Here is a 57,671-nt window from a genome sequence, read left to right as displayed (position 1 = left end):
TGCCGCCAGAGGCTATCGCAAAGTGCTGTATCGCATTTTGCATACTAATAAAGGTGCTGCGCTCTTCTGCGTGAAGTGAGGTTATGAGTTCTGTCACTAAGATCATAGAGCGGGTAGCGCTTGCAATCACAAACAGGGTAAAAAGTCCGGCTGCAAAAATAACTGAACTTATCGTAAAACCAAACAAGACCGTCAATATCATCAAGCCACTAAGAAAGTAAATTAAGTATGAGGTTGTGTGATTGTTTAGCTTACTTCGAGCGTATAGCTGAACTGCAGTAAACGAACACACACCACTTAACAAATAGCATGCGCTTAGCATCGAGCTTGAGATGCTTAAGTTGGTAATTAGCATCACCGGAAATTGAGTTGAAATTGCAAATGTACTTAGCACCACAAAAAATGCAATGAATAGAGCATATTTAAGGGTTTTGGTCGGGTGAAATGTGTTGACTGGCTTTAGGTTGCTATCGCTGCTTTGCGAAGCTTGCTTTATGTTTGAGAGAAAAATAAATGTAAATAATAGCGCTGTAATGGCTAAGCTGCTTCCGAGTATCATGAACCCCAACTGCCAGCCTTGATTTGCTGTGATAAATAATAGAGCAGGGATCCCAATTGCCAAGGCGAGTGGAAAAGCACTCAGCAGTATCGCGGTGTCCTTTTTCTTATCGTTTTCATGGCTTATCTGGATCACCAAGTTGAGATTGAGTACTACTAGTGCGCCGCCACAAATGCCAGTCAATGCACGTACGAAAAGCAAGATATAAAAATTCTCGAGTACTGAAGTAAGCAAGGTTAACAATGTGGTTGCAGACAGAAAAATAAAGACCTTGTATTTCTCCTTTGAGAGGTTGCCGGTACCACGCACCCATAAACAAGTGAAAGCGGCGGCAATTGCATAAGCTGAAACGAGTAGTCCTGAATTTGATGGACTGATACCTGAACTTATCGCCATTTCTGCACTAAAGGGCACGATGATTAATGCATCTAATGCGATTAAAAAGTGGATGACAAAACATAACCCAAATTTCGCTTTTGGGCTCGCTAAGGTGGTCATTGAAGCTGAAAACATGGACATCCTTAATTGATATAAACAAAGAAGTCTTGATTGTATTAGCCTTAATTAGGTAATAAAGTGTCCATTATTGAATTGATAAACCCATATTTTGGGTTAATAAAATGATTGATCAGATTGACCCTCAGTGGCTTAACAGTTTCCACTGTGTTTATGAATGCTTAAGCTTCAAACAAGCGGCAGAGTTTCTGGATATCCCGACCTCCAACGTAAGTCGTCACATTGCACTACTTGAAGAAAAGCTTGATGCAAGATTGTTGGAACGAACGACTAGGCGGATCTCAGTGACAGAGGCGGGTGAGCAGCTTTATGTGAGTACTAAGCCGTTAATTGATTCGCTGTCGGATGCGTTGCAAGAAGTCAATAAACATGCCTCTACGCCAATGGGGCATTTGCGTATAGTGATGCCCGACATCCCCATTCTTGGTCAAGCAGTGGTAACCTTTTGCGCTGAACATCCATTAATTTCAATAAGTTGTGATACCAGCCTAAGTCCAAGAGAAAACCTCTTAGATGGCTTTGATGTCGTGCTCTACTTTCATCGTGGCAAGCTTGAGGATAGCAATTGGGTGGTTAAAGAGCTGGCTCGACTACCAAGCGTCGTGGTGGCAGCTCCTAGCTTGCTCGAAAAGCATTCTGCGCCGTATAGATTAGAAGATTTACACTCTTTTCCTTGTATATCAACCCTTACCGCCGTAAACGGTACGCCCTGGATATTTACCACCAAGGAAGGAAGATTAACGACGGTGAATGTTAAATCAAACTTCAGAGTCAACAGTGGGTTTATAGCTAAGTCTGCCGCGCTATCTGGGGTTGGGTTTGCAATCTTGCCACTGAACTCCTGTAAGGCAGAAATTGAGTCAGGCGCGCTGATATCAATCGAGTTAGAGCAGCAACCGGAAGATCTTGTGCTTTATGCGTTCTATGCTGGGCGTAAACATCTGGCCAAAAAAATATCAGCGTTTTTGGCACATTTAGAACGCGCGCTACAATGACCATCTATTGATTTCTACTTTAATCCAAATCACCATTGATCGAATCTAGTAATTCAATAAGTGCTTGTGCTTTTTGCTCGTCGATACTTGGAAACTTACAGCGGATCTGCTCGGGAATTGTGGCAGCTTGATGTTGCAGATCATGCCCCTTACTTTGTAGTTTTACCACTCGTTTGCGCTTATCTTTTTCGTCTTTCACGATTGAAAGCAGGGCTTTGTCAGTCATTTTCTTTAAGATTTGCGTCATAGCACCGCCATCGATGGCGGTTTTCTCTAGTAACTCAGCAATGCTGATTTCATCTTTCTCCCAAAGTGCCATCATCACCACATATTGAGGGTAGGTTAAGTCGAGCTTTTGTAAAGATGCTCGGTAAGCACGGGCAATACCATTGGAAGCCATGTAGAGGCGGTGGCAGATTTGAGCGTCTAGTTTTAGTTGTGGGTAGTTCATCACATATTCCTGCAAAGTAGCTAAGCTATATTTTAATTTGCACACAAAGTATTTGCAATTCTAAAAATTTGACCCTATTATTTTGTGTGCAAAATAAATTTTTAATTGATTTTACTTCATCTAGAGTAAAGCCTCGCTGCGTTAGGGTGTAGGTGAGTACTCTACAAGCACAAACTTAGGAGAACGAAATGAAAGAACTACAAAGTATTGCATATACGGCGAAAGCAACTGCCACAGGTGGCCGAGAAGGTATGGCAAAGTCTGATGATGGTCGTCTTGATGTTGCACTTTCGACACCAAAAGGCTTAGGTGGTGATGACGGGCAAGGGACGAATCCAGAGCAATTGTTTGCAGCAGGTTATGCGGCGTGTTTTATTGGCGCATTAAAATTGGTGGCAGGCAAAGCAAAGGTGAAGTTGCCAGAAGATACACATATTAACTCTGAAGTGTCTATTGGGCCAATTGAAGGTGGCTTCGGGATAGCGGTGAAATTGGCGGTATCGGTTGGCGACTTAGACAAAGACACGGCGCAGTCACTCGTTGAAAAAGCTCACGAAGTTTGCCCATATTCAAATGCTACTCGTGGCAATATCGCGGTAGAGCTTTCAGTTATTTAACTAACCTGAGGTTTGGATAAGGAATGAATTGACTGTTTTTTAATCACCTTAAACTATCTTCTTACCTAGCCAGAAAGTTTTGAGGATAACAAGGCGAATTTACGTACCAATAGCTAGCTATTGGAAGTGAATTCAACGCAGTTAGCGTTAAAACTGGCTGCTAGAAAGGCATTAATTATCCGAAGCTCAGGTTAACCCACTCAAGTGAGACAAAGCCAGCGTATTTTGACGCTGGCTTATGTGTTTTCTAACGGGTCGGTAACTTTAAAGCAGTGAATATCACCACCCGTTCTAAAATCAACACGTTTAACTTGCTCAACGATTTCCATCGTATTATAGCCATTGAGTAGACCAAACATTGCCGCTTGTTGGCCTGAGCCGATGGCATAAGATTGCGCTAAGGGTTCAGATTTACAGGTGCCCCTTTTTACACAACCATACCATACGCCTTTTTTGGGGTGGTATTTAATGAATTCCAGACTCTCAATTGTATCAAACTGATTATTTAAAAAATTGTGCTGCAAATTGTATATATCGCATGTTTGCCCGGTGCAAAACACTCTCCAACCATGATAATCAAACCACTTTTGGGCGTTATCGGTAACGATGATCTTGTCGGTAGTGGTTCTACTATCACAGGCTATTTCTGCTGTTTTTGCGTTATAGACAATGGTTGTCATTCCTTTTGACTCCTATGAAATTACACTCGATGAAACTATGCAACGAGCGCAGGTAAAAATGCTGATGGTATAAAGCCTTGAATGCTAATTGAATGTTGCACAAGAAGAAGTTTACCTGAGGTGAATGTCTGCTTTCAGGCTAAGATTATAAGAATTTCACTATGTTATTCAATTGTAACTTAAGTGAACTTTCTTCAATTTAGCTTATTACATCTAGCCACATAAAATGGGACGAAATTGACCGTTAACTCACAATCGTATTTATCACTTCATAAAGTTTTTTCATATCTATCGGTTTTGCGACGCAATTATCAAACCCAAGTTGCTGATAATTTTCTAAATCACCTGACATCACGTTGGCTGTGACGGCAACAAGCGGGGTTGTTTTATCTTGTTCTCTGACTTCTGAACACACTTTTAGGCCATCTTTTTTTGGCATCTGAATATCTACAAAAAAGATATCAGGTTTCAATTCGTGATAAAGCGCAATCGCTTCTTCACCATCCTGAGCTATGACAAGATTCGCTTCAGTTGGTTTAATCATGGCACTAAATATTTTTTGATTAAGTGGGTTATCTTCAGCAAGCAGCAGGTTTTTATCCTTCAAGGCGGGTATAGCCTGCAAGTCTTGCATGATTGATTGTTCTGGTGCGTCGCAAATATCGAGTACGAGTTCAACTGTAAACTCACTGCCGATACCTTCTTGACTCGTTACCGTAACACGGCCGTCCATTAACTCAGCAAGTTGTTTTACAATTGCGAGTCCAAGACCGGTTCCTCCATACTTTCTGGTGGTAGATGAGTCCGCCTGTTGAAAACGATTAAATAGCTTCTTGAGCGCGACTTCGGAAATACCGGCGCCCGTATCTATTACACGGATGGAGAGATGTTTACCGCCATCTTGGAGTATAACGGTTACAGAGCCGTCACTGGTAAATTTAACGGCATTGGATATCAAATTTCTCAGTATCTGCTTTAAACGCAGCGAATCACCAAGTCGATAGGGGTTAGCGAGTTCCTCAGTATGAATAATCAGGTCGATTTGCTTAGCACTGGCAGTATGGACAAACTCTTGTTTTACTTCAGTGACAATACTTTTGATATCCACCGCTGCTGATTCCATCTTTAATTCACCAGCTTCAATTTTAGAGAAATCAAGTAAATCATTGAGTAAGCTAAGTAATGTTTCTGTGGATGTCATGCCTTGTGCAATGAGTTCTTTGGAGTCTGCTGCATTTCTATGGTGCTTCATTAACTGAAATACACCATAAATACCGTTAAGTGGCGTTCTTAATTCATGGCTCATGTTCGCCAAAAAGTGACTTTTTGCTCGCTCTGAACTCTGTGCTTTCACTTTTTCACTTTCAAGAGAGCTAATCTGCTCTTTGATTTGTTTCGCAAGTTGGTTAAGGGTCACTTGAAGTGTTCTTAATTCTCTAAATTCAAATTCGCTTTTCGCAGAAACGTAATGTCCTCGTTTCAGTCGTTCACAATGGCGTTCAAGTGCTTGCATCGGATTGGTCAACCGTTTTGCTAATCGGCGTAAATACCAGGTGAGTAATACCACTAGCATCAACCCAATAAGCACGATGTATAACACTGCGCGTAAAATGTCGTTACTGTATACTTCGGCTTCTCGTTGTAGCTGTAAATCAAGTTCTACAAAATCGTCTTTTAGTGAATAAATAGGGCTGCGGTACACACCTTCAGTAGCATTTGAGTAATGTGTTCCCTCAAGCACAAGGTTTCGACTGGTGAGCCAGATAGAACCTTTTCCCTGATTGGAATCTAAAAATGGTTCAAGATCGACTTCGAGGAAAAGTACACCTGTATATTTATAGGGACGCATTAACGATGATAATTTTTGTCTAAGGGGAATGGCAAGAAACAACTTGGCCTGATCAGACGGTTTTTTTTCAATGCTTTCAACGGGGACAACAAGTTTGTCGATTTTTAAAGTGCGCCGCTGTTGCGAGAGGACCTTGTGAGCATGCTCGCTAAATACCGAATTGTCCCAACGTAGGGTGTCAAACGGATATCCCTCTACGGTAAAGACGGAGCCATCGTTGATAAACGCAGATTTTACCATGTCGGTATTGTCGACTAAGTTAGTTAGCGCCTTAACCGCGTATTGAGTAAACAGTAAATCACTCGGTAAGGTAGATAAAATATGATCTTCACTTAATGGTGCAACTTGATAGATAAGCTCATTGACTTGCGCTTTAAAATCGCTGATAAGGCTTGCGCCAGTGCGTTTAACGTCTTCTTGCTCTAAGGTTGCTTTTTGTTGCATCAGGGAAAAGCCAACCATCGCAACCAGTACAACGAGGAAGAGAGAGAATAATGCTGTAATTTTTCTTTTTATTTCATCAACGATGCTGCGATTTGCTTTCATTCTGTCCCGACTTTGTGACGATAAATTGCATATATTGCGTCGTTTCTTCGACACTATACACACCACCTAGATAGCGTGTTAGTCCCTTTAACATGGCTTCCCAAATATAGGCCATAATAGGTTCATTCGGTTGTGGATAGGTTTCTTGCAAAGAGGCAATCAGTTGAGACAGTGCTTTGTCGCCGCGCTTTGTAAGTTCAGCTAAGCTGTCGCCGTTTGCTGGCAGCGCATTGAGCTCATCCCATAGTTTATCTTGTACCTTCTGGCTTTGCATAAAGTCAACAAGCAGCTTTAGATGCGGACCTTTTTTAGATTCTATGCCATTGGCAGGAAAAGCCAGTACATGAGACGATGCTAGAGACATCAGCTGATGATTACCCCACCTCGGTAAAGGCGCGATGGCTAGGTCGTCTTTAAGCTTGTCTTTAAGTTGACGATATGCCCAAATTCCATTCACAAAATAATCAAGCTTGCCGGTCTTAAAGCGATTCATTAAGCATTGGTATACACAGTCAGCGTCTATGATCCCGCTGTTGAGTAGTGATTGATAATTGGAAATTGCGAGGCGCATCGCTTTGGTGTCAAGCTGTGGCACGCCTGCCTGAATGAGATTAGGCTGAAGGGCGTTTGCAAAGGTCACAAACCAATACATTTCATAAAAATTCCAGCCGAGCGTAGGTTTGTCTGCTACCGCTTGCTGTGCGTAGGTTTGTAAGTCGGTAATAGGGTGTGGCGCAAGTGCACGGTTATAGTAGAGTACAAGATGGTTACCGTACATAATTGGTACGCCCTTAAGCTTACCATTGACCTTACTGTTCTCGATGACTTTTTGAGTGAGCTTTTTGCTTAACCAAGACTCTGGCACCTGAGAAAATTGCAGTTCTGACAATCCCATATAATCGCTTGGAATAATAACGGCATCCGGTAACTGCAGGGCATCAGCATACAACAATAACTCGCTTTTTAACTGATTGTTGTTAAAGGCAAGAATATTAACTTTAATACCCGTCTTTGCACTAAATTCTTCAAATAATGGCTGAAAATCAAAGTTTTCAAGTCCTACCGCGACATCTATCTCTGGCGGTTCACTTGCGCGTGCATTGACTGGGCTATAAATCAGAAGAAGTAACATGAACACCAAGCAAAGCATTTTACCCGGCATATCAGTACGCTTCCTTTATGGGCCTAAAAGGCTTGTTAATGTTGCTCGGCATGGGGCGGTTCTTACATAAAACTAATCGGATGTGCTTGTTATTGTAGACCAAATTTTTCTGTTTTAAATTATTTTCAGAATGACAAATTCAATTTACCAGGCAATTCAATTCTATTTCAGTCGTGAATAATTCACTAAAACACGATAAAATAACAGTCAAATAAGAATGATGAGTACGTCCTTGCTATGAAAAAAGGGTTTATGCTGGTCTGCGATGGCAGCAATGGCGCTGGAAAAACGACGGTTATTGCCGGATTGGAAGCGCATTTAAAACAACGCGGTATTGAAGTTGTGATGACTCGTGAACCTGGTGGAACAGAGATCTCAGAGAAGATCAGAGAAATCATTCTAGATCCCTCAACCCCCGAAATGACAGACATGACGGAGCTTATGTTGTTTGGGGCTGCGCGTGCTCAGCACGTTCGTGAAAAAATTATTCCAGCACTTGAGCAAGGCAAAGTCGTTATTTCTGATCGATTTGACGCTGCAACATTTAGTTTTCAACATTATGCAAGAGGACTAGATCTTGCCACCATCACAACCATTAATCAGCTTGCGCTTGGCGGTTTTCGTCCAGACATGAATTTGATTTTGGACTTGGATCCTGAAGAGGGCTTAAAGCGAGTTAAATCGCGAGGTGAGGGGTTAGATAGACTTGAGGATGAAAAGCAACAATTTTTGCAGCGCGCACGTGAGGGTTATCTCGTTCAAGCGAAAAATGACCCTGAACGATTCACTGTGATTGATGCCAGTCAAACTAAAGCACAAGTACTTGAGCAAAGTATTGAACTGCTTGATAGCTTGATAGCCAAACACCTTACAGTGGATGGCAATGAATAATTTGCTTCCAAGTTGGCACAGCGGCGCTTTTAGTTATCTTGCTCGGGCACAGCAAAATGGTCGTTTGCACCATGCTCAGCTGTTATCTGGTAAAAAAGGCGTAGGGAAATCTCTGCTTGCGGCGCACTTGGCAGATGCACTTTTATGCTCACATCCACAAAATCTCACTGCCTGTGGGCAATGTAAGCCGTGTAACTTGAACTTAGCTGGTAATCACCCAGATAGACTGAGTGTAGTACCTGAGGGAAAATCAATCGGGGTGGACGAAATTCGAGAGATTACGCATTTCTTGAACCATTCAGCGCAGCAAGGTGGCAATAAAGTCGCGTTGATTGAACACGCGCATTTGATGACCCATTCAGCCGCTAATGCGCTGTTAAAAACACTTGAAGAGCCAAATGCTAATCGTTATTTGGTCGTTACCAGCGATGATGACAGTAAATTACCAGCCACTATTTTGAGCCGTTGTAATAAAGTGTCGATTCACTCGCCCAATCAAGCAGAGGCTGCGCAGTGGCTGGCTGCTAAAAATGTCGCTTGTGATTTCCCTTGGTTTGATGAATTTTCTCTACAGCCATTTATTATCGAAGCGTGGCAACATGAAGGTGCACTTGATGATGTGACTGCGCTTTATCACGCGGCGAATCAATTAACAGTAGAGAGTGCGCAAACGGTTGAAAAGATTTTATTAAAGCACAGCGCAATGAGCGACGTATTCGCCCGTTTTTTGCTAAACCGTCTTAAAGGGACGATGACTCAAGGGAATGGTTTGAGCTTTAGCCAATATCAAGACTTAGTGAGCTTAGTACATCGGTTTATGTACGAACAGAAAAATGTGTTAGGGTTAAATCAAAACCTTAGCATTTCTAATTTACTTTTTGCCTTACAAAAACAGCTATAAAGAGGTGGTGCATGCAAGAGTTACTTGCGGATTTTGAAGATTTAGATGAGCTATATCGTTGTTATATGCCATTTCTGAAATCCGGTGGCATATTTATAAAGTCCAATGCCCATTTTGATATGGGGCAAGAATTAAAGCTCAGAGTCACCTTGCCTGACGCCCTAGAAGCGGACGAAGTTGAAGTTGTAGTTGCTTGGTTAACACCGCAGGGCGCGCAAAATTCTAATCCACCAGGGGTTGGCGTTGCGTTTGTTGACGCGCCAGCTCTGAACGATAAAATAAATAAGCTTCTGGGTGCGACTTTGCATTCAGATAAACCAACTTACACCATGTAGAGCCGGTATGATTGTAGACTCTCACTGTCATTTAGATAGACTCGATTTTGAAAAGTTAGGCCTAAGCCTTGAAGAAGTACTCAGCAACGCGAGACAAAAACAAGTAGAACACTTTTTATGCGTTAGCGTGACGCTAGACCAATTTCCATCCATGTTAGAAAAAATAGCCCATTTTGATGATGTTTCTGCATCTTGTGGGGTACATCCACTGGATCAAAAAGATAAATTGGATGTTGAAAGGCTAGTGCAACTGGCGAGTAATGATAAAGTCGTTGCTATTGGTGAAACTGGATTAGATTATTATTATTCAAAAGATACGCATCAGGTACAGCAAGAAAGCTTTGCCGGACACATAGATGTGGCTAATCAGCTACAAAAACCTCTGATTATTCATACTCGTGATGCAAAAGCGGACACAATAGACATTATGCGTGCTCACAATGCGCAAAATTGCGGTGGCGTGTTGCACTGTTTTACCGAAGATTGGCCGATGGCAAAGCAGGCACTAGACCTTGGTTTTTACATTTCAATCTCAGGTATTGTGACGTTTAAAAATGCGACCGCGCTTCAAGAAGTCGTTAAGCAAATCCCTATGGACCGATTGCTGATTGAAACCGACTCACCTTATCTTGCACCCGTACCGCATCGTGGCAAAACTAACCAGCCTGCGTATGTACAAGACGTTGCGTATTATATTGCTGACTTAAAAGGAATGAGCTACAAAGCGCTTGCAGAGCAAACCACGAATAACTTTTACTCTTTATTTAATTTGGTGAAACGCCAAGATGGTAGCACAACTTAATCAGCTACCTCAGGTGTTGATGGGCCCGCTGGTTCGCCGAGCTGAGCAGAATAAAATTTGTATTCAGATTGTTACTTGTGAAGCCGTGGACATCTCGGCTTCGCTATTGGCCCATCAAAGTCGATGTGAGGTTGAGACATTTCAGCTCGGTGCAGCCTGCTTTTTGCATTTTTTGATGATATGCAGCGAGAAGGCTCTGCCAACAGCGCAGCTGCTTGAGTATCAAGTGCTCATTAACGGCGCGGCGTATAAGTCAGATTACCTGCGTTACGGAGAAGAGCTTAGCTTTGCGATACCTGCTAAACTGAATCAAATATTACATGGCTCATGCCGTAATCCTCATCACCACGCAAAAGACAGTCTACATACTGCAGATCAGTGGCAAGAGCTGCAACGCGAGCTTGGTGAGTTAGGCGCTGACTTGTGTATTTTTTCTGGCGATCAGATCTATGCAGATGATGTTGCCGGCGCCATGTTGTTGGCTATTCATCAACTTATAGCAAGGCTAGGTTTGTTTAAAGAAACCAAATTGCCAATGCACCTACCTGCTGATCAACAAGCCCAGCTTTACCATCGTCACTTATATCTACCGAAGACGCCATGGCAGGAGCGCTCAAAGTTTTCACCGGGCTACTGGTTTCGAAAGGATGAACCGCACTTTTCTAGTGTTAAGGCCTTTAATCACCTAATTTTCTTCGAAGAGTTTGTCGCCTGTTACCTGTTAAACTTCTCTCATCTTGCTTGGCAGTTGGTTAACTTTGATGCGCTTCATTATGATGGTGGCAACGACAAAGTTAGGCGAATATTTGAGTCCGAACTTGACGCCCTCAAAGGCTTTGTTGAAACGTTGCCTAGCGCTGAGCGGTTGTGTGCGAACGTGCCCGTATTAATGATGTTTGACGACCATGATGTGACCGATGATTGGAACTTGACGGCTAAATGGGAACAGGCAATTGCAAACCATAAAGTGAGTCGCCGTATAATCAGTAATGGCATCATTAGCTATTGGCTGTTTCAAGGCATTGGCAATGACGCGTTTGAGTATAGCGGGGCGCTGACATCAGGTTTTAATTCAAGCCTGATTGACAACGAATGGCACTTTTCGGCGTTTGACAAACTAGTTCGTCGATTCACACACTGGCACTATTGTTTAGATACGTTTCCAAAAGTGGTGGTGCTAGATACTCGCACACATCGCTGGCGTAATGAACAGGATTTCAATGAACCAAGTGGTTTACTCGACTGGGAAATGTTGATGGAGCTGCAAGACACACTTATCGACCACAGTGCAGTATTGATGGTAAGCCCAGCGCCAGTATTTGGGGTAAAGGCAATCGAAACCATACAAGCTGTATTTAACACCTGTGGTGAGCCACTGATGGTGGATGTGGAAAATTGGATGGCACATGAAGGGGCTGCGAAAAAGCTCATTGAAATTTTTAAGCGTCCAGATACACCAAAAGAAACAATTATACTCTCCGGCGATGTACATTATTCATTTTGCTTTTCGGTTCAGGCACGTTTTGGTCGTCATGATAACCGCATTTGGCAGTTAACTGCATCAGGAATAAAAAATGAATTTCCAAAGCCGCTTATCAATATTTTAGATAAGATGGACACGATTTTGTATGCCAAATATAGTCCTCTGAATCTCTTTACGAAACGTTGGCAGCTATCTGTAAGTAAGCATCCTTCTTCACTAAAAAAACATGGCTATTTGGTGTCAGACTCTGCGATTAGCTTAGTAACGCTTGAAAACGGCTTGCTAGAAAAGTATGAGCTACTACACGGCACGGGGATCCACAGTCATTTTGAGTTATAAATCCTCGAAGGCTGAATACACCGTTTTTAGCTATTTGTAGCTTAGCTCGGTAGCGCATGTATGCTTGCATGATGCGCTAAACCCATCAAAAAACACATGCTCTTTTTCGCTTTTGCTATAGTTAATATAACGCGGGCTAACATCTCGACTATATGACTCTACTCAAGCGCATGTATTTGTTCGTTGTACCATACAGCACACTGAAATGGTTTTGTGTGGTGCCGCTATTGTTATTACCGAGCTTTCCTTGTGCTGCCAGTTTTCCCGAATTTAGCGATACGGCGCAGGTTATGCGACGCTATGACTATAATTCTGGCCTCAGTCAGGTCACGATAACTGCCATTACGCAAGATCAACTCGGGTACATTTGGGTTGGCACACAGTCAGGCCTAAATCGTTTTGATGGTCATGATTTTGTTCAATTTGAAGTAAAGCAGAACTCCAAACATCATCTCTCTGGCGGCTTTATTACCTCACTATGCCACAGTGGTAAATATATCTGGGTTGGAACAAGTACAGGGCTTAGCATTTACGATACTGAAGCGGGGACCTTTCGCTCTATCTTAGCGGCGCAGAATGAGGCGGTTAGCTCAGATAGAGTGAAAAAAGTGGCCTGTTATGGTGAATCAGTCACTGTATCAACAGAAGAAGGCGACGCTTACCGGGTTAACTACCAAACTTTAACGCCTGAAAAGCTCTATTTAACCGGTAAATTTGTTCGTGAAGTCCAAGAAACAAGGAATGCATTTGTTTACCTCAACGCAGATGGCCTAGTTAGTCAGCCTAAAGACAAAGTCGGAGCCAATGTTCTGTTGGAAGGTGAGTTTAAAACACTGTCGCTTTCCCACGGACGCATATTCGTGGTTGACGCGGATGATAAAATCATTAGTTTCGACACTCAGTTCAATAAAGTGCAATGGCAAAAGTCGGTCAGCGCGAAAGTAAACCTCAGCATTCATCAAATTAAAGTCAGAGCGAATGAAATACTCGTCGCGTCCAACACGGGTGTGTTTATTTTAGACCTGCAAGGTAATATCAAACGTCATTGGTATCGTCGCGCAGAGCAATATGACGGACTACAAGACAACAATGTTCTGAGTGTTCAACGAGATAGAAATGGTGATTTATGGATTGGTACGGAATCACAGGGGCTACACTTTTTTAGTCAACTGAGCGAATCGTTTGGTCACGTTGGTGAACAAAACTTTCCGCACGCGCCTTTGGGGCATCCAGATGTTAGGAATTTCGCATTAGACAGTAGTGAGCGTTTTTGGATAGGTACGTCATCCGGTTTATATATTTATCAAAAATCGAGCTTTATCGAAGCGCATCGAATTTTCCCGAGTTTATCTGCAATCAAAGGAAGCTTTATCACCCAAGTAAAGATTTATGATGACACCTTGTGGGTAACAACAAGGGGAGATGGCGTTGTTAGATACGCTTTAACACAAGGAGAATACATCCATTTGATGCCAGACTCTGATAATGGCCCAGAACTCAGTTTTAATGATGTCATTGAGTATCAATCTCAGATCTTAGTGAGTTCAAGGACGCTAGGTCTTATGAGGTACGACGAAGAGTCGAAAACCTTAGTGCAGTTTTTTGAAAATCGTTCAGATGCGCCTTCACACGTGTCGTCGTTTAAAGTGGTCGGACAGGACCTATGGTTTGGTTCTATTGGTGAGGGGTTGTTTAGGTTTAACAAAGGTCAGCTTCATAACCTCACCACACAGGATGGCTTAAAGTCGAATTTGGTCTTTATGATAGATGAAGATCCATGGCAACGTATCTGGGTTGCAAGTGAAGCGGGTATTAGTTTAGTTGATAAACAAATGAAAGTTGTCCGTACTATTGGTGAGCAAGAGGGACTAGGAAACCAAGCCGTGTGGGGTCTGGTTTACGATGACTACGAATACATGTGGCTTGGCACCAGTGGTGGGCTGTCGCGCGTCAATGTAATGGATTTTGCCATTGATAACTTTTTACCCATTGATGGAGTACAGGCACATGAGTTTAACTACAATGCCGCGTGGAAAGCCCCTGATGGCCGAATTTTTATGGGCGGAGCCAAAGGCTTTAATCAATTTTTTCCTCAGAATGTATCAATTTCAAATACCGCGCGACCTATTTTGGTTTCCACAATCGAATTACTAGGCGAGCCATTAAAGCCAAGTCTTGATGGGATCCTCACGGTCGCACCGGAGCTTGCGGGTTCATTGCGGCTACGTTATGACCAAAATATTATATCGCTACAATATTCAAGCTTAGATTTTGGTTCTGAGAAGCTGAACTTTTATTACCGTATTAAAGGATTAAGCGACAAATGGTTAAAACTTGCAAATGGAGCGCGGCAAATAAACTTACTCCAGCTTGAACCCGGCACCTATCGAGTAGAAACCTATACCGTAAATCGCTTTAATATGCAGTCGCCCGTTCATGAATTTAGTATTTATATCGCCGCGCCAATTTGGTGGAATGCCTACTCGAAAACTCTTTACACCTTAGTCATTGTGCTGATCATCGCTGCATTTGTTCGAGCGAGACAACGGCGCTATCAACAAGTAGTGCGGGATAATCAGAAAATGTCTGCGTTACAAGAGCGGTTGGAGTTGTCGTTGTGGGCGAGTGGTGACGAACTTTGGGACTGGCATGTTGAGTCGGGTAAAATTTATCGCTACAGCGTGAATCCAAGGATCGACTTTAGTGAACTCCAAGATAAACTTATTCTCAATGAGCTTGACCAGTTTGTACACCCAAAGGATTGTGTGTTACTTGAGGAGCGTCTGCAATCCTGTGTCGACGGACGAGAAGACGTGTATGAACTGTCTATTCGAGTCAAAGATCAACAAGGAGAGTGGATCTGGGTATTAGATAGAGGAAAGGTGGTGGCCCGAGATGACAATGGTAGAGCAACGCGGATAGCTGGGGCACTGAAAGATATTGCTGATTTGAAAGCACATCAACAAGCCTTGCAGTCGTTAAACGAGCAACTTGAGATAAAAGTCGCGATGCGCACCGATGAGCTATATAAAAAGAATCAGAAACTTGAGCAAGCAATGTTTGAGTTAAAGCAAACGCAAGAAGACTTGATTGAAAGTGAAAAAATGGCTTCTTTGGGTGTTGTGGTTGCGGGTGTTGCGCATGAAATCAACACCCCGTTAGGTATAGCTATCACCGCACTTTCGCATAATGAAGACTGTTTATCTGAGCTGGTAGAAAAGCTTGAGAATAAAACTCTTAAGCAAAAAGATTTGGTCACCTCCATCGATGCACAGCAAGAAGGCTATCTGCTGATCAGTCGCAATCTGCAAAGAGCAGAAAGCCTTATTAGTAACTTTAAGCAAGTCGCAGTCGATCAATCCAGTGAGACGGAGCGTGATATTAACCTGCTTGAATATATCAATGATGTATTCGATTCACTCAAACCATTGGCTAAAAATAAAGAAGTATATTTGTCTATAGATGGGAATGCTGGTGTAAATCTTTCCACCTATCCAGGCGCGGTTTATCAAATAATGGCAAACCTATTTAACAATTCCGTTATCCATGGCTTTGAGGGGAGTGCCTCTGGCACAGTCAGCGTGTTAGTTGAGGCGACAGATAGCCACTGGACTATTGTATACCGCGACAATGGTGTCGGCATGGACGAAGCAATGCAAAAGACCTTGTTTGAGCCATTTGTAACCACAAAACGTAATCAAGGCGGATGCGGATTAGGCATGCATATTGTTTATAATTTGGTAACGCAACTTTTAAAAGGGGAGATCCGCTGTAAAACGGCGAAATTACAAGGTGTCGAAATTACAATAAAAGTACCTTTCAAGAAAATAATGGCTGAAAATTAACTTAGGTGAATTACTGCAAGCTAACGGCCTGTGACAATGCTTCTTTTAGGAGTTTGTCATGTTCTTATTATCTCAAGTTTTGGTTACCGTTGCTGTTTTACTCGATCTCGCCTCATTTCAATTTATGAAACGCCAGCAGGTGTTATTGGCACTAAGCTTGTCGACTGCACTTACTGCAATTCACTTCTATCTACTTGATGCTATGGCTGGTGCTTTGCTTATGGCGGTTGCGAGCCTCAGATATCTGGTGTTTATCAAGTCGCAGTCAAAGCGCTTGCTTATCGGGTTTCTACTACTCAATACAGTGCCACCTTTAGTACATTTAAATGCAAGTTACGAACTTTATGCTGCTTTTGGTAGTGTCTTATTGACATTTGGCGCATTTATTCGCGAGCAGGTGGCATTTCGGTGTGTGGTGATGTTAGGTACAGTGTGCTGGCTGATACATAATTGCTATGTCGGCTCACCCATGGCGATTGTGCTAGAAAGTACTTTTTTGGTGAGTAATTTGATTGGGCTAGGGCGAATTTATATGAAACGTAAAACGAGTAAGTTGAAGGCTGAGTAAAACGCTCTGGCTAGCAGCCGAGTTGAAGTGGATCCAATTTTACTGGTATAGACACTAATAAAATTAGAAATATATAAAATAATTCATTGGGTTAGATGAGGCTCTACCTACTTTTCAAACCATTCGCATTGAGTACAAGTGGTATCGAAAACGCGCTGAAATAAAAAATTAATAAATAATCTTTATATAAATCATAATGTTAATATCTATTTGTGTAATAATTGCATAAATAATATTGTATACAATATATCTATTGTGTATTGTTTGTTCGTTACCAAAAAAACACTCAAATCAATGGGAACAAAAGGACAACAATATGTGTAATAACAAAAAAACAGCGCAAACACTGTGTAAATCACTCACAGCATCAGCACTTGCTTTAGCATTGGGGACTACTACTGCATTTGCTGCAGATGGCAATAGTACTGTGAAAGGGAGCATTGTTAATGGTCAAGGTCTTGAGTTATCGCAGGCTCAATTGACCTTTACACATAAAACTAAGGGGCTGAAGTTTGCTGTACAAACGAATGGCAAGGGCGAATACATTTTACGTAATCTGCCTGTTGGCCGTTACAGCGTGTCAATTAATAAAGCAGGATTTGAAACTGTTATTGAAGAGGATGTTGAGCTTAATATTGGACAGGCACTGATCTTAGACGCTCAACTATTACAACAAGGACAGGATATAGAACGGATAGCGGTGAGTGGTACGGCTATCCGACGTGTTGATATGGCCTCGTCAACGGCTGGCGTAACCTTTACAGACGCAGAGCTCAAAGTCATGCCAGTAAACACCGGCTTTGAAAGTATCGCGTTACTCGCACCGGGTACCGCTGAACCTGGTGGTAGTTCGTTTCGTGGTGCATCAAGCTTTGGCGGTTCTTCGTCAGCAGAAAATGGCTATTACTTTAATGGCCTAAATGTCACGAGTATTCAAACGGGTTTAGGCTCAATTCGCTTGCCTTGGGAAGCTATTTCGCAAACCCAAATTAAAACGGGGGGAATTAGCCCTGAATTTGGTGGTGCACTAGGGGGGGTAGTTAATGCAATCTCTAAATCTGGTGATAACGAATTTAACTTAGGGGCGGAAGTGAGGGTCGATCCTTCATCAAGCCATAGTTATCACGACTCTAATTATTTAGATAACGGCACCATCAATATAAATACTGAGCAAGATTATGACTCGTTCAAAGAACTGCAAATCTGGGCGAGTGGCGCACTCATTGAAGACAGCTTATTTTACTATGGCCTGTATGCGCCTCGACGAGAGGTTAATCGCTGGGCTGGACAAACGACCTTCAATGACAGAAGCCGAGATGAAGACCGCTGGTTTGCAAAACTAGATTGGTTCATCAATGAAGACCACTCAATCGGTTTTTCAGCCATGAATAACAAAAGAGAATGGACGAGACAAACCTATGCCTATGATTGGGAAAGCGATGCGATTGGTGATAAACAAGGTGTAGCGGCTCCAGGTGAAGATGGCGGTAAGGTTTACAGCATCAACTATAATGGCTACTTTTCAGACTTCTTCTCGGTGTCTGCGGTAGTTGGCCGAGTCACAGAAAATGTAGAAAACATTGTCGCATCGACCGTACCGGGAGTTTGGGATGAAAGAGAAGGGACGGTAACGTTATCAAGCCACACGGCAAGCGGTGTTTCTGAGCAAGAATTTATCCGTGACCAAGCGAGAATAGATTTTAATATCGATTTGGACTACCACTCCATTCTGTTCGGTGTCGATTATACCAAAGTGACAGTAGATTATTTTGAAGGTCAAAATGGTCTTGGTGATGCTGAAGGTTGGTGGACAATTAAAACCGCTGGTGAAGGGAGTATTTCCGGTGCTGCACTTGGTCAAGATTATATTGAACGCCGAGTGAGGACTCGGACGGTTGACTCAGAGGTTAACTCGCTTGCTTTCTACGTGAATGATTCTTGGCAAGTCACCGACCAACTCGTGTTAAATCTGGGCCTGCGTTATAGTCAGTTTGAAAACACCGTTACCGACGGCAGAGCATTTGTTGATATGGATAACCAACTTGCGCCTAGATTTCAAGCGATTTATGACCTAAATGGTGATGGCGAATCCAAAGTTTTCTTTACTTACGGACGATACTTTCAACCTGTGTCTGCCAACATGAACATCACTCAAGGCTCGGCTTCAGTAGAGTGGTTTGAGTATTTCGACCTAGATCAAGTAGACAGTGATGGTTATCCTATTTTATTGAGTGATGGTTCGCCAAGTCGAGGGGAAATGCTTCGAGATAGACGCTGGCGCCAACGCGGAATTACAGAGCCCGGTTTGATAGCTTCGTCCACCCTTAAGCCGATGTATTCTGATGAATTGACCTTAGGGTATCAGACCACCGTTTTTGACGATATGGCATTTGGAGTTAGGGCGATTTATCGAGATCTTGGACGCAGTGTTGAAGATACGGATGTCGGGCCTGTGCTTGCGAAGAAATTGGCCGAACTCGGTATCCAAGACAATGTCGGTCAGGGTTCTTACTATGTGCTAAATAACCCGGGTGAAGCGATCACCATGAGTTATGACTTTGATGGCGATGGCCAAGTCGATGAAGTGACACTTAGTGCAGAAGAGCTTGCCCTGCAACAAGCAGTGCGTAAATATCTGGCACTTGAATTTACCTTAGAAGGCAATATTACCGACAAGTTACGGATTAATTCTTCTTATACTTGGTCACATAGCTATGGTAATACAGAAGGTTTAGTGAAAACCGATAACGATCAGGCCGATCCAGGTTGGACAACTTCCTATGATTACGCGGATCTGATGGATCACGGCTATGGTAATTTGCCGAACGACCATCGCCATTCAATAAAAGTATCAGGTTCTTACGATATCACAGATGAGTTAACTCTGGGGCTGGTTGCAAGAACGTCATCAGGTCGCCCGACTAACTATTTCTCAAAACACCCTGTCGGTGTAGATAGCTGTGCGCCTGGTAACCCTTGGGATGCTTGCGTGAGTAAATATTACGGCCATGTTTCGCATTACGACGAAAATGGTAACCCAGCCCCTCGTGGCAGTGTAGGTAATCTTCCTTGGGCAACCACGGTAGACTTATCACTCAGTTACTCTACCGACATCATGGGACATGACTTGTTACTCAAGGGCACCATTTATAATTTACTAAACAGTGATAAAGCGCTTGGGATCAATGAACAGCGCTCTTTAGATGGTGCAAATGGCTTAATCGTTAATCCTGACTACGGCATAACAACGTTACGACAAACTGAGCGTTACGCGTCGTTGGTTGCAAGGTTTACATTCTAGTTTCCCTGGTGATAGCCAAGTCTGGGTGCTATGCACCTAGTTCTTGGTTTAAGCCAAGCCAAGTGTTTGGCTTATTTCATGTCACGGAGAGTATGATGACGTTAACAATAGATTTGGAGCAGATACTGAGTCACGCGAAAGTAATAGAGTCGGTTGACATGCATACCGCCGGAGAGCCTTTGCGGGTGATTGTCGGTGGCTTCCCTGAACCTCAAGGCAACACTATTTTAGATAAACGGCAATACTGCGTAGAAAATCTTGATCACTATCGCACCGCGCTGATGTATGAGCCTAGGGGTCATGCTGATATGTATGGTGCGCTTATCGTTGAAAAGCAGTTACCAGAAAGCGATTTTGGCGTGTTATTTCTTCATAATGAAGGGTACTCAACAATGTGTGGTCATGCGATTATTGCTTTAGCCACACTATTTTTACAGCAGAATCCTGCAAAGAAGCAGTTATTGATAGATACGCCTGCTGGGCTAATTACCGCATGGCTAAGAGACGGCCAAGCTGAATTTGCCAATGTACCAGCAGAGGTAGTGACACGTGATAAGCAAGTCAAGACATCTGAATTTGGTTTAATCTCAGTGGATATCGCATTTGGTGGTGCGTTTTATGCCTATATTGACGCTGATAAAATCGATTTAGCTCTTACGTCAGAAAATGCAGCTTACATTCAGCAGTTAGGTTTAACGCTTAAACAAGAAATTGCAACACAGATTAGCTTAGTGTGTGACGATGCGCGCCTTGCGTTTTTATATGGTGTGATTTTTTATTCCAATTCTCAAAAATCGGACTCCGCTCACAGTAAGCATGTGTGCATTTTTGCCGATGGCGAATTAGATCGCAGTCCAACAGGGACTGGGGTCAGTGGTCGAGCTGCAATTCTTGCCGCCAGAGATGAGCTCGCCGCAAACCAACGTATCTTTATTGAAGGTATATTAGGCTTGGGCTTAGATGTTTGTTATCAACTTAGTGATGATAGTAAGTCGTTGATCCCAATAGTTTCGGGCACGGCCTATATTACAGGCCGACACCAATTTATTTTAGACGACCACGATCCATTAGTAAGAGGATTTTTACTACGATGAATGTAGATTACGCAGCCAGACAGCAACGCTTAGTCAATAAATTACAACAACATCAAAGTGACGCTATCATTATTTATGGCTACGAGAATATTGTATATTTAACTGGCTTCACCGGTCATGCAGCAACATTGTTGATGTCTTCAAATGGGCGACACCGACTCATTACCGATTATCGTTACTTTGAGCGTGCTAGCAATGAAGCGGTGGGAGTCGAAGTCATTTTAAGAAATCGTGATAAAGAAACGTTACCTGATTGTATTTTTAGATTATTGGATGGGCCGCGACAGCTTGCATTTGAAGCGCATCAAATCAGTCACGCAGATTATGTCTCATTAAACATCAGCGCAAAAAATACCACGCTTGTTGCCGCGCCGCTTTGGGTGGAATCACTAAGGCAAGTTAAAGATAGTGATGAAATTAACTGTATTAAACGTGCCGCCGAGATAGCTGACGCTGCGCTTGCCCATACACTGCCTTTGTTAAAAGTAGGGATCACTGAGCGAGAAGCGGCAATTGAGCTTGAGTATCAGATGCAAAAGCTAGGCTCCGAAGGTCTCTCTTTTGACACAATCCTATTATTTGGTGCTCGTTCTTCCTTACCGCACGGAAACCCAGGACAGACAAAACTTAACCTAGGCGATTTGGTACTTATCGACTTTGGTGCGGTGATAAGCGGCTATCGCTCTGATATGACGCGAAGTTACGTGTTAGGGGAGCCGACGAAGCAACAACAATCCATTTATGACACGGTCCAATATGCGCAGCGAGCTGCGTTGGCGCTAATAAAAGCAGGCGTTAACTGCATAGATTTAAATAACGCATCACACGATGTGTTGAGTCATAGTGACTTTTCACAATACGCAGGTGAGGGACTTGGCCACGGGGTGGGGCTATTTCTACACGAGCAGCCGTTTATTAAACCTGGGGTCGATCACCAATTAGAAGCTGGCAATATCATAACCATAGAGCCGGGTATTTACATTCCAAATTATGGTGGTGTGCGCTTGGAAGAAGATGTACTGGTGACTGAAAGTGGTTTTGAATGCTTAACCCACGCGCCGCAAGTATTTCAGCTAACAAACTAAGGGATGATGATGCAAATTATTACTCGCCAAGAAGTCGCGGATAACCTCAACTACCCAAGCTTAATCCAAGCGCTTAAACAGGGTTTTGCGCAACCAGCAGGTACACCAACACGGCAAGTTTTTGAGCTAGATAATAGTCACAACAATCATGACGCTTTTGCTGTTTTACCTGCTTGGAATGCCGATGTGATTGGCGTAAAGGCGTTTACCTATTTCCCTGATAACAACCAGCACGATAAAGCCAGCCTTTACTCAAAAATCATGCTGTTTTCTAGGCAGTTCGGTGAGCCGCTCGCGCTTGTGGACGGCACCGAAGTAACATTGTGGAGAACCTCTGCTGTGTCAGCATTAGCCGCGGAGTATTTAGCACCTAAACATGCCAAACATTTGGTTTTCTTTGGCTCAGGCAATTTAGCTAGTTACATGATTAATGCTCATTTAAGTGTTAGAAATTATAGTAAAATTTCAATAATTGCACGTAATTCTGAAAAAGGACGCCTGTTGCTGGAGCTATTGTCCTCGCAGCATCAGGGAGTGGAATTTTCATTGTATCAGCAGGCAACCGCATCTGTTATTGCTTCGGCAGATGTGATCAGCTGTGCAACAGGCAGTCATACGCCTTTGTTCAATGGAGAGTGGTTGAGCGATGGTACGCATATAGATTGCATTGGCAATCACCATAAAGATTGTCGAGAAATTGATACCAAAACGGTAACTAAGAGCCGCGTTTTTGTAGATAGTCGCGCCAATGTATTGAACGAGGCGGGCGAATTGTTGTTACCGATCAGTGAAGGTCAATTTAGCCCCGAGAAGGTGGTTGCAGAGCTTAGCGAAATGACTAAAAATAACCTAGGTCGAAGTAACGAGAACGAAATTACTTTGTTTAAGTCTGTAGGAACGGCATTAAGTGATTTAATTGGAGCGAAATTAGTGTATGACTTGGTTCAAAAATAAAGAGCACGGTAAAGTGTACGAAGTAACCGCAGTAGTCAAAGCTGCTGATAAGCGCTTGGTGAATCCGCTTATTTGTCACGAATGTCACATGCTGGTCAGTTATCAAGGAGTTGGTGGCGAAACGAAAAGTGAAAAGCTGCTTTATGACGAGGTGTTTTACAAAGCGTTTCAAAACCACGATAGCTGTTACGTCATGGTGGATGAGAATGGTATTCGCCATTATTATCCAAGTGAATAAAGTGACTTATTCAATTAAGTGAACACAATTAAGTGAATAAGCGCTAATTTTTGACCTGACAGAGTACAAATATAGAATGCTATGAAAACTGACATTTCAGCTATTGGTCAGGTGCGGGCTGCGGTACTAACATGTTTTTGCCCCAAAGTGTGTTAGTACAGATGCTCTAAATGACTCAAATGAGCGATCAACAGTCGTTGAATATATATACAAATTCAATGCTAGGTTATATTTAAACTAAACCTATTATTCTCGCTAACTTATAAAAATGCGCCAAAAAAAGTCTTTGGCGCATTTTTCTTAACGTTGTGCATTTCGCAAAATTTGTTTTTTACTCAAAGTAGATTTAACCATTTTTGTGAAATCTTTACCATGCTGACGCTCTGCACTTTTATTTCGAACATTTCTTCTTCTTTCTAAGAAAGCTTGCTCTTGTTTTAAGTGCAGGTAACTATCATATCGTTCGGCTGTTATATTTCCATATTCTAGTTCCTGTTGAACTGCGCAGCCCGGCTCACCTTCATGTGAACAATCTCGAAAATGACACAAATTAGATGCACTTTGAATTTCACCAAAAACGGCTTCAATATCTTCTGATTCAGCCCAAGCTTGCACCTCTTTGATACCTGAAGAATCAACAATATACCCGCCGTTTTCTAATTCAAACAGATAACATGCAGAAGTGGTATGTCGACCTCTTTTATCTTTATCTCTGCCGGAATTAGTTTTCTGTATACTATTTTTGAGAATAGTATTTGTGAGCGTTGATTTACCTACACCTGATGGGCCGATAAACATTCCAACTGCTCCATTTACCAAATATGACACAACTTCTTCGATGCCTGTTTTATCTTCCGCGCTGCAAATAATGATATTGATATCGAGCGCAACAGTTTCTAACTGTCGTTTAATTAAACTTGCCATGTCATTTAAATCGCACTTATTCAAAATGACGATAGGAGTAGCGCCGCTATTCCAAGCAATTGTTAGCAGTCGTTCAAGTAATCGGTCAGAATAGTGCCGCTCACGATCAAGACCCAATACGATAAACACATAATCAACATTGGCTGCGATTGCCTGTTGTTCGGTAGTGTTACCAGTGAATTTTCGGCTAACAAGGCTGTATCTTTTCTCAATGCCGTTAATTAAATAATGAGAGTGTTCATTTGCAACATTCACCCAATCTCCGACACATGGGAGAGACTCTTTACTTTTAATAGTATGTAAAAAACTTCCTTTTAATATTGCAGATTTAATCCCGCTTTCGGTTTGAATTTTATAACTATCGTAATGCTTTTCAATAACTCTGTACTTGCTATGTGTGTTCATTGTTACTACCGCTTTCTATACTAAGTTGCTTTAATCTTGTTAAGACCATTTTTGATGGGAATGGTAATGACATAATTGGTTCCGCAGCTATCGTGAGAAGCAACAATTCGTTATCGTCCGCAGCTACTCTGTTGGTTCTGATAGTCTTACATTTTGAACATTTATGAATTAATGACCATTCTTGATTTTTCTGAACATGAATGCCTATTGGCTGCATAATTCCGCGACAGCTTGATCGGCGATCCCCAGCTTTGATGTCCATATGCACACTACATAAACAATATGGGCAATGGTTTCTATGCTGACCACCATAAATAATTGGCGAAACCCCTTGACCACATGATGCACAAATAAATGATTCTTGTGGATTTTGTCGAATGGTATTATTTCTCGTCATAATGCTTAACCTCTTTTAAAGTGATGGCTCTCCTTTAACCATAATATATATTGACTGACCGTACAGTCAGTTTCTTATGTAAAAATTTTTGATAAGTAATGTTTGTAAAAGGCCTTTTTTATTTGGCCATTTTTACGTACTTCTCAATAAACACTTGTTTTACTGTTGGCAACTCAAAATCTTCGCCAAGAAACAAGTAGTTCAATGCAATACCGTCAATTTCAGCAACAAATAGTTTACTTAAAATACTGCTTGATTCATAACCTAAAAAGTCAAAGATTTCCTTAACTTCGGTTTGTAAAATTGTCGCTCTCTCTTCAATTAAATCTTGAAGTAATCTTCTTGTTGAAGGTTGAAACATTACATTAAAATTTAACTGATATATGTATTTATGCTCATCAACCGACATTGCCGAAAAAATAGACTCAATAAAAGCAATTAACCTTTTCACTGGGTCTGTTTCCTGTTTGTATGCTTTACTAGAATTACCGATGATTTCAGTTATTCTTGCAAATATCTCTCTTAACAGTTCGTCTTTAGTTTTAAAGTGGTGAAACACTAAACCCTTAGAAGTTTCAGCTTTTGCACAGATTGTCGAAATAGACGTTTTCTCAAAACCGTATTCAGCAAAAAGTTCTATTGCAGTTTCTAAAATTTGTTCGCGTTTATCCACATTATAACCCTTAACAATCATACTGACCGACTGGTCAGTATGGGGGATTTTATAAGATAATCACTTATTGTCAACTGGTTCTTTTGTGAACCCATAAATCAATGGGGCAGAGGCGTTGATTTGCCCCTTCACCAGCGACAGCTTCTGGCACGCAAGAGACCTATAGAGTATTTAACCTAACATGCTTTTGTCCAAAAATAAGTTCATTTGACCGCCCGCTATTCGCTCTTTTCGGCCATTAATCAGTTACGAACGGTCAGATTCGGTTGAACAACAAAACAAATGAACAAAACAAATGGAACAAAACAAATGGAACAAAACAAATGGAACAAAACAAATGGAACAAAACAAATGACACCCATCACTATTAATATCCAAGCTGAGGAAAACAACAAAACAAATGACACCCATCACTATTAATATCCAAGCTGAGGAAGGAGAAAAACAAGAAAAACAAGTGACACCCATCACCAAGAAAAACAAGTGACACCCATCACAATTAGCATCCGAGCTGAGAAAGTGAAGTAAAAAAGTATAAAAATACTTCAATCACTTCGGTCAAAAACGTTTATCGATTGGTTGTTTTTTTAGCACTCAAGCGTATCTCTACACTAAAACCGGGTTATCACACACGACAAAGCGCTGTAAATACAGCAGTAAGAAACTCTAGAATTGAGAATGTGGGTTTTGCTATGCTAACAAGCGCTCGCAGTTTGTTAGGTTTGTCCGCCGTCGTTTTTGCAGTGTTTCGCAGTAAGCGGTTATTGTTCGCTCTCGGCCAACCGCACCGTGAAATACCCGAGAAAATTGCGTAGTAAGTTTTATCCAGTTCTCAGGCTCTATATTTAATCGAGTAAGAATGGGTTGAGACTCACAGATATAGCCTCGCTTGTCGGCTCTAATACACTGGCCCGTGAGCTCAACCAATTCAATATAGGATTTGAGCTCGAAAGGCAGTCCTTTAGGCATATGTTGTCGTGGGCTGCCAGCAAAGCGTAGTAGGCTTTTTGGTTGTTTGCCCTGTTTAGCGTAGTCGATGCGTTTTTTGATGCTGGTGTAGTCTGAGGTTTCAGGCGTTGCGGCAATTTTGGCTCTAATTGGGTTTAGGTCTACGTAAGCGAGACAAGCAGCCAATGCTGCCTCGTCTAGTAATGCTTGGGACTTAAACCGTCCTTCCCAAAACCGACCTGTACAATTATCTTCTTTATTTGCTCGGCGGGCGATGTCTTCGTTAAGCACTCGCATAAACCAGCTAATATCTGCGAGCCTTTCTCTGTACTCATCAACCAGCTCATCTAGCATCAATTGCTCCGACTCATTGAGTGGCTCACCTTCAGTAAATTTACGGCTTATCTAATTACCTTTAAACAACTTGTGCCATCGTATCACAACTGCTTTATCCGACAGACGCTTAGCCTTTTTATCATCAACATATAAAACAATGTGAGTGTGATTACTCATCACGGCATAAGCACAGACATCAATACAAAACACAGACCCCAACATCAATAGCTCTTCTTCAACCCAATCCCGGCGGTGTTCGTATGATTTGCCAGTAAATTTATCTTCACCGCACAAAAATGCACGCCTTACGCAACGGGAGATACAGTGGTAGTATTTGGTGTCGGTTAAACTGATTTGTCTTTTACGGGCAGTTGCCATAGTTTGATTTCCTCAATCCTTTGAGTGCATAATTAAAGCGTAGGCGGTATCTTAGGAAGGTGCAAATTAGTGGTGGGTGTCAGCGATTTGTTCCTTGATGGAAAGCGAATAACCATTTTAATTGAACAAGGTAAAGGAGATAAGTCACGCTATGTAGTGGCCTCCGATAGCGTACTCAACCAATTACGCAGTTACTGGAAAATGTATCACCCAACAAAGTGGATGTTTTACTCACGATGGTTAATGGATAAACCCATATCAGCATCAAGCTTTAGGAGACCATTACGTGAGCATGCACAACATTGCGGTTTAACTCACTGTAATCCACATGCATTACGCCATGCTTATGCAACACATCAACTTGAATCAGGCATGCCGTTGCACCAACTTCAACATCAGCTTGGACACAATGATATTAAAACCACGCAAAGCTACTTACATTGGTTACCCGAATTGGGATATGGCGGTGTTGATTTACTCGCAAGTTGGGTTAAACCATGAGCACTTTACATCTCGCGGATATTTTAAATTCGAGCCTTGGGCATTATCGGCAACATCATATAATGAGCTATCAGCAGCTACGCGTCTGTCAGCACCTTGGGTGTAGCTGCCGAGACCGTCACTGTCCACGGTGTCAAGGAATGGCAACGGCAAGGTGGATACAAAAGCAGCAAGAAAACTTATTACCATGCCGCTATTTCCACCTTGTTTTTACGCTTCCTCATGAGCTTAATGTCATTGCTCATTATAATCCAAGTGTGTTGTACCAGTGTTTATTCAAGGCTGCATGGCAAACCTTGAGTAAATTTGCCAATCGAAAAGGGCATGGTCAATTAGGAATGACTAGCGTCTTGCATACTTGGGGGCAAAATTTAAGTCAGCATATTCATTTACACTGTTTAATCCCTGCAGGTACGCTAGATAAGGTTCAATGGAATGAGATAGAAAAAGGCTATTTATATCCCGTTAAAGCGTTATCAACGGTCTTTAAAGGAAAAATGCTAGCGGCGCTTAATGAGTGTAATACTTCATTGGTGAAGATAAACACGCCAGCAAAATGGTGCGTGTATAGCAAAGCCTGTTTAACATACAGTGAAAAGCTAGTCAGCTACCTTGCACGGTATACCCGAAAAGGCGTAATGTCTGAATCACGTTTAGTATCAGCGAATGTACAGTCGGTGAGCTTCAAATACCGAGTTTACGCAGATGATAATCGTGATAAAGTGATGACACTGAGTAATGACGAATTCTTACGGCGCTATTTGTAGCATGTACTACCGAAAGGATTCATGTGTATTCGGCATTACGGTTTTTTAGCCAATGCATGTCGCAGGTGAAAGTTAGCGCTGATAAGGTCGCAGGCGTCATGCACATGCAGAGCAAAAAGAGGCCAAAGACAGGAGAAAACGTGACATTGATAACGAATTGGCCTTGTCAGCATTGTAAGGTAGGTATCTTGCGGCTAATTGGCGTATTCAAGTTAGATGCAACACCGACCAAAGTAGACCGAACGAGTTAGCAGCTTGATAGCTGCTCAAAATCAATTAGTTAACCTGCTTAATTGCTCAGGCTAGCGGCCTCTATACGCTAAAAAAATATAATTGCTTATTAAGGTAAATTTAGGTGTAATGAATACATAATGAGCGCTGAGCAATGCAGGGAAAGCTTACATAACACTAGCTAAACTGAATACACTAGCTAGGAAAGTGAGAGCCTCCAAAAAGCAAATTCCCTTAGCATAAATAACACCAACTCTGAGACATCGAGCGGGTAGCAGCTCAGTCCAACAAGCGATTATGCAACACAAACTGCGTGTCGCATAAATACTAAAGTGTTAGGTTCTAAGAGGTAGCGATGAGGCATCTACTATTAACTCTCACATTGCTCTATGCATCAACAGCCTGCTCAACGGTGCAAATAAGTGAGATTTTCAAGTTTGAAGGTGAAAAATTCAGCCTTGAGGTTATGCCAGAAGGCAAAAGCCCTTTAGAAAGTCTTTATACCTTCGATGAGATACTATCTAAGCTCAATCTTGAAGGCGGGTGTTCAGCTAATTGGCGAGGATACCAAGGGACTTGGGAGGTTATTGACGACGAGCTTTACCTAGTATCTTTAGTAAAAGGGGCTTGCTCAGATAACCCACCTTTAGTTGATCCTTCATCATTCTTTGAAACTGGAACCTATCCAATTAAGGCCAAATGGTTCTCTGAAGAAATAAAAATACGCCTATCTGAAGATGAGTACATTGATTGCGAATCCTCTAAAAGCAATGAGCATATGATTGGTTATAGGTACGATGCAACAATCTACAAATTTGATTCTGGAAACCTTACAAAGAAGTACAACGATACAGTCGAGGTCATATTTGACCACGAAATTGGAAAATGCCTGAATCAACAAGATTGACGAACCTAACAATCGCATTAAAGCCGACCCATTACACGCTTGCTGGGTCGGCGCAAGGCCTCAAAAGACTAGCAAGGAAAAACAAATGAAAGGAAAAACAAATGACACCCATCACAATTAGCATCCAAGCTGAGGAAGTGAAGTAAAAAAGTATAAAAATACTTCAACCACTTTGGTCAAAAACGTTTATAGATAGGCTAATTTTTAGCGCTCAGGCGTATCTATTCAACAAAACAGGTTATCGCGCACGACAACGCGATTCCGCTTCGCTTCATAAGTTTAGCCAACAATTACTCACCGCTTAGAGCGGCGTTAAATTCAAAAGAGGGATCGAGTGAATATCTATTTTTCAGACTATTTTGGGGTGACCAAAGAAGAGCTTGATGCTTATGGTGCATTCAATGTATCGCTCATTAATGACCTCCCAGTCTTTATCGATCCATTTCTGCTATTTGGAAGTGAGAAGGATGAGTATCAAAACCTTCATCAGGAAATAATTAAGTACATTACCTTTCTTAGGGAAATGTCAGATAAAGGTGTTATTTCCAAGGGGCTGATAAAGTACTGGTTCCTCTTCCCAGAAGTAAAGCAAAATTGGCTTGGCTATAGCAAAGTAGGGAATGGTGGATCGGGATTGGGCGCGAAGTTCGCTAGCGCACTAAATGAAAATTTAAGTTCAATTTTCAATGATTTTGGTAATGAACAGATAACGAAAAGTAGCCATCTCGAAAAGCTTTGTTTGATCAAGGACGGAGTCGGAAAAGACTCTATCAGTGACTTCACAACGAATTTGATAAAAGGATACCTTTGCGAATACACCCAGAGCTTTGCAAAGGAGCATTTAGACAGGTCGAGGTGTAAAGAGGTCAGTGTTAAACATGCAAAGTTTGACTATCAAACTCGAAGATGGGTATCAAAAAGATACAGCTTGCCATATATAGACGGTGATTTCGTTTTACTCACTCCAAAAGATATTCTTACGAAGGACGAGGCCTGGATTAATAAGCATGACATCATTGGTGATTTTGATGAAATAGCTGAATCTATCCCAAATATTGAACTGCGGGCTCAAATTAATGAATATCTTTTAAGGCAGATACCAGAGCGCGCAAATCAAAGAGAAATAAATCAGGCAATATCTAGAACACTTCTGAAATTCCCTGTTCTGATTGATCACTACATTAGATACAAAGAAGACCATGGAGATGAAGCCGTTGCTCTAAGCGAACAAAAAGTAAAAGAAACTGAAGCTGTATTTATACGGCAGGTCACCAATTTAGTTGAAGTGCTTCGAGCACAGAAAGTTTTCTACGCCCAAAAGGGTGATACTTTCGACGAGGCCTACAATAGAGTTATGTTTCTAAAGCAGGTTATTGAAAATAACGATGGGTATCGTCTGTTCTATGTAAAAGGAGAGCCGGTAAAGCGAGAATCTGATCTGCAACTAATTTTTCGCCTCACTTGGTACGCTGCAGAAGACGATGTAAATGCTGAGGTCAATAATGGTCGCGGCCCCGTAGATTACAAAATATCCAGAGGCTCAAAAGACAGCACGCTCGTTGAGTTTAAGCTAGCTAGTAATAGTAAGCTCAAACAGAATCTTGCAAAGCAAGTAGAGGTATACGAAGCTGCCAATCAGACCAAAAAGTCAATAAAAGTTATTCTCTTTTTTACTGATTTAGAATTAGAGAAGATTTTGAAGGCGCTTAAAGAGTTGGAGTTAAATCAAGGCAAGGAATTAATTTTAATCGATGCTAGAGCTACAAATAAGCCTTCTGGCTCCAATGCAAAATAGGCGACTTCATTGAATTCTTTATGTGTATCAAGTCCGATAAAAAGTATGTTATGTTTGTTCATGCTAGCCTCAGCTGTTTAGTTATTTGACAAACTAATTATGGCTCTGGCTTTGTATTAAGCTAACCCACGAAAAAAGCGGAGGCTAGCACCGTGTGGGAGTCACTATGTCTAGGTGTGCAATGAAGCGTGTAGTGCTGTTTGTCGTTTCGATACCATTTCTATTCTTCGGTTTGCTACTAGCATCGTTGGATTTCAATAATTTAGTGTTAGAAGCTAAAACAACTGCGAATGATACAAGATTACAAGTTCAGCGAACGAAAATAAGAGCAGCAGAAATCAATGATTACATCAGCGAGTTTTACGAATTACCTACTAACAAACTATTAGCTTGTGATTGGCAACCATGCCCCCAACACTTTTTTTGGTTATGGAATTTGACATCGCTAGAGAAGGGACATTATAAACTTAGCTATTTAAAAATGAGCAACCGATTTGGCCCATTTTATTATAATACAGTTGTATATGATTCAGTGAGTCAAACAACCAATCACGATTGGCTCCAAAACAAAAGAAATGTGTATTTTCTGGCGATTTTTAGATTGGCTATAGACTTGATAATTATGTTTTTCCCTATTGTCTCCTATATTTTGTACAGCAGGGTAAAGCACACCTAACAATCGCATAAACTCGATGGGACAAAAGACGTAGGCTCCCTTCGCTTCGCTTGGATTATAGCCTACGTATTTTTGCCCGCTATAAACAGCCAGATTGTGTATGAGCCTGCATCAGATCACTTCGTCGACGTACTCAAGTATTAAGCCAAGTTAATGTAGTAGAGGCCGTAGCCCACGATAAATGCAGGCACTGCAGAGTAGATGGTGGCATATAGCGCCGCCCTTGGTGCCAGTGCTATCGCTGGAAATAACGCATCGCCATCGTTAGCAACGGCATTGGCTGCAAGGGCACTAAATGGCACGACACCTTGCAGGTAAAGCGTTGTAACAACAATTTGGGGGCCACAGCCTGGTAATAATCCGACAAGAATGGCCACCAGTGGTGCATACAGCGCATAGTCTTTAAACCAAACCGCGAGATCAAGCCCTAAATACGCAGTAGATAGCTCGTAAAGCAAAAAGCTTGCAACGACCCAAGCGGTCACAAAGTGCGTGTCCTGCAGCACTCTGGTGAGCTTTGAAGGTGGGTCGCATTCACCTTCTTCACAGGTGATATCTTTATAGCTGACGCCTTTTGAATTAAGTGCCCACACGCAAACAGCAAAAAGACATAATGCTGCACCAAGGCAAGCAATTTCTGTATCAAAAGGTGCTAAATCGACGTTAAAAGCAATCGCGAGTGCAATTGCAAGGCTAGGTAGTAAGCACAGCTTCCACACCTTACGGCTTAGACTAAACGCACGGCTCGCGTGTAAGGTTTCTTCTTCGACCTCATTGATGGTCTGCGGGACACAAAAATCGGGTTTATGAATTAAGTGCACACATAGCCCACTCACGATACCTACACCAACGCCCATCGCGATGATAGTGAGGCCTGTCAGGGGCTCTTTGGCGAGTAGCAAAAACGCTGCATCTCCCATCGTCGCAGTAAGCACAGCGACAACTGAAGCAAAGCTTGCTTGTTTTTTGGTAAATTGGGTGACCACGATAATCGCACCACCACAGCCGGGCAGTGCGCCCAATATTGACGCCATGGCTATTTCGAGAATAGGGGATTTGGTACTCAGATAACTGAGATTAAGCTGTGGAATTCTGTCAACAAGAAAGTAGTACACGAGCAGGGTAGCAGCAACAAAGACGCTGACTTGAAAGAATGCATCACTCAGCGCGCTGACCACAATTGGCCTCGCCGTTTCAAATGCTAAAAGTACAATAATAACGAGGGGTAAAATCAACCGCTTGTTGAACAATAAACTCACCTTAGCGCCATGTGCTGGTTGAGAGTATCGAAGTAGAGATGAAAACATAAAGTGCAACCCGTGTATTGTCTAAGTTGCACTTTAATTTCATTTTAAATGAAAATCAATATCATTTGCGTTATTTTCTTTGGAACTCTGCGGTTGCTTTCCATTTTGGCCAAGCGTCTTGCTCAGAGACATCATAGCCAACTTTAAAGAACAGCTGTAGATCCTGGATTGCTCCGCTTAAATCCCACTCTTCACGGTAGCGATCGCAAGGCTGATGATAACAACCGCGCAATACTAAGCCCATACGTTTACGGTAGGTTTCAGTCTCTTCGTCACGTGCTTCGGTTCCACCACCGGCGTACATTGCAGGCACACCCATGTTCGCAAATGCGAAGTGATCAGAGCGATAGTAACCACCTGCGGCAGGACGTGGATCCCCTGAAACGACGCGGTCTTGCGCTTTTGCTGCGGTTTCTAGCATTTCATCAAGTTCCGATTTACCAATACCAACTACGCTGATGTCTTTTACTTTACCCAATAAATTTAGGCTATCCATATTGATGTTAGCAACGGTTTTCTCTGCTGGAATAACAGGGTTTGCAGCATAAAATTTTGAGCCTAATAGACCTTGCTCTTCAGCCGTCACAGCCAAAAACGTAATTGAACGGCTAGGGCGAGTAGGCAGTTTAGTAAAGGCTTCAGCTACCTCAATCATACCGCCTGTACCGCTAGCATTATCATGTGCGCCGTTATAGATCTGATCGCCTTTACGGTTTGGATCGGTACCTAAATGATCCCAGTGTGCTGAGTAGATGATGTGCTCGTCAGACTTTTTGCTACCTGGTAGGGTGGCGATAAAGTTATACGAAGTTGATTTTTTGATGGTGTTTTTGACAGTAACTGACGCGCTTAGGTTGCCCATATCAACGTGGTATGCGCCTTCAGCAGCTTTTTTCTTTGCGGTGTCAAAATCAAGTCCAGCCTTTTGAAACAGCTCTTTAGCAACGTCTACTGTTACCCAGCCTTCAACCGCAACGCGGTCCATATTGTTATTTTCTTTTTGGAAGCCAAACTGTGGGCCACTCCAAGAGTTTTCTACTACGCTCCAAGGATAAGAAGCTGGCGCTGTTTCATGAATAATGATCGCACCTGCTGCGCCTTGGCGTGAAGCTTCTTCGTATTTATACGTCCAACGACCATAATAGGTCATAGCTTCACCGGTAAATTTACCCGAGTCAGGATTAGCAAAGCCAGGATCGTTTACTAGCATCACCACTGTCTTGCCTTTCACGTCTAGGCCTTCGTAATCATTCCAGTCGTACTCTGGAGCATTTACGCCATAGCCAACAAAAACCAGCTCTGAATCTTTGATTGATTCGAGTTCACTGATACGGGCTGAGCCCATCACCATGTCTTTTTTATATTCGTAGTTTTTGCCACCGATTGTTAACGTCATATTAGGATCGGCTTCAAGCGAAACAAGCGGCACTTCTTGTAGGAAGCTGTTGCCATTTCCTGGCTGATAGCCAAGCGCTTTAAAATGTTTGGTTAAATAGGCAAGCGTTAGCTCTTCACCTTTTGTTGACGGAGCACGGCCGCCAAATTCGTCAGAGGCAAGGGTTTTAATATGGGCTCTGAGTTGAGCATCGTTAATACTATTATATGCAGTATCGATGTCTTGGGGGCTATTGCTAGTGCTAACACAGCCCGCCAGCATCGCCATAGATAAAGCGCTGAGCGTCAGTTTAAGTTTCATAATTGCCTTTCTTTTACTTGTTAGGAACCCATAAGTAGTAACATAAAATGCGTAAAAGTTCGAGCGGGACAAGACGGCTAGAGGAGATAGAAATTAATGAAACAACCGTTGTGGAACAGATCATTGCATTGTTTTTAATCGCTATCCTCATTTTAGCGTGTGACGTAGCCTGTTACGCTCATTTACAATTGGCTTTTGCCAAGTATCAGGTGCTTCAGTAAAATAGTCGGCTAATTGCATGATAAGTATCTCAATCAAATGAAAAAGTTTACAGCGCCTGAGGCGTGGCAGGTTGCATGTTTACATGCTGAGCCGTTTTCCCATTTAAATCAGCTTTTTGACTTAAAAAGCCAGCAAGATTGGCCAAGCCCCGAGTGGTTGTCTTCGCACGTAAACAGCATTAGCTTGCAACAGTATGATACCCGCTTTGTGGCCGATGAAACGATAGACTTTGGCGATAAATACTATGAAGAGATTATCTTTGAAACCCATCAGGTACCGACGCGTAGTCAAAATTGGCACGACTTATTTGGCGCGTTGATTTGGTGTTTATTCCCAAAAACAAAAGCTTTGTTAAATGCCCTACATATCGAAGAAATAGCACAGTTTGGTTTAAAGCAGCGGAGTAAAAAGCGCAATGCGTTAACACTCTTTGATGAGTGTGGTTTGGTGTTGGCAATCGATGATGATAAGTGGCGTGATGCCCTTAAATCACACCAATGGCAGAATGTATTTTACGATAATCGCTCAGAATGGCAGCAAAACCTAAAGCCTTTTGTATTTGGCCATGCAAACTACGAGATGCTAACCAATCCCTTTATTGGGCTAACGGGAAAACTGGTGTGTATCAATGTTGACGCTGCATTTTGGCAACTTTCATTAAGCGAACAATATCGTTGGTTAGATGATAAATTGGTCGCACTGATCAATGATGGGCTGCTTGAAGACAATACCAAAATGTCACCCATTCCGCTGCTTGGGATCCCAAACTGGCATGAGCCACAAGATTTAGAATTTTATCAAAATACGGACTATTTCAGGCCGAAAAGAAGGAAGTAGCATGATAGCTATCAATGGATTAAAAAAGCGCTTCGCCCTGACTCGCGAACATAAAAAGAAAAAGAGTCAAACGGATCCTCGCGAGCGTGAGGGTTTTTTTCATAGTGTAGAAGAGGTCAATCTACACTGTGGGCAAGGTGAAGTACTCGGATTGCTCGGCCCCAATGGGGCGGGAAAAACCACCACTTTGCGTATGCTATCAACTGCGCTGACGCCGGATGCTGGAACTATCTTAGTGGATGGTCAGGATATTGTGAAAAAGCCTGTTGTTGCACGCAAAGCCATCGGTTTTCTATCAGGATCAACAGGGTTATATGGACGTCTTACTGCCAAAGAAAATGTTGAATACTTTGCACGACTTCATGGTTTAAAAGGCAAAGCATTAAAAGCGAAATGTGATGAGCTGTTTCAGCGCTTAGAGATGGAGACCTTTTTAGATAAAAGGGCTGAACACCTATCGACCGGTATGAAACAAAAGACCAATATTGCACGGGCGGTGGTACATAGCCCTAAAGTCGTGGTACTAGATGAGCCTACGACTGGCCTTGATATTATGACCACACAAACGGTTATCTCTTTTATTCGCGACCTCAAAGCGCGTGGTACACCCGTTATATTTTCTACCCATCACTTAGATGAAGTTGCATTATTGTGCGATAGGGTGTCTGTTATCGATAAAGGGATCACCTGTTTTGATGGCAGCTTGGCTGAGTTTAAAGCAAAGGGGCAAAGTGAAGAGCTAAATCAGGCATTTTTGAATTTGTTAACGGGAGCACGGCATGTTTGAGGTATTTTTAAAAGAAATTAGAGAGCTGCTGCGCGACCGCAAAACACTGTTTTTTGTGATTGCACTGCCAATGTTAGTATTTCCTGTGATTATGGCTTTAGTCGGCTTTATGGCTTCACAGGCCGCCATGGAAGCGAAGCAAGAAGTTCATACGTATTACATCGCAAATGAAGCCTATGCTGAAAAGTTCTCAGAGCAGGTTTTTTATCATAAAAGTTTTAAGAAATATGCAGGTGAGCTCAAGCTTGATAGCGTCGAAGCATTGAGTGATGCGGTACGAAGTGGCGTGATCGATGTTGGGGTTTTTATTCCATCCGATCCGGTTGAAAATCTGGAGTCTGGCGTAAAAAGTGAATGGAAAATCGTGTTTAACGATGCTCAATCTATCAACTTTATATACGACCGATTATCTAAACTTGCTAAGAAGTTTTCTGATGAACTCAGAGCGGCGAAGTTAACCTCACTAGGATTGTCGCAAGCGGAGCAAGCGGCAGTGCTGCAACCTATATCGATTACTAAAGTGGATACCGCTGACAAACGCGAGAATTTAGGCGAGAAGTTAGGTGCATTTATCCCTTATATGTTGATTCCGCTGGTATTGATGGGGGCAAGCTATCCAGCTATTGATTTAGGCGCTGGAGAGAAAGAGCGTGGCACTTTAGAGACGCTGTTGTTAACGCCAATTTCTCGCACAGAGTTAGTGTTGGGTAAATTTTTAACCGTATTGAGTAGTTCAATATTCTGTGCGCTTATCACGGTCTCCAGCATGGCGCTGTGGATAGGAATTGCCAGTAGCTTTGTCGAACTAGACGTTATTAAAAACGCCTTCTCGTCGGTTGCATTAATAGACTTTGTGTTGATTTTTGCGTTGTTGCTTCCTGTTGCTGTGATGCTTTCGTCGCTAACACTTGCCATTTCAATTTACGCCAGAACCTTTAAAGAAGCACAAAACTACATGGGGCCACTCAGCATGGGTATTTTCATTCCCATTGTGATGTCCTTAATGCCAAATATGGAGTTAACCGCTAAAACCGCATTGATCCCAATTACCAATGTGGCATTAGCGATTAAAGAAATCATCAAAGGTACGGTCGATTATGGCTACGTCGCGTTAATTTTTGGCGCTTCTGCCGTTTTAGCAGCAGGGTTACTCGTGTGCTGCGTTAAATGGTTTAATAAAGAAACCGTATTGTTTAGGTAAAGCTTCAGTTAGGTGTGAGTCATTGAGAATTATGGCGTTTTTCTGTACGATAAACGCCTTATTCAGCGTTTAACTTTTTGTAATTTAGTCTTCTACCTGTTTAGGTAGCTTGTGCAAGTAGTAGGTTTCAATATTAGTCACTCAAGGAATGTAGGATGACATCAACCACGGTACTTAAGTCAGTCAGTGAATCAGTTACTAACGGCATTGCCATTTTATTCTTGTTTTCGTCGGTTTTTCACTTAGCCGGGTCAAGTTTTTTGGAAGCTCTGATCTACTTAGTGATTTCTTTGTTACTATTTGCATACCGTAATCGTTTAATGTTTGACCCTGCACAAAAGCAGTTTGTTATCACTAAACAACTATCGTTATTGAATGTACGTCTTCGGAGAATAGGTGAGCGTGTGATACCGCTTGCAACTGTGACTGAAGTATCTACGGGTTGTAACAAGCAACTCAATTATATTGGTATAAGTTATCTCTCAGAAAATGAGGAGCCTGCGGTCTATTCATTTTCGTGTTTACGGCAAGCTGATAAACTCACCGCGCTTGTGTCGGCATCTGGTTTTGACCAAAACATTCAACCAACGGCAGACGCGGATGCAGATAGGAGATCAGCTACGCGTTCAACTCCCACTAGCCTTGCAAGATTATTTCCTTTATTTATGAATAGCAATCGCGATATTGAAGAGCGATTCTCCGTGTTACGATGTGCACTACCAACGCCTAAGCATAAGCTGCATATTGTTTGGATGGTGGTAGGGGCTTTTGCTCTAATGACCTGCTTTATTGTTTACTCGTCACAAAACTACATAGCTGGTTTAGTATTTTTGGTGCTCACGTATTTGAGCTATTGGTTGACGTCTGTACTTATCAGTAATAAACACTATTTTGTTTACCACTCACCCTGTAACCAAATTAAGGTTGAGGAAAATAGTTTGCTGCTACCTGCGTTACTGTTTACAGATAAACAAGCACGAGAGGTAAAAAAGGATGAAGTTAACGATATTAAGGTACATTGGAATACGTTTATAGTCAGCGACTTGGATAGGTTAACCGCGTCGACTCGTCGTAATCATATTGTTGATTTGGTCTTTGATACTGAGTATGGTGCGACGGTTTCACTCTCTGGCATGAGCGTAGAAGCTGAGCCACTCTTACTTGCGTTAACGCATTGGCAATATCCTTTGTCTATTGAACGTACGGATAAAGCGGTGTTCCCAATGGTGAGGCACTTTCAATATGGTATTCTAGTGTTTATTATCGGTATTATTGTCTGGGCAACGACTACATTTGTGATATAACACACCTGACGAAAAGCGGAGATTGTTTTCATAAAACGTCTTCTTAAGTGATAAAGCTTGGGTAATTCCCCATTTTTGGGCAACAAGTATTGTTAACAAACGGCGATTGTTTATTTCGAATATAACTTCGCTAAAAATAAGTGAAAGTACTATATATGAAGAAAAATCAGGATTGTCCTCAGGTGCTGTTTGAGGATATGTCGCGAAAGGAAGCGATACTAAAAGAGTTTAATTCGCTGAGGCCTAATAATAAGCGACGATTCTACCAGATCATCGGTATGCTAACGGCAGTCGTATTTTTAATTTATCGCTACCCAGAAATTATTGAACAACCCGTTTTATACATCTTTTTGATTTTAATGATGAGCTTAAGCGCAGAGGCACACGTGCAAAACAAGCGTATCAATAAACGCATCGATTTACTGCATAAGCTATTAAAAGAAGAGTGACCGAAAGAACTAAAGCCGCTAATTAAGCGGCTTCAACATTATCGGTTTTAACATTGTCAATTTCAACTACGTTGAGTACGGACTGTACATCTGACCAATGCAGCAATTCGATACGACCTTCTGGGTTTTCAACCAATGCCGTGCAGTTTTCTATCCAATCACCATCGTTGCAGTACACAATACCATCTACGACACGGATCTCTGGTTGGTGGATATGCCCGCAGATAATACCGTCGACACCTTGTTTCTTCGCTTCATGAATTGCTGCGTTTTCGAATGCGGCAATGGCCTCTCTGGCTTTATGCACGCGCTTTTTCAGCCAAGATGCAAGCGACCAATAATGACCACCATATAAACGTCGTACGCGATTGGTCCAGCGATTTAAGAATAGTAGAAAATCATAAGCGGCATCCCCAATGATACTGATCAGTTTGTTGTATCTTGTTGCCGAGTCAAAATCATCACCGTGTAGTAATAAAAACCGCTTACCTACGGAAGTGGTATGAATAAAGGTTTTATGCACTTCGACTTTAAAAAGCGTTTGCCCAACGTAGTTTCTGAAGGTTTCGTCGTGATTACCCGGAATGTAGATAACGCGTGTACCAGATCCCGCTTTTTTTTGTATGCATTCTAATACCTGATAGTGGGATGGATCCCAAAAAAAACTGGCGTTTCATTGACCATAGATCAACGATATCACCGACCAGATAGAGTACATCACATTCGGTTTTGTTGAGAAAATCTAGCAAGAACTTCGCTTTACAGTCCTTGTAGCCCAAGTGTACGTCTGAGATCCAAATACTCGGATAGTATGTTGTTTTCATGGCTTGGCTCTTTAGCGTAATAATGACAATGCTAAGAGGCAAAGATGACAGTGGCGGGGCAGTTAGGAGAAGCTAATATGACAAAAGAGCATACACCTGTATGCTCTTTTATTATGTAATTTACGTAGGCTTATTTGCTTTTAATTGCATTAACGATTGTTTCAACCGCAGATTCAATATCCAGCATCAGTTTTTCGCCAGTTTGACGATTTTTCAGCTCAACCTTATTTTCATCAAGGTTACGCTCACCAATCACTAGGGTGTATGGAATACCGATAAGTTCCATATCGTTAAACATAACGCCCGGACGCTCTTTACGGTCGTCGAATAACACATCAATTCCCGCATTTTGTAGATCTGCATAGAACTTTTCTGCGATCTCTGGAATACGGTGAGACTTATGCATATTCATTGGCACGATTGCCAGCTCAAATGGCGCAATAGCAACAGGCCATTTAATACCGTAATCATCGTTATTTTGCTCGATTGCTGCGGCAACGATACGAGAAACGCCAATACCATAACAACCCATGGTTAATGTTTGGTTTTTCCCTTCTTCGCCAAGTACACCAGCTTTCATTGCTTCAGAGTACTTAGTACCAAGTTGGAACACGTGGCCTACTTCGATACCACGTTTGATAAGGATTTTACCTTTACCACAAGGGCTTGGGTCGCCTTCAACCACGTTACGGATATCTTCAACTGTATAAGTGCTTACGTCTCTGTCCCAGTTGATCCCACTGTAATGAACACCATCTTTGTTTGCACCGGCAACAAAATCAGCCATGATAGCTGCGCTGCGATCGACAATAATAGGCATTGAAAGACCAACAGGCCCCAAAGAGCCAGGTTTTGCACCAATAGCGTTAACAATGTCTTCTTCGCTCGCCATCTCTAGCGGTGAATCCACTAGTGCTAATTTTTCAGCTTTCAGCTCATTTAAGTCATGATCGCCACGAACGATAAGTGCGACTAGGCCACGTTTACCATCTTCGTCTGGTGCACCATACACGATGAGTGTTTTCACACCACGGTGTGGTTTAACGCCATGTTTTGCTTTTAGTTCAGCGATGGTGAAAGCTTCTGGTGTGTCAAACGTATTAAGCTCTTTACTTGGCGCTGGGCGAGCTTCAGCTGGTGCAAGCGCTTCTGCCTTTTCAATGTTTGCAGCGTAGTCACTTTCATCACTGAATGCGATTGCATCTTCACCAGGCTCTGCAAGTACATGGAACTCATGCGATAGGTTGCCGCCAATTGAACCACTGTCAGCAATAACAGGACGGTAGTCAACGCCTAAACGATCAAAAATGTTGCAGTAAGCTTGGAACATCTTGTGATACGTTTTTTCAAGACACTCATCAGTCATGTGGAATGAATAGGCATCTTTCATAGTGAATTCACGCGCGCGCATCACACCAAAACGTGGACGAACTTCGTCACGTACTTTCGTACTGACTTGATAAAGTGTGATCGGCAGTTGCTTATAGCTGTTGATTTCGCGACGTACAAGATCAGTGATCACTTCTTCATGCGTTGGACCAAGTGCAAATGGACGGCCATGACGGTCATTAATACGAAGTAGTTCAGGACCAAACTGTTCCCAACGGCCTGACTCTTCCCATAGCTCTGCAGGCTGGATCACTGGCATTAGCAGCTCAATCGCTCCCGCTTTGTCCATTTCTTCACGGACAATTCTCTCTACTTTGCGGAAAACTTTTAGGCCTGATGGTAGCCAAGTATAAAGACCTGAAGCCAATTTACGGATCATACCCGCTCTAAGCATTAGCTGGTGGCTTACCACCTCTGCATCAGACGGCGTCTCTTTTAGAGTCGCTAATATATATTCACTCGTACGCATTCTTATTCCAGTATAAGTTACTTATTGTTCTCTTATTGGCGGCTATTCTAGCAGTGCAGTAGCCGCTTAAAAAGCTTTAATACCTAAACATCTTCATAATTTATAAGTTTATTGGCAAGCCGCTGAATTTGCTATTTTGCTAACGAAATTTCAGTGACATGGTTATGCTCACCATCTACTGTCCAGCGGATATTAAAATCATACAAACTCATACCATAGTCCTGCTGTGATGTGCGTTTCTTTTTATAAGCCGGACGAGGATCTTGCTTCAGTACATTAGCAATGAATTGCTGAAGTTCAGGATAGCTTTTTTGTTTTTCAATAAAAACAATAGCCTCGTCTGAGAAACTAACAGACATTTGCGTTTCTGGCCGAGTATCAGCAAAGCCAGCTGTGGCATCCACCAAGGCATCTGAATAGGGAAGGTACGGCTTAATGTCAATGATTGGTGTACCGTCCAATAAATCCACGCCGGAGAGCAACAGATCCAGCTGACCATTTTTATATTCTACGCCCTCAAGCTTTACTGCACTCATGCCAATCCCGTTGGGTCGAAAAGTCGCTCTAGTCGCAAACACGCCTTTACGTTCATTGCCACCGAGTCTCGGAGGACGTACAAGTGCAGAATAACCCTTATCAGCGGTTTCATGAAAGCGAAACAATAACCAAATATGCGTGAACGCTTCAATACCACGAACAAATTCTTCGCGATTGAATTCACCAACAAATCTAAGCTTGGCTTTTGCCTCTGGGACAAGCCTTGGTTGTCTCGGAATAGCGAACTTCTGTTTATAAGGAGATTGGATAAAGCCGATGGGCTCGATAGTGATTTGTTCCACTATGGTCTCTGTCTGAATTAAGATGAGTGAAGTTTACTATTGATCCCGACTTTCACAAAATCCTGCTCGCAATCAGCCCTGTAATGCCATGTAATTCATTTATTCAAATTTTTCGCATAACCTTGTAAACAATGGAATATTGATGGAAGTCGCAACATGAATCGGTATACTTTTTCGGCCCAAAATAGCTTACGTTCGAGTTTACGCACAGATAACGAACAAATCATTGGCACTAGAGCATACGAGTACAAGCAATTGGTCGAAGACATTAAACCAATTCAAGGCTTACGAGAAAAATTACAAGCATTTAATCGCCTGAAACGAGATGAGTGTAAATAATGGAGTTTCATAGAAAGGTTGACCAAAGCTGTCAAGAAGCGCTCTGTAAATCATCCCCTTTAAAACCTATTTTGATCCGCGCGATATCTGAGCGTAGAGCTGCGTTGCAAGCAATAATTAATGATTTAACAGAAGGGGCGGTAAGTCCAACTAAAATGGATGTACTACTCAGTCAAGAAGCGGAAAAAGTAAGCTTACAATTATTAAAAGAAGGCAACTTAAGTAAACGCGACGCGCTCGCTGCAAGTGAAAAAGCCATATTTACATTAGCAAGGAATTTGCTTTAGCGCGGCTTAACTAGGGCCTGTTGACCTTTGCTGTTTGATTTTTGTTCTTCTGAGTGTGTTTTGGTCGCGACGCTCGACTTGCCGCCTAGTAATCTAGGCAAAAGTTGAGCAACAATGAACAAAGCGCACTCAGGTGAACCCAAAGGGCAGCGCTTGATTGGCATTTCTACTGTGTTGCCCCACAAGGATGTGGGGTAAGGTGACTTTGCAGGAGCACAAAGTCTTTATCGCCAGACTTACGTAGAATGACTACGCTACGCTGGCTCTGCCTTGTATAAACACCAATCAAACTGCTGCAAAAACAAACTTGAAAGATCAACAGGCCCTAGCCAAATCTATCAATATCCCCGAATGATTTTTTATCTTCAGTTTCCATAGGCTCTACGGCCAATACATTATCTAGCTTACATTAAAGTGCAGGCCAGCAAGGCACGCGTTTTTCAAAGGACATACGGCTCTTATCAGCGCTAGATTGTAAATAAAAACAAGGTCCCCATTTAAGGGTCGTTGTTGGGAATATAAAGTCTGTGCTATATTTTAGCTGCTACCAATAACGGACAATTTGATATGGAAAATTTTATTAAATCTACTTTAATGACCTCTGTTTTATTCGTTTCACTCACAACAGGCGCATTTGCGAAAAGCGAGCCAAACATACATTTATCTACAATCGTAAATGCATCGGTTGTTGAAAGAGTTGCTCCTCAGTATCCACGTAACGTTGCGTTAGTCGGCGGGGAAGGCTGGGTTACGCTGAGTTATATCATCAATGAGGATGGTTCGGTGGCGTCTCCGATAGTGGAGAATTCACCTGGACAGAAAGGCTTCGAACGCGCTACACTGCGAGCAATCAAACGTTGGCAATATTCTCCAGCAACAAAAGATGGAAAGCCGATTAAGCAGTGCAAAAATAGTGTGATGTTTTCATTCAATATGTCAGATGCGGAAGAAGGAGCATCGCGAGGTTTTGTGAGAAGCTATCGCAACATCAATAACCTCCTTGATGAAAGTAAGCTAGTAGAAGCTAAAGAACATGTTGATAAACTGGCAAAAAAAGGTCGTTGGAATCGATATGAAGAAGCCTATTTTAACTTAGTAAAAGCGCGATACTTTCAACTAACAGCGGAACCTAGACAAGAACTTGAGGCGCATAAAGGGATCATCTGGCACGGCAAGGATATTGTTAAATCTGAACTCTACGCCAACGCCCTTATCAATGCAATTAAGCTCCAAACCCAGCTGCAGGAATATAAAGGAGCTGCCCCACAAGGATGTGGGGTAAGGTGACTTTGCAGGAGCACAAAGTCTTTATCGCCAGACTTACGTAGAATGACTACGCTACGCTGGCTCTGCCTTGTATAAACACCAATCAAACTGCTGCAAAAACAAACTTGAAAGATCAACAGGCCCTAGCCAAATCTATCAATATCCCCGAATGATTTTTTATCTTCAGTTTCCATAGGCTCTACGGCCAATACATTATCTAGCTTACATTAAAGTGCAGGCCAGCAAGGCACGCGTTTTTCAAAGGACATACGGCTCTTATCAGCGCTAGATTGTAAATAAAAACAAGGTCCCCATTTAAGGGTCGTTGTTGGGAATATAAAGTCTGTGCTATATTTTAGCTGCTACCAATAACGGACAATTTGATATGGAAAATTTTATTAAATCTACTTTAATGACCTCTGTTTTATTCGTTTCACTCACAACAGGCGCATTTGCGAAAAGCGAGCCAAACATACATTTATCTACAATCGTAAATGCATCGGTTGTTGAAAGAGTTGCTCCTCAGTATCCACGTAACGTTGCGTTAGTCGGCGGGGAAGGCTGGGTTACGCTGAGTTATATCATCAATGAGGATGGTTCGGTGGCGTCTCCGATAGTGGAGAATTCACCTGGACAGAAAGGCTTCGAACGCGCTACACTGCGAGCAATCAAACGTTGGCAATATTCTCCAGCAACAAAAGATGGAAAGCCGATTAAGCAGTGCAAAAATAGTGTGATGTTTTCATTCAATATGTCAGATGCGGAAGAAGGAGCATCGCGAGGTTTTGTGAGAAGCTATCGCAACATCAATAACCTCCTTGATGAAAGTAAGCTAGTAGAAGCTAAAGAACATGTTGATAAACTGGCAAAAAAAGGTCGTTGGAATCGATATGAAGAAGCCTATTTTAACTTAGTAAAAGCGCGATACTTTCAACTAACAGCGGAACCTAGACAAGAACTTGAGGCGCATAAAGGGATCATCTGGCACGGCAAGGATATTGTTAAATCTGAACTCTACGCCAACGCCCTTATCAATGCAATTAAGCTCCAAACCCAGCTGCAGGAATATAAAGGAGCGCTGAAAAACCATAAAAAACTAATGGAGTTAGATGGACAAGACACTTACAAGTCAGCAGTTCAACCTGTTATAGATGAAATCGTTGCTTTAATAGCAGATAAGAGCAAGATGCTTGTTATTGCCGCTGAAATCAAAAATGATGATGTCTGGACGCACGCATTGGTCAGACCAAATTTCGCTATCGCTGAGGTTTCAGGCGCACTTCATACCCTTGAAGTACGATGTGATAACCAGTTTTCACAATTTAAATTTGCTGAAAATATGCAGTGGAATATACCGAAAAGTTGGGGTGAGTGTAATGTCGTGGTTTTTGGTGAGCCGAATAGCTCCTTTAAACTGATAGAAGTTCAATCGTAGCTGAACTTCTATACTTTAATTTTTGTTATCAGACCTTCATGTTATTTACTATCGGACAAAGTTTCTTCTAATAGCGATTCGGTCTGGATCGCTATTTCCTTCATTTTCACCGCATAGGCTTCCAATTTTTTCTCCTCTTCGGTTTTCGCTTTAAACTGAGGAATTTGAATTGGATACCCAGCTTGGTCCATGGCGATAAAGCTGATAATACAGTGATTGGTTTCGACAAGTCGCTGCGTTTTTGGATCGCCACAGCGCACCTGAATAAAAATCTGCATACTGGTATTTCCGGTATGGGCAATGCGCGCGGAAACTTCAACAATCTGACCCACAAGAATAGGGCGGTGGAAGCGCATGCCCGCTACTGAAACGGTAACGCAGTAGCTACCGCTCCAACCCGCGGCGCAAGCATACCCAGCTTGATCAATCCATTTCATGACCATACCACCGTGTACTTTACCGCCAAAGTTGACGTCGGTGGGCTCTGCTAAAAATCGAAAGGTGACGGATTGTTGTGGCATAGACTCAACTCTATTTTAAAAATATACGCTAAGTATAGGAAAGAAAGGGGCATTTCGCCCCAGCAATTTAGGATTTATTGGTATTACATGTTTGGATAGTTCGGACCACCAGCCCCTTCTGGTGTGACCCAGGTAATATTTTGGCTCGGATCTTTAATATCGCAGGTTTTGCAATGAATACAGTTTTGCGAATTGATAACAAACAGCTTCTCACCTTGCTCGTTTTCGTTTACTTCATACACGCCTGCGGGGCAGTAGCGCTGTGCAGGCTCATCAAACTTAGCTAAATTCACTTTGATTGGTATATCAGAATCTTTTAACTGTAAATGGCATGGTTGCACTTCTTCATGGTTAGTATTCGATAAAAATACGGAAGAAAGTTTGTCAAAACTTAATTTACCATCCGGCTTTGGGTAACTTATAGTTTGCGACTCAGATGCAAGCTTAAGCTGTGCGTGATCCTGATGTTCGTCCTTAATGGTAAATGGTAGCGAACCTGAGAAAATGTTTTGGTCGATCATATTGTAGGCGCCACCCATAATACGACCTAACTTATGCATTGCTGGGCCAAAGTTGCGAGATTGATAAAGCTCATCATAAAGCCAGCTTGCCTTAAATTTGTCGGCAAAGCTTACCAAGTCTAACGGAGCGCTTTCTTGGTCTAATGCCTCAATGATGGCATCGGCTGCAAGCATACCGGACTTCATTGCTGTATGGTTGCCTTTAATTTTGGCAAAGTTGAGGGTACCTGCGTCACAGCCAATCAGTAAACCACCTGGGAAATGCATTTTAGGTAGGCTGTGAAAGCCACCTTTGGCGATTGCTCGAGCACCATAGGCAATGCGCTCACCACCTTCCAGTACACTCGCAAAGGTGTGGTGATGCTTCATACGCTGAAACTCATCAAATGGGCTTAGGTGTGGGTTAGTGTAATTTAAGTCGATGATTAACCCGACCACGACTTGATTGTTTTCAGCGTGATACATAAATGAGCCGCCATGGGTATCATTGTCGAGCGGCCAGCCTGTGCCGTGTACAACAAGACCTTCTTTATGCTTGCTTGGGTCTACTTGCCAAATTTCCTTAAAGCCGATGCCATAGTGTTGAGGAGAAGCGTCTTTATCCAGTTTAAATTCAGCTATAAGTTGTTTGCCTAAGTGGCCACGGCAACCTTCAGCAAATACGGTATATTTCGCTCTAAGCTCCATTCCAGGCATGTAGCTGTCTTTAGGTTGGGCATCTCTATCTAAGCCCATATCACCGGTAATAATACCTTTAACTTGTTGCTCTTCAACAATTAGAGAGTGGGCGCTAAAGCCTGGGAAAATTTCTACGCCAAGTTGCTCTGCTTGTTCAGCGAGCCAACGACAAACATTCCCCATGGAAACAATATAGTTGCCGTCATTTTTAAATGTTTTTGGTACCACTAGATGAGGCAGTTTGGTGGCATTGGTTTCATTTTTGAATAAATAAATGTCGTCACCCGTCACTTTCGTTGTCACAGGAGCGCCTTTTGCAGCCCAATCAGGGATAAGTTCGTCTAGTGCTTTGGTTTCAAATACTGCACCAGACAAAATATGTGCACCTACTTCTGAGCCTTTTTCGACTACACAGATCATTAATTCTTGTTGTTTTTCTTGAGCCTGTTGAGCGAGTCGGATAGCGCAAGACAGGCCCGCAGGACCTGCACCAACTATCACAACATCAAACTCCATGGTTTCGCGTTCGACCATTATTAACCTCACACTATTTGACGGTAGATTAACTAAAGAGAGGCTTTAGTTTGATTTTCGTTAAACTAAGGTTATTTGAGGTTGACGTTTACGTCAACAGGAAGTAGTCTGAAACCAATAAAATAATTTGTTGACGTAGACGTCAGCTTAGAGAATAACCAGATGATGGAGTAACCATGAAAGTACTTGTGCCAATCAAACGCGTGATTGATTACAACGTAAAGGCAAGAGTCAAATCTGACAACAGTGATGTTGATTTGAGCAATGTTAAAATGGCGATCAACCCATTTTGTGAAATCGCAGTAGAAGAGGCAGTTCGTTTAAAAGAAGCGGGCACAGCAACGGAAGTTATTGCCATATCAATTGGCGATAAAGCTTGTCAAGAGCAGCTAAGAACGGCGCTTGCACTGGGTGCAGATAAAGCGATCCACATTGAAACAGACGCAAAGCTTGAATCTCTGCACATTGCAAAACTACTGGCTAAGGTAGTGGAACAAGAAAGTCCAGAGCTGGTAATTCTAGGTAAACAGTCTATCGATTCTGATAATAACCAAACAGGACAAATGCTAGCGGCGTTAACTAAACGTGCTCAGGGCACTTTTGCCTCTAAAGTTGTAGTTGAAGGCGATAAAGTGCAAGTGACGCGTGAAGTTGATGGTGGTTTGCAGACGGTATCGCTATCACTTCCAGCTGTCGTGACAACAGACTTGCGTTTAAATGAACCTCGTTATGCTTCATTGCCAAATATCATGAAAGCTAAGCGTAAACCACTAGATGTAATCGCAGCGGATTCGTTAGGCGTTGATTTAGCTCCTCGTATTGAATTGGTGAAAGTTGAAGAGCCAGCTAAGCGCTCTGGTGGCGTGATGGTTGAGAGCGTTGAAGAGTTAGTAAACAAGTTAAAAACAGAAGCAAAGGTGATCTCATGAGCGTATTAGTTATTGCTGAGCACGAAAATGGTGTATTGAAACCTGAAACCGCTAAGGTGGTTGCTGCTGCAACAAAAATCGCAAGCGACATTACCGTATTAGTTGCAGGTCACAACATTGCTGAGGCTGCCAATCACTCTGCTCAGATCGCTGGCGTACAAAAGGTGGTCGCGGTTGACGATGCTTCATTCGAACATCAATTGGCAGAAAACACATCTGAGCTAGTTGTTGAGTTAGCAAGTGATTTTTCACACATTTTGTTTTCAGCATCTACCACAGGTAAAAATATCGCGCCACGTGTTGCGGCGTTACTCGATAAATCACAGATCTCAGAAATTATCGATGTGATTGATGCAGACACCTTTAAACGTCCAATCTATGCGGGTAATGCAATTGCGACTGTAAAATCATTAGACTCACAAAAAGTTATCACTGTGCGTGCATCAGCATTTGATACCGTAGAGACTCAAGCAGCATGTGACATTGAGGGTCGCTCGCAAAGTATTGCCTCTCAAGTGAGTGAGTTTGTGAGCATTGAACAAACTGAATCTGAGCGCCCTGAATTAACTGCCGCACCGGTTGTTATTTCAGGTGGCCGTGGTATGCAAAACGGCGAAAACTTTGCCTTGCTAAATGGTATTGCTGACAAACTAGGGGCCGCAATTGGTGCGTCGCGTGCTGCTGTTGACGCGGGCTTTGTGCCTAACGATATGCAGGTGGGCCAAACCGGTAAGATTGTGGCGCCTAACTTATATATTGCAGTTGGGATCAGCGGCGCTATTCAACATCTTGCAGGTATGAAAGATTCTAAGGTCATTGTCGCTATCAACAAAGACCCAGAGGCCCCCATTTTCCAAGTGGCTGATTATGGCCTTGTTGCAGACCTATTTGATGCGTTACCAGAGCTTGAACAGGCACTGTGACGCTTCTTTTTGTAGCTAGCCTACATCAAGAAAAATAATTCTGGTTGTTAAAGCCGTTGTACCTTTGGTCGCGGCTTTTTTCGTGTCTGGGATAAAAAACGGTAGGAATAAATATGTTATCAGGCTTAAATCACATCACAATAGCAGTATCTAACTTAAACACGTCACTTGATTTTTACTGCGGCTTGCTAGGGTTCGAGCTTTGGGTAACTTGGGACAAAGGGGCATATTTAACGCTTGGTGAGATATGGCTTTGCTTATCTTTAGGTGAGGTATCTCCAAGCTCAGATTACAGCCATATAGCGTTTAGTGTTGCTGCCGAAGACTTTACAACTTTTTCTAAAACGATATTGGAAAACGGGGTTGGCTTATGGCAGCAAAATAGCAGCGAAGGAGACTCGCTCTATATTTATGACCCCGATCATCACAAACTCGAGATCCATAGTGGTAGTTTGCAAAGTCGGTTAAAAAGTTTGCAGCAGCAACCGTATTCAGGCCTCACTTGGTACAAAGCGGTGTGATTCTATTTTCTAGAATGCTTGTATCTTTAATTGCGCATTTTACTTCTGGTTACTGAGCTCCATAATAAAACAAAACATGATGGAGCAAAGTAATGGCAATTCAACTAAATGGCAAAGCACATGATATCGGTGGTCTTTCAGTAAACCGCGTACTTCCGCAGCGTGCGAAACGTATGGTAGGTCCTTTTATCTTTTTTGATCAAATGGGCCCCGGTAACTTCAGTGCTGGTGATGGGATCGATGTAAGGCCGCATCCACATATTGGGCTTGCAACTCTGACTTATTTGTTTGAAGGTAACTTGCTCCATCGTGACTCTCTTGGTAATCAACTTGAGATCCACCCAGGGGATGTAAATTGGATGGTGGCAGGGAGCGGCATTGTACACTCGGAGAGAGAATCGTTTGAAACCAAAGGGCAATCACATACTATTCATGGTTTGCAATGCTGGGTGGCGCTACCGGAAGAAAATGCTGACGTTGAACCCAGTTTCTCACATATAAACCGTTTTGACTTGCCGACTAGGCAACTAGAAGGGGTGATGGCTAGGGTCATTATCGGCAGTGCGTATGGCTTGCATTCTCCTGTACCAACATTTTCACCTATGTTTTATGTTGATGTGATGGCAAAAGCTGGCGGACATATTGAAAGGCCTGATCAGACACAAGAGGTTGGCGTATATGTGATTTACGGCGAAGTGGTGGTGTCGAATAACTTATATAGTGCAGGCTCATTTGTATTACTTAAAGACGACGACGCGCAATTACATTTCAATGAGAATAGCAGAGTGGTATTGCTTGGTGGAGAGGCGTTTAAAAAAGTCCCTTATATTGATTGGAACTTTGTTTCTTTTAGTAAACCCCGTATTGAACAAGCGAAGCAAGATTGGCGAGAGGGCAAGTTCGATAAGATCCCCGGTGATAAATTGGAGTATATTCCTTTGCCTTAGGGTGATAAAAGTACACCCAAATAGAACATGCTCTCTTTTATCTATTAATAGTCGTAACTAATATGCTGGAAGAAGCGTACGTTGATGTCTTGCTTTTCAACATTAACAGGAAGTTGCGCAACAAAGCGTTTAATAGCCGTTTCTACGTGATTCATAAAACGACCATAGCCCATATCTTTTTTGTCTTTGTCATTGGCGACGATGACAAAGCGAATGGTATCCACTAGGTTTGCTTCGTTAAACAGCGAGTAAATTTGATTGTCACCGGAGCCGGTATCAAAACTCAGCTTTTGTAGCTCTCGGTTAGTATCGGACTTATCGATTTTGGCGCTTCTGACGATAGGCAGACGGCCATCGGCTACCATTGCTACCATATTGAGCTGTTTATCGGCGCAAGAAGAAAGAAATGCATCTTCTATTGTGCGATAGAATTGTCCGTAATCACCAGGGCGCATTTGGCTTTGGAACTCTGTTTTTATTGCACGTGACACTGGAATGTTAAAGGTCGCATAAGTCATTTCGCTATATTCTTCTGGTAACGTGCAGTTTCTGGCTTGATAACGTGGGTAAAGTGCACGCAACTTATAGCCATACGACTCTTTGTCGCCTTTCGCTTTGGCAAATAGGTCATAGGTTAAATGTTGATGGTCTCGCACTCTAAACTGAGGTTCTACCGAAGAAAACCCTTCTTTAAGTGCATCAAGCACCTTTTTTACTTTGCTGTGGAAGGTCGCTGCATTGGCGCGTAATTCATTTCCCGTGGCTAAAAATAATAAGCGGATTTTACGCGCTTGGTATCCATCATTGAGATAAGTTTGGTGCGCTTCGTGGAACTTAGGATTGTAGAAAAACAAAATCTGCTTTTCTGTTTGCATGGTATAGGCTTCGTCGTGGTAACGCACCACAGGCAATTTATCGTTCGCAATTACATGTACATTATGCAGTTCATATTCGTCACACAGTGCGAATAGCTGGCGAGACAAACGCTCGTAACACGCGCTGCTGGAGTCAAAACATGCATAGAATGCATCATCCGGTTTAAACTCAGCAAGAATATAGTGATTGTTCCTAGCCTTAGTTGATATATAAACACGATTCAAATTCATTGAAGCCATTACTTTTGTCCTTTCCTCGGTAACGTGACTTAAGCAGTGTTTGTGGTATAAACACTGAGATGGCGCAACTATAGGATGAAGTTGTGACGGAAATATTGCGCTAGAACAAAATTTGTCACAAAAATCTGATGAACATTTAACCAAATGAATAAATCCTGATACAGCGCAGATAATTGCTGTAAGTTCGGCTGAGTTTTTGTAATAATGCCGAGGTTAACTAAGAGCATAATTCAGAGGAAAGATTTCCTATGGCGGAAACTGAAAATCGCCCATCAAACTTTATTCGCAACATTATTGATGCGGATCTTGCCAGTGGCAAACATGCGTCTACGCACACACGTTTTCCACCTGAGCCAAATGGCTTTTTACACATTGGCCATGCTAAATCAATTTGCTTAAATTTTGGTATTGCCCAAGATTATCGAGGTAAATGCAACTTACGCTTTGACGATACCAACCCAGAAAAAGAAGACATCAACTACGTTAAGTCGATCCAAGAAGACGTACAGTGGTTAGGTTTTGAATGGGATGGCGAAATTTGCTACTCATCAAACTACTTTGACAAGCTCTATAACTACGCCGTTGAGCTAATCGAAAATGGCAAAGCGTACGTTTGCTTCCTGTCGCCTGAGCAGGCGCGTGAATATCGTGGCACGCTGACTGAACCTGGCAAAAATAGCCCTTATCGTGACACTTCACCTGAAGAGAACTTAGCCTTATTCGAAAAAATGAGAAATGGCGAGTTCAAAGAAGGGGAATGTGTACTTCGCGCTAAGATTGACATGGCAAGCTCATTTATGGTGCTTCGCGACCCTATTATCTATCGTGTACGTTTTGCACACCATCATCAAACTGGTGATAAGTGGTGCATCTATCCGATGTATGACTTTACGCATTGTATTTCCGATGCGCTTGAAGGGATCACGCATTCACTTTGTACATTAGAGTTCCAAGATAACCGCCGTTTGTACGACTGGGTGCTAGATAACATCAGCATCGAGTGTCATCCACAGCAAATCGAGTTTTCTCGTTTAAATCTTGAATACACAGTGATGTCGAAGCGTAAGCTCAACGACTTGGTTGTTAATAACCATGTTGAAGGGTGGGATGACCCGCGCATGCCGACAATTGCAGGCCTTCGTCGTCGAGGTTATACACCAGCTGCAATTCGCGAATTTTGTAAGCGCATTGGTGTAACCAAAATGGACAACATGGTTGAAATGGGCATGCTTGAAGCGTGTATCCGTGACGACTTAAACGAAAATGCACCACGCGCAATGGCAGTACTTGACCCTGTTAAGCTGGTCATTGAAAACTTTGATGCAGATAAAGTTGAAATGCTGCAAGCGCCTAATCACCCAACATTAGACATGGGCGAGCGTGAGCTACCGTTTACGCGCGAAGTCTACATTGAACAAGAAGATTTCCGCGTAGAAGCGAACAAAAAATTCAAACGTTTGGTGCTAGGTAAAGAAGTGCGTCTTCGTAATGCTTATGTGATTAAAGCTGAGCGCATTGAAGAAGACGAAAACGGTAATATTACGACAATCTACTGTAGTTACGACCCTGATACTTTGGGTAAAAACCCAGAAGATGGTCGCAAGGTGAAAGGCGTAATTCACTGGGTATCGGCTTCACATTGTATTGAAGCGCCAGTACGTCAGTATGACCGCCTATTTACTGTGCCAAACCCAGCGGCTGCTGAAGATTTCACGGAAGTGTTAAACCCAGACTCTTTGGTAACCATTGCGAATGCCAAACTTGAGCCAGCGCTTGCAAACGCTAAGCCTGAGCAAGGTTATCAGTTTGAGCGTTTAGGTTACTTCTGTCGTGATAACAAGTCAGAAGCGCTAATGTTTAACCAAACTGTTGGTCTACGTGATTCGTGGGCTAAGATAGAACAGCAAGGTTAATACTAAATGAGGTCGGCTTATGTCGACCTTTTTTATTGCTTTTTCTGCGTACAATTATGTCTGAAAAATCCATCCAACACTTCTATATCAACGAACAGCAGTCCATCTACTTACTGTCTCATCATGATGCAAAAAAGCACCGTCAATGGCTGAATATCTGTAAAAAACAATTGAGCCTACTTGGCTATAAACATGTTGAGGTAATTGGCTCCGGTGCATTTGGCTTTGTATTTGCTGGTACAAGTGATATGGGGAAGGACTGGGTGTTTAAATTTTCTCGGATCACGCTTGCCCAAAGTGTGCGTGATAGGCTTGAAGATGAAGGCTATATGTTGTCGCAAATTGACAACCCGATGGTGCCAAACTTCTATGCGTTCGAGCGAGTAAAGAAGCAAGGCATTTTGATGATGGAGCGTGCCCCTGGTGAAGACTTAGAAAAGATCTCGCTCAAAAAGGGCCGTTTTAAAGCGCATGAGTTGGTAAGCCTCGCGCTAAAACTCAGAAATGTGTTGGTTGATTTGCGCGAGCGTCGCAATGGCATGTCTCCTCAGCCCATCGTTCATGGAGATATTAAGCCATCTAATATCGTTTGGGATGAAGCCTCAGATGGTTTCTCTTTGGTTGATTGGGGAAGCTCAGTCTATGCTCAGGTGGACGTGCATGGTGAGCCTATCGCGAGCAATATCATGGATTTGATGTCATCTAATGTAAGTACGACCAACGCTCGGATGGGAGATGTGTATTTTATTGGCGATGAACAAATGTCGGGTGCACAATCTTCTCCTCGCTTCGATGAGCAAGGCGTTGCATCGACGATTTATGCACTGGCTAGTGCACAATCATGTCGTTTTGGTGCTCAGGTAATTCCTGCTAGCGCTTTGGGGCTGCCAAAAGTATTTGCGCAGGTGCTAGATGGCATGCTTAGCAAAGACAAAGCAACGAGGGACAGCGCAGGGGATTACTTTGTTCGTAATATGCCAGCAATGGCAAAAATGTATTTACCTGATTTAACACTGTCAGAGAAAAAATCCCGCATTCCTTTTTGGACCTACGAAACCACAGTTAAGCCTGAAACGGTCGTCTACAGCTCACGCAAGCAGTTTTTGCGTCGTGCTGACGATAAACACAATCTAAGAGACGTAAACGACGCGCAATTAGATAGATATTATAAAGAGTTTTTGTTTGATACCGGCGATACCGAGAAAGCCTTTTTGGCCTCAATCAGCAGACTGGCAAAATATCCGGTCGTTGGTGGTCTCAGTTTTCACTGGAAAGACGCGCAGGTATTTGTTGAGTCGAGTCTTATTTTACACGATGAAACATTGAGTCTTGCATTTAAAGACGCGTTGAACGCCACCGTAATGATTGCGCAGGGGATCAAACAAAAAGGTTTGTTTAAATGCTGTTTGTTCGACGCGCGGCAAACTATTCAATTGACTCGTGACGGCACCGGTGCATTCCAATTTGACCATCTGCCAGAACTAGAATTTAGCGTTAGCGATATTTCGAGTAATGAAATTACACGTCCGCATTCATACTTTGAAGACGGCAAAGATCCAGACGAGCAGCTGCAGCTGCCAAGACAGATAATTCAATGTGTGTTCGAGTTAAACCAAATCCATCATACAGGTTGCATCATTTTTGAATCGTTACAAGATAGGATGAAAATCCACTATTACTACCGGCTACTTGATGCTAATAAAGAAGCGCAATTTAAGGCGCTACTGACTCGGATCATGCAATACGCGGTGAGTATTCAAGATTATGGCGTAGCAGGGTTTATGAAGTTGCCCTATAAAAATACACGTGAGTTTGCTTTATGCGACCGTCAGCCTGACTTTTTCTTTCCCAAAAACCCCAAAACATTTGTTGTTAACACTTAGGTGCTACTTAGGTGTTAGTGCCACTTCTGGCCAGTCATTAACTGCTAGTTCTTTACACTCATTATAGTGAAGCAGGAGTAGTAAACATGACAACACAATTTCAAATTAACGCGATTGACTACAAACAATTTAAGCATTTATTTTCTTTAAGCGATGAAGAACTTGCGGCATTACATGCCAAGAAGCTCGCTGTTGACGCTAAACCCGGCTATCCTTGTCGCGTTTCCCTACAAGAAGCTGAGATTGGGGAGGTGGTGTTGTTATTACATTATCAGCACCATACTACTTTATCGCCATATCGCTCTTCTGGGCCTATCTTTGTGAGGGAAAATGCAGTATTGGCAGACCCAAAAGTAAATGAAGTGCCAGAAATCTTGCAAACCAGA

Annotated in this window: 49 protein-coding genes and 3 pseudogenes (2 of these 52 only partly in view); 35 read left to right on the top strand and 17 right to left on the bottom strand. The window is 42.4% G+C overall.

Going from position 1 to position 57,671, the window contains the following annotated elements:
* Positions 1–1,072 carry the 5' portion of an MFS transporter gene (locus PPIS_RS05985; protein ID WP_010372523.1) on the bottom strand. Its footprint begins 131 nt before the window's first position, so 1,072 of the gene's 1,203 nt are visible here — the first part of the coding sequence; its start codon is at positions 1,070–1,072; its stop codon lies off the left edge, out of view.
* Between the two features lie 107 nt (positions 1,073–1,179).
* On the opposite strand from PPIS_RS05985, the gene PPIS_RS05980 reads away from it, so the two are divergent.
* The gene (locus tag PPIS_RS05980; RefSeq protein ID WP_010372526.1) at positions 1,180–2,070 is read left to right on the top strand and encodes a LysR family transcriptional regulator; all 891 of its coding nucleotides are present in this window, start codon (positions 1,180–1,182) and stop codon (positions 2,068–2,070) included.
* A gap of 19 nt (positions 2,071–2,089) precedes the next feature.
* Here the strand turns inward: PPIS_RS05980 and PPIS_RS05975 are convergent, their stop codons facing one another.
* Positions 2,090–2,521 (bottom strand): MarR family winged helix-turn-helix transcriptional regulator, encoded by a 432-nt coding sequence (locus PPIS_RS05975; RefSeq protein ID WP_010372528.1) that lies wholly within the window; start codon positions 2,519–2,521, stop codon positions 2,090–2,092.
* A 188-nt stretch (positions 2,522–2,709) separates the two neighbouring features.
* Between PPIS_RS05975 and PPIS_RS05970 the strand changes: the two genes are divergently transcribed.
* On the top strand, positions 2,710–3,138 hold the full coding sequence (locus PPIS_RS05970; protein ID WP_010372530.1) for an organic hydroperoxide resistance protein: 429 nt from the start codon (positions 2,710–2,712) through the stop codon (positions 3,136–3,138).
* A gap of 236 nt (positions 3,139–3,374) precedes the next feature.
* On the opposite strand, the gene PPIS_RS05965 is transcribed toward PPIS_RS05970, so the two are convergent.
* From PPIS_RS05965 to PPIS_RS05955, 3 genes are all read right to left on the bottom strand, one after another.
* Positions 3,375–3,818: a hypothetical protein gene (locus PPIS_RS05965; protein ID WP_010372532.1), complete on the bottom strand. Its 444-nt coding sequence runs from the start codon at positions 3,816–3,818 to the stop codon at positions 3,375–3,377.
* Positions 3,819–4,062: 244 nt separating this feature from the next.
* Complete coding sequence (locus PPIS_RS05960; protein ID WP_010372534.1) at positions 4,063–6,213, bottom strand: ATP-binding protein; 2,151 nt, start codon at positions 6,211–6,213, stop codon at positions 4,063–4,065.
* Positions 6,188–7,375, bottom strand: coding sequence for a sugar ABC transporter substrate-binding protein (locus PPIS_RS05955; protein ID WP_010372536.1), 1,188 nt, complete (start codon positions 7,373–7,375; stop codon positions 6,188–6,190). The genes PPIS_RS05960 and PPIS_RS05955 overlap by 26 nt, the downstream gene beginning before the upstream one ends.
* A 237-nt stretch (positions 7,376–7,612) precedes the next feature.
* Here PPIS_RS05955 and tmk point away from each other — a divergent pair, with 237 nt between their 5' ends.
* The 12 genes from tmk (at position 7,613) to PPIS_RS05895 (ending at position 23,211) form a co-directional block, all read left to right on the top strand.
* A complete protein-coding gene (gene tmk / locus PPIS_RS05950) occupies positions 7,613–8,266 on the top strand; it encodes a dTMP kinase (protein WP_010372537.1) in 654 nt (217 codons plus the stop codon).
* On the top strand, positions 8,259–9,167 hold the full coding sequence (holB, locus tag PPIS_RS05945) for a DNA polymerase III subunit delta' (protein ID WP_010372539.1): 909 nt from the start codon (positions 8,259–8,261) through the stop codon (positions 9,165–9,167). Before tmk ends, holB begins: the two co-directional genes overlap by 8 nt.
* A gap of 11 nt (positions 9,168–9,178) precedes the next feature.
* Complete coding sequence (locus PPIS_RS05940) at positions 9,179–9,502, top strand: PilZ domain-containing protein (RefSeq protein ID WP_010372542.1); 324 nt, start codon at positions 9,179–9,181, stop codon at positions 9,500–9,502.
* A 7-nt stretch (positions 9,503–9,509) separates the two neighbouring features.
* Positions 9,510–10,304: a TatD family hydrolase gene (locus PPIS_RS05935; protein WP_010372545.1), complete on the top strand. Its 795-nt coding sequence runs from the start codon at positions 9,510–9,512 to the stop codon at positions 10,302–10,304.
* A complete protein-coding gene (locus PPIS_RS05930; RefSeq protein WP_010372548.1) occupies positions 10,288–12,126 on the top strand; it encodes an alkaline phosphatase D family protein in 1,839 nt (612 codons plus the stop codon). Before PPIS_RS05935 ends, PPIS_RS05930 begins: the two co-directional genes overlap by 17 nt.
* A gap of 215 nt (positions 12,127–12,341) precedes the next feature.
* The gene (locus PPIS_RS05925) at positions 12,342–15,971 is read left to right on the top strand and encodes a sensor histidine kinase (RefSeq protein WP_019647341.1); all 3,630 of its coding nucleotides are present in this window, start codon (positions 12,342–12,344) and stop codon (positions 15,969–15,971) included.
* Between the two features lie 58 nt (positions 15,972–16,029).
* Positions 16,030–16,539 (top strand): YgjV family protein, encoded by a 510-nt coding sequence (locus PPIS_RS05920; protein WP_010372554.1) that lies wholly within the window; start codon positions 16,030–16,032, stop codon positions 16,537–16,539.
* A gap of 316 nt (positions 16,540–16,855) precedes the next feature.
* Positions 16,856–19,840: a TonB-dependent receptor gene (locus tag PPIS_RS05915; protein WP_010372557.1), complete on the top strand. Its 2,985-nt coding sequence runs from the start codon at positions 16,856–16,858 to the stop codon at positions 19,838–19,840.
* A gap of 95 nt (positions 19,841–19,935) precedes the next feature.
* On the top strand, positions 19,936–20,934 hold the full coding sequence (locus PPIS_RS05910) for a proline racemase family protein (protein WP_010372560.1): 999 nt from the start codon (positions 19,936–19,938) through the stop codon (positions 20,932–20,934).
* The gene (locus PPIS_RS05905) at positions 20,931–22,019 is read left to right on the top strand and encodes a M24 family metallopeptidase (RefSeq protein WP_010372563.1); all 1,089 of its coding nucleotides are present in this window, start codon (positions 20,931–20,933) and stop codon (positions 22,017–22,019) included. Before PPIS_RS05910 ends, PPIS_RS05905 begins: the two co-directional genes overlap by 4 nt.
* A 9-nt stretch (positions 22,020–22,028) precedes the next feature.
* On the top strand, positions 22,029–22,973 hold the full coding sequence (gene lhpI, locus PPIS_RS05900; protein ID WP_010372564.1) for a bifunctional Delta(1)-pyrroline-2-carboxylate/Delta(1)-piperideine-2-carboxylate reductase: 945 nt from the start codon (positions 22,029–22,031) through the stop codon (positions 22,971–22,973).
* The gene (locus PPIS_RS05895) at positions 22,954–23,211 is read left to right on the top strand and encodes a hypothetical protein (protein WP_010372568.1); all 258 of its coding nucleotides are present in this window, start codon (positions 22,954–22,956) and stop codon (positions 23,209–23,211) included. The genes lhpI and PPIS_RS05895 overlap by 20 nt, the downstream gene beginning before the upstream one ends.
* 300 nt (positions 23,212–23,511) lie before the next feature.
* Here PPIS_RS05895 and rsgA read toward each other — a convergent pair whose 3' ends face one another.
* From rsgA to PPIS_RS05875, 4 genes and pseudogenes are all read right to left on the bottom strand, one after another.
* Positions 23,512–24,540, bottom strand: coding sequence for a ribosome small subunit-dependent GTPase A (gene rsgA / locus PPIS_RS05890; RefSeq protein ID WP_010372577.1), 1,029 nt, complete (start codon positions 24,538–24,540; stop codon positions 23,512–23,514).
* Positions 24,527–24,937 carry an RNHCP domain-containing protein gene (locus tag PPIS_RS25785; protein WP_019647342.1) on the bottom strand — a complete coding sequence of 137 codons (411 nt, stop codon included), beginning with the start codon at positions 24,935–24,937 and terminating at the stop codon, positions 24,527–24,529. Before PPIS_RS25785 ends, rsgA begins: the two co-directional genes overlap by 14 nt.
* Positions 24,938–25,055: 118 nt before the next feature.
* Positions 25,056–25,610 carry a TetR/AcrR family transcriptional regulator gene (locus PPIS_RS05880; RefSeq protein ID WP_010372582.1) on the bottom strand — a complete coding sequence of 185 codons (555 nt, stop codon included), beginning with the start codon at positions 25,608–25,610 and terminating at the stop codon, positions 25,056–25,058.
* 690 nt (positions 25,611–26,300) lie between these two features.
* Positions 26,301–27,272 (bottom strand): annotated as a pseudogene (locus PPIS_RS05875) (transposase).
* A gap of 69 nt (positions 27,273–27,341) precedes the next feature.
* Here PPIS_RS05875 and PPIS_RS05870 point away from each other — a divergent pair.
* The 5 genes and pseudogenes from PPIS_RS05870 to PPIS_RS05850 all read left to right on the top strand — a co-directional run bounded on the left by PPIS_RS05870 (position 27,342) and on the right by PPIS_RS05850 (position 32,149).
* A complete protein-coding gene (locus PPIS_RS05870; RefSeq protein ID WP_010372585.1) occupies positions 27,342–27,773 on the top strand; it encodes a tyrosine-type recombinase/integrase in 432 nt (143 codons plus the stop codon).
* A pseudogene (locus tag PPIS_RS05865) lies at positions 27,770–28,791 on the top strand (IS91 family transposase). Before PPIS_RS05870 ends, PPIS_RS05865 begins: the two are co-directional and overlap by 4 nt.
* Positions 28,792–29,126: 335 nt before the next feature.
* The gene (locus PPIS_RS05860) at positions 29,127–29,678 is read left to right on the top strand and encodes a hypothetical protein (protein WP_010372590.1); all 552 of its coding nucleotides are present in this window, start codon (positions 29,127–29,129) and stop codon (positions 29,676–29,678) included.
* 334 nt (positions 29,679–30,012) lie between these two features.
* Positions 30,013–31,473 carry a hypothetical protein gene (locus tag PPIS_RS05855; protein ID WP_010372593.1) on the top strand — a complete coding sequence of 487 codons (1,461 nt, stop codon included), beginning with the start codon at positions 30,013–30,015 and terminating at the stop codon, positions 31,471–31,473.
* Between the two features lie 181 nt (positions 31,474–31,654).
* Complete coding sequence (locus tag PPIS_RS05850) at positions 31,655–32,149, top strand: hypothetical protein (RefSeq protein ID WP_019647345.1); 495 nt, start codon at positions 31,655–31,657, stop codon at positions 32,147–32,149.
* Positions 32,150–32,289: 140 nt separating this feature from the next.
* On the opposite strand, the gene PPIS_RS05845 is transcribed toward PPIS_RS05850, so the two are convergent.
* Together PPIS_RS05845 and PPIS_RS05840 are read right to left on the bottom strand one after the other, a co-directional pair.
* Entirely contained in the window at positions 32,290–33,456 is a 1,167-nt protein-coding gene (locus tag PPIS_RS05845) for a putative manganese transporter (protein ID WP_026345558.1), read from the bottom strand.
* Positions 33,457–33,526: 70 nt separating this feature from the next.
* Positions 33,527–35,152 carry a M28 family metallopeptidase gene (locus tag PPIS_RS05840; protein ID WP_010372611.1) on the bottom strand — a complete coding sequence of 542 codons (1,626 nt, stop codon included), beginning with the start codon at positions 35,150–35,152 and terminating at the stop codon, positions 33,527–33,529.
* Positions 35,153–35,410: 258 nt separating this feature from the next.
* Here PPIS_RS05840 and PPIS_RS05835 point away from each other — a divergent pair, with 258 nt between their 5' ends.
* The 5 genes from PPIS_RS05835 to PPIS_RS05815 all read left to right on the top strand — a co-directional run bounded on the left by PPIS_RS05835 (position 35,411) and on the right by PPIS_RS05815 (position 39,952).
* The gene (locus PPIS_RS05835) at positions 35,411–36,211 is read left to right on the top strand and encodes a DUF3025 domain-containing protein (protein WP_010372614.1); all 801 of its coding nucleotides are present in this window, start codon (positions 35,411–35,413) and stop codon (positions 36,209–36,211) included.
* A gap of 1 nt (position 36,212) precedes the next feature.
* On the top strand, positions 36,213–36,998 hold the full coding sequence (locus tag PPIS_RS05830) for an ABC transporter ATP-binding protein (protein WP_010372617.1): 786 nt from the start codon (positions 36,213–36,215) through the stop codon (positions 36,996–36,998).
* The gene (locus PPIS_RS05825; protein WP_010372620.1) at positions 36,991–38,199 is read left to right on the top strand and encodes an ABC transporter permease; all 1,209 of its coding nucleotides are present in this window, start codon (positions 36,991–36,993) and stop codon (positions 38,197–38,199) included. The genes PPIS_RS05830 and PPIS_RS05825 overlap by 8 nt, the downstream gene beginning before the upstream one ends.
* A 155-nt stretch (positions 38,200–38,354) precedes the next feature.
* On the top strand, positions 38,355–39,503 hold the full coding sequence (locus PPIS_RS05820; protein WP_010372624.1) for a hypothetical protein: 1,149 nt from the start codon (positions 38,355–38,357) through the stop codon (positions 39,501–39,503).
* 155 nt (positions 39,504–39,658) lie between these two features.
* Complete coding sequence (locus PPIS_RS05815) at positions 39,659–39,952, top strand: hypothetical protein (RefSeq protein ID WP_010372627.1); 294 nt, start codon at positions 39,659–39,661, stop codon at positions 39,950–39,952.
* A gap of 22 nt (positions 39,953–39,974) precedes the next feature.
* On the opposite strand, the pseudogene PPIS_RS05810 reads toward PPIS_RS05815, so the two are convergent.
* The 3 genes and pseudogenes from PPIS_RS05810 to tsaA all read right to left on the bottom strand — a co-directional run bounded on the left by PPIS_RS05810 (position 39,975) and on the right by tsaA (position 43,473).
* Positions 39,975–40,776, bottom strand: a pseudogene (locus PPIS_RS05810) (UDP-2,3-diacylglucosamine diphosphatase).
* A 130-nt stretch (positions 40,777–40,906) separates the two neighbouring features.
* Complete coding sequence (locus PPIS_RS05805; protein WP_010372633.1) at positions 40,907–42,634, bottom strand: proline--tRNA ligase; 1,728 nt, start codon at positions 42,632–42,634, stop codon at positions 40,907–40,909.
* A 131-nt stretch (positions 42,635–42,765) separates the two neighbouring features.
* Positions 42,766–43,473 carry a tRNA (N6-threonylcarbamoyladenosine(37)-N6)-methyltransferase TrmO gene (gene tsaA, locus PPIS_RS05800; RefSeq protein WP_010372636.1) on the bottom strand — a complete coding sequence of 236 codons (708 nt, stop codon included), beginning with the start codon at positions 43,471–43,473 and terminating at the stop codon, positions 42,766–42,768.
* Between the two features lie 156 nt (positions 43,474–43,629).
* Between tsaA and PPIS_RS05795 the strand changes: the two genes are divergently transcribed.
* The 4 genes from PPIS_RS05795 (at position 43,630) to PPIS_RS05780 (ending at position 46,800) form a co-directional block, all read left to right on the top strand.
* Complete coding sequence (locus tag PPIS_RS05795; RefSeq protein WP_010372639.1) at positions 43,630–43,812, top strand: hypothetical protein; 183 nt, start codon at positions 43,630–43,632, stop codon at positions 43,810–43,812.
* Positions 43,812–44,099 (top strand): hypothetical protein, encoded by a 288-nt coding sequence (locus PPIS_RS05790; RefSeq protein ID WP_010372642.1) that lies wholly within the window; start codon positions 43,812–43,814, stop codon positions 44,097–44,099. The genes PPIS_RS05795 and PPIS_RS05790 overlap by 1 nt, the downstream gene beginning before the upstream one ends.
* 567 nt (positions 44,100–44,666) lie before the next feature.
* Positions 44,667–45,386 carry an energy transducer TonB gene (locus PPIS_RS05785; RefSeq protein ID WP_249031251.1) on the top strand — a complete coding sequence of 240 codons (720 nt, stop codon included), beginning with the start codon at positions 44,667–44,669 and terminating at the stop codon, positions 45,384–45,386.
* A 364-nt stretch (positions 45,387–45,750) separates the two neighbouring features.
* Positions 45,751–46,800, top strand: coding sequence for an energy transducer TonB (locus PPIS_RS05780; RefSeq protein ID WP_010372644.1), 1,050 nt, complete (start codon positions 45,751–45,753; stop codon positions 46,798–46,800).
* A gap of 41 nt (positions 46,801–46,841) precedes the next feature.
* Here the strand turns inward: PPIS_RS05780 and PPIS_RS05775 are convergent, their stop codons facing one another.
* Together PPIS_RS05775 and PPIS_RS05770 are read right to left on the bottom strand one after the other, a co-directional pair.
* Positions 46,842–47,321 carry an acyl-CoA thioesterase gene (locus tag PPIS_RS05775; RefSeq protein WP_010372647.1) on the bottom strand — a complete coding sequence of 160 codons (480 nt, stop codon included), beginning with the start codon at positions 47,319–47,321 and terminating at the stop codon, positions 46,842–46,844.
* An 83-nt stretch (positions 47,322–47,404) separates the two neighbouring features.
* A complete protein-coding gene (locus PPIS_RS05770) occupies positions 47,405–49,054 on the bottom strand; it encodes an electron transfer flavoprotein-ubiquinone oxidoreductase (RefSeq protein ID WP_010372651.1) in 1,650 nt (549 codons plus the stop codon).
* A gap of 176 nt (positions 49,055–49,230) precedes the next feature.
* Here PPIS_RS05770 and PPIS_RS05765 point away from each other — a divergent pair, with 176 nt between their 5' ends.
* The 4 genes from PPIS_RS05765 (at position 49,231) to PPIS_RS05750 (ending at position 52,374) form a co-directional block, all read left to right on the top strand.
* A complete protein-coding gene (locus PPIS_RS05765) occupies positions 49,231–49,983 on the top strand; it encodes an electron transfer flavoprotein subunit beta/FixA family protein (RefSeq protein WP_010372654.1) in 753 nt (250 codons plus the stop codon).
* Positions 49,980–50,906, top strand: coding sequence for an electron transfer flavoprotein subunit alpha/FixB family protein (locus PPIS_RS05760; protein ID WP_010372656.1), 927 nt, complete (start codon positions 49,980–49,982; stop codon positions 50,904–50,906). The genes PPIS_RS05765 and PPIS_RS05760 overlap by 4 nt, the downstream gene beginning before the upstream one ends.
* Positions 50,907–51,019: 113 nt before the next feature.
* Positions 51,020–51,427, top strand: a complete 408-nt coding sequence (fos, locus tag PPIS_RS05755; RefSeq protein ID WP_010372659.1) for a fosfomycin resistance glutathione transferase — start codon at positions 51,020–51,022, stop codon at positions 51,425–51,427.
* A 92-nt stretch (positions 51,428–51,519) separates the two neighbouring features.
* Complete coding sequence (locus PPIS_RS05750) at positions 51,520–52,374, top strand: pirin family protein (RefSeq protein WP_010372661.1); 855 nt, start codon at positions 51,520–51,522, stop codon at positions 52,372–52,374.
* A gap of 44 nt (positions 52,375–52,418) precedes the next feature.
* Here PPIS_RS05750 and PPIS_RS05745 read toward each other — a convergent pair whose 3' ends face one another.
* A complete protein-coding gene (locus tag PPIS_RS05745) occupies positions 52,419–53,489 on the bottom strand; it encodes a DUF3083 family protein (RefSeq protein WP_010372664.1) in 1,071 nt (356 codons plus the stop codon).
* Positions 53,490–53,737: 248 nt separating this feature from the next.
* Between PPIS_RS05745 and glnS the strand changes: the two genes are divergently transcribed.
* The 3 genes from glnS to PPIS_RS05730 all read left to right on the top strand — a co-directional run.
* Positions 53,738–55,402 (top strand): glutamine--tRNA ligase, encoded by a 1,665-nt coding sequence (gene glnS / locus PPIS_RS05740; RefSeq protein ID WP_010372667.1) that lies wholly within the window; start codon positions 53,738–53,740, stop codon positions 55,400–55,402.
* 56 nt (positions 55,403–55,458) lie between these two features.
* Positions 55,459–57,285 carry a protein kinase domain-containing protein gene (locus PPIS_RS05735; RefSeq protein WP_010372670.1) on the top strand — a complete coding sequence of 609 codons (1,827 nt, stop codon included), beginning with the start codon at positions 55,459–55,461 and terminating at the stop codon, positions 57,283–57,285.
* 86 nt (positions 57,286–57,371) lie between these two features.
* Positions 57,372–57,671: the 5' portion of a DUF1203 domain-containing protein gene (locus PPIS_RS05730; protein ID WP_010372673.1), read on the top strand. It continues 174 nt past the right edge of the window; 300 of the gene's 474 nt are visible here — the first part of the coding sequence; it begins with the start codon at positions 57,372–57,374; the stop codon falls past the right edge of the window.

Origin of the sequence: Pseudoalteromonas piscicida (assembly GCF_000238315.3) — a bacterium.
GTDB classification, from domain to species: Bacteria; Pseudomonadota; Gammaproteobacteria; order Enterobacterales; family Alteromonadaceae; genus Pseudoalteromonas; species Pseudoalteromonas piscicida.
Note: the sequence above shows the minus strand (reverse complement) of the source record. Positions and strands in the feature narration are given on the sequence as shown.

Coding starts and splice junctions, on each gene's coding strand:
- rsgA (WP_010372577.1), bottom strand. CDS start 24,540: ATGAACACACATAGCAAGTACAGAGTTATTGAAAAGCATTACGATAGT.
- PPIS_RS05785 (WP_249031251.1), top strand. CDS start 44,667: ATGGAAAATTTTATTAAATCTACTTTAATGACCTCTGTTTTATTCGTT.
- PPIS_RS05750 (WP_010372661.1), top strand. CDS start 51,520: ATGGCAATTCAACTAAATGGCAAAGCACATGATATCGGTGGTCTTTCA.
- lhpI (WP_010372564.1), top strand. CDS start 22,029: ATGCAAATTATTACTCGCCAAGAAGTCGCGGATAACCTCAACTACCCA.
- PPIS_RS05745 (WP_010372664.1), bottom strand. CDS start 53,489: ATGGCTTCAATGAATTTGAATCGTGTTTATATATCAACTAAGGCTAGG.
- PPIS_RS05910 (WP_010372560.1), top strand. CDS start 19,936: ATGACGTTAACAATAGATTTGGAGCAGATACTGAGTCACGCGAAAGTA.
- PPIS_RS05935 (WP_010372545.1), top strand. CDS start 9,510: ATGATTGTAGACTCTCACTGTCATTTAGATAGACTCGATTTTGAAAAG.
- PPIS_RS05780 (WP_010372644.1), top strand. CDS start 45,751: ATGGAAAATTTTATTAAATCTACTTTAATGACCTCTGTTTTATTCGTT.
- glnS (WP_010372667.1), top strand. CDS start 53,738: ATGGCGGAAACTGAAAATCGCCCATCAAACTTTATTCGCAACATTATT.
- PPIS_RS05835 (WP_010372614.1), top strand. CDS start 35,411: ATGAAAAAGTTTACAGCGCCTGAGGCGTGGCAGGTTGCATGTTTACAT.
- fos (WP_010372659.1), top strand. CDS start 51,020: ATGTTATCAGGCTTAAATCACATCACAATAGCAGTATCTAACTTAAAC.
- PPIS_RS05815 (WP_010372627.1), top strand. CDS start 39,659: ATGAAGAAAAATCAGGATTGTCCTCAGGTGCTGTTTGAGGATATGTCG.
- holB (WP_010372539.1), top strand. CDS start 8,259: ATGAATAATTTGCTTCCAAGTTGGCACAGCGGCGCTTTTAGTTATCTT.
- PPIS_RS05915 (WP_010372557.1), top strand. CDS start 16,856: ATGTGTAATAACAAAAAAACAGCGCAAACACTGTGTAAATCACTCACA.
- PPIS_RS05830 (WP_010372617.1), top strand. CDS start 36,213: ATGATAGCTATCAATGGATTAAAAAAGCGCTTCGCCCTGACTCGCGAA.
- PPIS_RS05795 (WP_010372639.1), top strand. CDS start 43,630: ATGAATCGGTATACTTTTTCGGCCCAAAATAGCTTACGTTCGAGTTTA.
- PPIS_RS05980 (WP_010372526.1), top strand. CDS start 1,180: ATGATTGATCAGATTGACCCTCAGTGGCTTAACAGTTTCCACTGTGTT.
- PPIS_RS05805 (WP_010372633.1), bottom strand. CDS start 42,634: ATGCGTACGAGTGAATATATATTAGCGACTCTAAAAGAGACGCCGTCT.
- PPIS_RS05970 (WP_010372530.1), top strand. CDS start 2,710: ATGAAAGAACTACAAAGTATTGCATATACGGCGAAAGCAACTGCCACA.
- PPIS_RS05930 (WP_010372548.1), top strand. CDS start 10,288: ATGGTAGCACAACTTAATCAGCTACCTCAGGTGTTGATGGGCCCGCTG.
- PPIS_RS05790 (WP_010372642.1), top strand. CDS start 43,812: ATGGAGTTTCATAGAAAGGTTGACCAAAGCTGTCAAGAAGCGCTCTGT.
- PPIS_RS05765 (WP_010372654.1), top strand. CDS start 49,231: ATGAAAGTACTTGTGCCAATCAAACGCGTGATTGATTACAACGTAAAG.
- PPIS_RS05735 (WP_010372670.1), top strand. CDS start 55,459: ATGTCTGAAAAATCCATCCAACACTTCTATATCAACGAACAGCAGTCC.
- PPIS_RS05760 (WP_010372656.1), top strand. CDS start 49,980: ATGAGCGTATTAGTTATTGCTGAGCACGAAAATGGTGTATTGAAACCT.
- PPIS_RS05960 (WP_010372534.1), bottom strand. CDS start 6,213: ATGAAAGCAAATCGCAGCATCGTTGATGAAATAAAAAGAAAAATTACA.
- PPIS_RS05845 (WP_026345558.1), bottom strand. CDS start 33,456: ATGTTTTCATCTCTACTTCGATACTCTCAACCAGCACATGGCGCTAAG.
- PPIS_RS05825 (WP_010372620.1), top strand. CDS start 36,991: ATGTTTGAGGTATTTTTAAAAGAAATTAGAGAGCTGCTGCGCGACCGC.
- PPIS_RS25785 (WP_019647342.1), bottom strand. CDS start 24,937: ATGACGAGAAATAATACCATTCGACAAAATCCACAAGAATCATTTATT.
- PPIS_RS05965 (WP_010372532.1), bottom strand. CDS start 3,818: ATGACAACCATTGTCTATAACGCAAAAACAGCAGAAATAGCCTGTGAT.
- PPIS_RS05975 (WP_010372528.1), bottom strand. CDS start 2,521: ATGAACTACCCACAACTAAAACTAGACGCTCAAATCTGCCACCGCCTC.
- PPIS_RS05895 (WP_010372568.1), top strand. CDS start 22,954: ATGACTTGGTTCAAAAATAAAGAGCACGGTAAAGTGTACGAAGTAACC.
- PPIS_RS05770 (WP_010372651.1), bottom strand. CDS start 49,054: ATGGTCGAACGCGAAACCATGGAGTTTGATGTTGTGATAGTTGGTGCA.
- tmk (WP_010372537.1), top strand. CDS start 7,613: ATGAAAAAAGGGTTTATGCTGGTCTGCGATGGCAGCAATGGCGCTGGA.
- PPIS_RS05775 (WP_010372647.1), bottom strand. CDS start 47,321: ATGCCACAACAATCCGTCACCTTTCGATTTTTAGCAGAGCCCACCGAC.
- PPIS_RS05840 (WP_010372611.1), bottom strand. CDS start 35,152: ATGAAACTTAAACTGACGCTCAGCGCTTTATCTATGGCGATGCTGGCG.
- PPIS_RS05860 (WP_010372590.1), top strand. CDS start 29,127: ATGAGGCATCTACTATTAACTCTCACATTGCTCTATGCATCAACAGCC.
- PPIS_RS05850 (WP_019647345.1), top strand. CDS start 31,655: ATGAAGCGTGTAGTGCTGTTTGTCGTTTCGATACCATTTCTATTCTTC.
- PPIS_RS05955 (WP_010372536.1), bottom strand. CDS start 7,375: ATGCCGGGTAAAATGCTTTGCTTGGTGTTCATGTTACTTCTTCTGATT.
- PPIS_RS05905 (WP_010372563.1), top strand. CDS start 20,931: ATGAATGTAGATTACGCAGCCAGACAGCAACGCTTAGTCAATAAATTA.
- PPIS_RS05920 (WP_010372554.1), top strand. CDS start 16,030: ATGTTCTTATTATCTCAAGTTTTGGTTACCGTTGCTGTTTTACTCGAT.
- PPIS_RS05820 (WP_010372624.1), top strand. CDS start 38,355: ATGACATCAACCACGGTACTTAAGTCAGTCAGTGAATCAGTTACTAAC.
- PPIS_RS05940 (WP_010372542.1), top strand. CDS start 9,179: ATGCAAGAGTTACTTGCGGATTTTGAAGATTTAGATGAGCTATATCGT.